At 67.9% G+C, this 56126-nt stretch carries 55 protein-coding genes and 1 tRNA gene (1 of these 56 running past the window's edge); 28 read left to right on the top strand and 28 right to left on the bottom strand.

What is annotated here, in order from left to right; genetic code table 11:
- The 3 genes in view from hyfB to HYU53_10600 are tightly spaced (each overlapping or abutting the next) and all read right to left on the bottom strand, a layout consistent with a single transcriptional unit that may run on beyond the window.
- Positions 1-1877, bottom strand: the 5' portion of a protein-coding gene (hyfB, locus tag HYU53_10610) for a hydrogenase 4 subunit B (protein ID MBI2221645.1). Its footprint begins 160 nt before the window's first position; 1877 of the gene's 2037 nt are visible here — the first part of the coding sequence; it begins with the start codon at positions 1875-1877; the stop codon falls past the left edge of the window.
- A complete protein-coding gene (locus HYU53_10605; protein MBI2221644.1) occupies positions 1874-2425 on the bottom strand; it encodes an NADH-quinone oxidoreductase subunit B family protein in 552 nt (183 codons plus the stop codon). The genes hyfB and HYU53_10605 overlap by 4 nt, the downstream gene beginning before the upstream one ends.
- Entirely contained in the window at positions 2426-2761 is a 336-nt protein-coding gene (locus tag HYU53_10600; GenBank protein MBI2221643.1) for a helix-turn-helix transcriptional regulator, read from the bottom strand.
- Positions 2762-2821: 60 nt separating this feature from the next.
- On the opposite strand from HYU53_10600, the gene HYU53_10595 reads away from it, so the two are divergent.
- Entirely contained in the window at positions 2822-3394 is a 573-nt protein-coding gene (locus HYU53_10595; protein MBI2221642.1) for a leucyl/phenylalanyl-tRNA--protein transferase, read from the top strand.
- Between the two features lie 27 nt (positions 3395-3421).
- On the opposite strand, the gene apaG is transcribed toward HYU53_10595, so the two are convergent.
- On the bottom strand, positions 3422-3811 hold the full coding sequence (apaG, locus tag HYU53_10590) for a Co2+/Mg2+ efflux protein ApaG (GenBank protein ID MBI2221641.1): 390 nt from the start codon (positions 3809-3811) through the stop codon (positions 3422-3424).
- 199 nt (positions 3812-4010) lie between these two features.
- Positions 4011-4733, bottom strand: coding sequence for a hypothetical protein (locus HYU53_10585; GenBank protein ID MBI2221640.1), 723 nt, complete (start codon positions 4731-4733; stop codon positions 4011-4013).
- 80 nt (positions 4734-4813) lie between these two features.
- On the opposite strand from HYU53_10585, the gene HYU53_10580 reads away from it, so the two are divergent.
- The 4 genes from HYU53_10580 to HYU53_10565 all read left to right on the top strand — a co-directional run bounded on the left by HYU53_10580 (position 4814) and on the right by HYU53_10565 (position 8262).
- A complete protein-coding gene (locus HYU53_10580) occupies positions 4814-5785 on the top strand; it encodes a hypothetical protein (GenBank protein ID MBI2221639.1) in 972 nt (323 codons plus the stop codon).
- A 21-nt stretch (positions 5786-5806) separates the two neighbouring features.
- Positions 5807-6550 carry a TerC family protein gene (locus tag HYU53_10575; protein MBI2221638.1) on the top strand — a complete coding sequence of 248 codons (744 nt, stop codon included), beginning with the start codon at positions 5807-5809 and terminating at the stop codon, positions 6548-6550.
- A gap of 59 nt (positions 6551-6609) precedes the next feature.
- Positions 6610-7221 (top strand): YceI family protein, encoded by a 612-nt coding sequence (locus tag HYU53_10570; protein MBI2221637.1) that lies wholly within the window; start codon positions 6610-6612, stop codon positions 7219-7221.
- Between the two features lie 72 nt (positions 7222-7293).
- On the top strand, positions 7294-8262 hold the full coding sequence (locus HYU53_10565; GenBank protein MBI2221636.1) for a ChaN family lipoprotein: 969 nt from the start codon (positions 7294-7296) through the stop codon (positions 8260-8262).
- Here HYU53_10565 and HYU53_10560 read toward each other — a convergent pair.
- Together HYU53_10560 and HYU53_10555 are read right to left on the bottom strand one after the other, a co-directional pair.
- Positions 8245-9639, bottom strand: a complete 1395-nt coding sequence (locus HYU53_10560) for a M20/M25/M40 family metallo-hydrolase (GenBank protein MBI2221635.1) — start codon at positions 9637-9639, stop codon at positions 8245-8247. The two genes, HYU53_10565 and HYU53_10560, sit on opposite strands and share 18 nt — an antisense overlap.
- A 54-nt stretch (positions 9640-9693) precedes the next feature.
- Positions 9694-10767 carry a putative zinc-binding metallopeptidase gene (locus HYU53_10555; GenBank protein MBI2221634.1) on the bottom strand — a complete coding sequence of 358 codons (1074 nt, stop codon included), beginning with the start codon at positions 10765-10767 and terminating at the stop codon, positions 9694-9696.
- Between the two features lie 124 nt (positions 10768-10891).
- Between HYU53_10555 and HYU53_10550 the strand changes: the two genes are divergently transcribed.
- From HYU53_10550 to HYU53_10515, 8 genes are all read left to right on the top strand, one after another.
- Positions 10892-13051, top strand: a complete 2160-nt coding sequence (locus HYU53_10550; GenBank protein ID MBI2221633.1) for a TonB-dependent receptor — start codon at positions 10892-10894, stop codon at positions 13049-13051.
- An 8-nt stretch (positions 13052-13059) separates the two neighbouring features.
- Positions 13060-13671, top strand: coding sequence for an HAD family phosphatase (locus tag HYU53_10545; GenBank protein ID MBI2221632.1), 612 nt, complete (start codon positions 13060-13062; stop codon positions 13669-13671).
- The gene (locus tag HYU53_10540; GenBank protein MBI2221631.1) at positions 13641-13814 is read left to right on the top strand and encodes an HAD hydrolase family protein; all 174 of its coding nucleotides are present in this window, start codon (positions 13641-13643) and stop codon (positions 13812-13814) included. Before HYU53_10545 ends, HYU53_10540 begins: the two co-directional genes overlap by 31 nt.
- Entirely contained in the window at positions 13811-14752 is a 942-nt protein-coding gene (locus tag HYU53_10535; protein ID MBI2221630.1) for an ornithine cyclodeaminase family protein, read from the top strand. The genes HYU53_10540 and HYU53_10535 overlap by 4 nt, the downstream gene beginning before the upstream one ends.
- A 4-nt stretch (positions 14753-14756) precedes the next feature.
- Positions 14757-16430 carry an energy-dependent translational throttle protein EttA gene (gene ettA / locus HYU53_10530; protein MBI2221629.1) on the top strand — a complete coding sequence of 558 codons (1674 nt, stop codon included), beginning with the start codon at positions 14757-14759 and terminating at the stop codon, positions 16428-16430.
- Positions 16427-17365 carry a TAXI family TRAP transporter solute-binding subunit gene (locus HYU53_10525; protein MBI2221628.1) on the top strand — a complete coding sequence of 313 codons (939 nt, stop codon included), beginning with the start codon at positions 16427-16429 and terminating at the stop codon, positions 17363-17365. Before ettA ends, HYU53_10525 begins: the two co-directional genes overlap by 4 nt.
- A gap of 113 nt (positions 17366-17478) precedes the next feature.
- Positions 17479-18036 carry a type II secretion system protein gene (locus tag HYU53_10520; GenBank protein ID MBI2221627.1) on the top strand — a complete coding sequence of 186 codons (558 nt, stop codon included), beginning with the start codon at positions 17479-17481 and terminating at the stop codon, positions 18034-18036.
- 134 nt (positions 18037-18170) lie between these two features.
- Complete coding sequence (locus HYU53_10515) at positions 18171-20939, top strand: peptidase (protein ID MBI2221626.1); 2769 nt, start codon at positions 18171-18173, stop codon at positions 20937-20939.
- Between the two features lie 28 nt (positions 20940-20967).
- Here HYU53_10515 and HYU53_10510 read toward each other — a convergent pair whose 3' ends face one another.
- Positions 20968-21342 carry a response regulator gene (locus HYU53_10510; protein MBI2221625.1) on the bottom strand — a complete coding sequence of 125 codons (375 nt, stop codon included), beginning with the start codon at positions 21340-21342 and terminating at the stop codon, positions 20968-20970.
- A 5-nt stretch (positions 21343-21347) separates the two neighbouring features.
- Here HYU53_10510 and HYU53_10505 point away from each other — a divergent pair, with 5 nt between their 5' ends.
- Positions 21348-21611, top strand: a complete 264-nt coding sequence (locus tag HYU53_10505; protein ID MBI2221624.1) for a hypothetical protein — start codon at positions 21348-21350, stop codon at positions 21609-21611.
- A gap of 21 nt (positions 21612-21632) precedes the next feature.
- Here HYU53_10505 and HYU53_10500 read toward each other — a convergent pair whose 3' ends face one another.
- From HYU53_10500 to HYU53_10485, 4 genes are all read right to left on the bottom strand, one after another.
- Positions 21633-22268, bottom strand: coding sequence for a hypothetical protein (locus tag HYU53_10500; GenBank protein ID MBI2221623.1), 636 nt, complete (start codon positions 22266-22268; stop codon positions 21633-21635).
- A 150-nt stretch (positions 22269-22418) separates the two neighbouring features.
- A complete protein-coding gene (locus tag HYU53_10495; protein MBI2221622.1) occupies positions 22419-23426 on the bottom strand; it encodes a transcriptional regulator in 1008 nt (335 codons plus the stop codon).
- Positions 23427-23491: 65 nt separating this feature from the next.
- Positions 23492-24136 carry a 7-carboxy-7-deazaguanine synthase gene (gene queE, locus HYU53_10490; GenBank protein MBI2221621.1) on the bottom strand — a complete coding sequence of 215 codons (645 nt, stop codon included), beginning with the start codon at positions 24134-24136 and terminating at the stop codon, positions 23492-23494.
- 47 nt (positions 24137-24183) lie between these two features.
- Positions 24184-24525, bottom strand: a complete 342-nt coding sequence (locus HYU53_10485; protein ID MBI2221620.1) for a hypothetical protein — start codon at positions 24523-24525, stop codon at positions 24184-24186.
- Between the two features lie 41 nt (positions 24526-24566).
- Here HYU53_10485 and HYU53_10480 point away from each other — a divergent pair, with 41 nt between their 5' ends.
- Entirely contained in the window at positions 24567-25169 is a 603-nt protein-coding gene (locus HYU53_10480) for a LysE family translocator (GenBank protein MBI2221619.1), read from the top strand.
- Here the strand turns inward: HYU53_10480 and HYU53_10475 are convergent.
- The 7 genes from HYU53_10475 to HYU53_10445 form a co-directional block, all read right to left on the bottom strand.
- Positions 25166-25435, bottom strand: a complete 270-nt coding sequence (locus HYU53_10475; protein MBI2221618.1) for a hypothetical protein — start codon at positions 25433-25435, stop codon at positions 25166-25168. The two genes, HYU53_10480 and HYU53_10475, sit on opposite strands and share 4 nt — an antisense overlap.
- A gap of 147 nt (positions 25436-25582) precedes the next feature.
- Positions 25583-26125: an inorganic diphosphatase gene (locus HYU53_10470; GenBank protein MBI2221617.1), complete on the bottom strand. Its 543-nt coding sequence runs from the start codon at positions 26123-26125 to the stop codon at positions 25583-25585.
- A 7-nt stretch (positions 26126-26132) separates the two neighbouring features.
- Positions 26133-27005: a homocysteine S-methyltransferase family protein gene (locus HYU53_10465; protein MBI2221616.1), complete on the bottom strand. Its 873-nt coding sequence runs from the start codon at positions 27003-27005 to the stop codon at positions 26133-26135.
- On the bottom strand, positions 27002-27649 hold the full coding sequence (locus tag HYU53_10460; GenBank protein ID MBI2221615.1) for a corrinoid protein: 648 nt from the start codon (positions 27647-27649) through the stop codon (positions 27002-27004). The genes HYU53_10465 and HYU53_10460 overlap by 4 nt, the downstream gene beginning before the upstream one ends.
- Complete coding sequence (locus HYU53_10455; protein ID MBI2221614.1) at positions 27646-28359, bottom strand: hypothetical protein; 714 nt, start codon at positions 28357-28359, stop codon at positions 27646-27648. The genes HYU53_10460 and HYU53_10455 overlap by 4 nt, the downstream gene beginning before the upstream one ends.
- A complete protein-coding gene (locus tag HYU53_10450) occupies positions 28359-29480 on the bottom strand; it encodes a hypothetical protein (GenBank protein ID MBI2221613.1) in 1122 nt (373 codons plus the stop codon). The genes HYU53_10455 and HYU53_10450 overlap by 1 nt, the downstream gene beginning before the upstream one ends.
- 117 nt (positions 29481-29597) lie before the next feature.
- Positions 29598-30905, bottom strand: coding sequence for a citrate synthase (locus tag HYU53_10445; GenBank protein MBI2221612.1), 1308 nt, complete (start codon positions 30903-30905; stop codon positions 29598-29600).
- A 269-nt stretch (positions 30906-31174) separates the two neighbouring features.
- On the opposite strand from HYU53_10445, the gene HYU53_10440 reads away from it, so the two are divergent.
- The 6 genes from HYU53_10440 (at position 31175) to HYU53_10415 (ending at position 37596) form a co-directional block, all read left to right on the top strand.
- A complete protein-coding gene (locus HYU53_10440) occupies positions 31175-32407 on the top strand; it encodes a PLP-dependent aminotransferase family protein (GenBank protein ID MBI2221611.1) in 1233 nt (410 codons plus the stop codon).
- Positions 32408-32471: 64 nt separating this feature from the next.
- Positions 32472-33602: an isocitrate/isopropylmalate dehydrogenase family protein gene (locus tag HYU53_10435; protein ID MBI2221610.1), complete on the top strand. Its 1131-nt coding sequence runs from the start codon at positions 32472-32474 to the stop codon at positions 33600-33602.
- A complete protein-coding gene (locus HYU53_10430) occupies positions 33599-34528 on the top strand; it encodes a hydroxymethylglutaryl-CoA lyase (GenBank protein ID MBI2221609.1) in 930 nt (309 codons plus the stop codon). Before HYU53_10435 ends, HYU53_10430 begins: the two co-directional genes overlap by 4 nt.
- Positions 34529-34562: 34 nt before the next feature.
- A complete protein-coding gene (locus tag HYU53_10425; protein MBI2221608.1) occupies positions 34563-35756 on the top strand; it encodes a CoA transferase in 1194 nt (397 codons plus the stop codon).
- 17 nt (positions 35757-35773) lie between these two features.
- Entirely contained in the window at positions 35774-37060 is a 1287-nt protein-coding gene (locus tag HYU53_10420; GenBank protein ID MBI2221607.1) for a 3-isopropylmalate dehydratase large subunit, read from the top strand.
- A gap of 2 nt (positions 37061-37062) precedes the next feature.
- On the top strand, positions 37063-37596 hold the full coding sequence (locus tag HYU53_10415) for a 3-isopropylmalate dehydratase (GenBank protein ID MBI2221606.1): 534 nt from the start codon (positions 37063-37065) through the stop codon (positions 37594-37596).
- Positions 37597-37605: 9 nt separating this feature from the next.
- Here the strand turns inward: HYU53_10415 and HYU53_10410 are convergent, their stop codons facing one another.
- Positions 37606-39639 (bottom strand): S9 family peptidase, encoded by a 2034-nt coding sequence (locus tag HYU53_10410; GenBank protein MBI2221605.1) that lies wholly within the window; start codon positions 39637-39639, stop codon positions 37606-37608.
- A gap of 201 nt (positions 39640-39840) precedes the next feature.
- Here HYU53_10410 and HYU53_10405 point away from each other — a divergent pair, with 201 nt between their 5' ends.
- Positions 39841-43026, top strand: a complete 3186-nt coding sequence (locus HYU53_10405) for a TonB-dependent receptor (protein ID MBI2221604.1) — start codon at positions 39841-39843, stop codon at positions 43024-43026.
- Positions 43027-43118: 92 nt separating this feature from the next.
- On the opposite strand, the gene HYU53_10400 is transcribed toward HYU53_10405, so the two are convergent.
- Positions 43119-43370: a hypothetical protein gene (locus HYU53_10400; protein ID MBI2221603.1), complete on the bottom strand. Its 252-nt coding sequence runs from the start codon at positions 43368-43370 to the stop codon at positions 43119-43121.
- A 114-nt stretch (positions 43371-43484) separates the two neighbouring features.
- Here HYU53_10400 and HYU53_10395 point away from each other — a divergent pair, with 114 nt between their 5' ends.
- Positions 43485-44576 carry a S9 family peptidase gene (locus tag HYU53_10395; GenBank protein MBI2221602.1) on the top strand — a complete coding sequence of 364 codons (1092 nt, stop codon included), beginning with the start codon at positions 43485-43487 and terminating at the stop codon, positions 44574-44576.
- Between the two features lie 9 nt (positions 44577-44585).
- Positions 44586-44936, top strand: a complete 351-nt coding sequence (locus HYU53_10390) for a hypothetical protein (protein MBI2221601.1) — start codon at positions 44586-44588, stop codon at positions 44934-44936.
- Positions 44937-45013: 77 nt separating this feature from the next.
- Here the strand turns inward: HYU53_10390 and HYU53_10385 are convergent, their stop codons facing one another.
- Positions 45014-45817, bottom strand: coding sequence for a hypothetical protein (locus HYU53_10385; protein MBI2221600.1), 804 nt, complete (start codon positions 45815-45817; stop codon positions 45014-45016).
- A 203-nt stretch (positions 45818-46020) separates the two neighbouring features.
- Here HYU53_10385 and HYU53_10380 point away from each other — a divergent pair, with 203 nt between their 5' ends.
- Positions 46021-47601 carry a peptidase S10 gene (locus HYU53_10380; GenBank protein ID MBI2221599.1) on the top strand — a complete coding sequence of 527 codons (1581 nt, stop codon included), beginning with the start codon at positions 46021-46023 and terminating at the stop codon, positions 47599-47601.
- On the opposite strand, the gene HYU53_10375 is transcribed toward HYU53_10380, so the two are convergent.
- Both HYU53_10375 and HYU53_10370 read right to left on the bottom strand, forming a co-directional pair.
- Positions 47570-49510 (bottom strand): TRAP transporter fused permease subunit, encoded by a 1941-nt coding sequence (locus HYU53_10375; GenBank protein MBI2221598.1) that lies wholly within the window; start codon positions 49508-49510, stop codon positions 47570-47572. The two genes, HYU53_10380 and HYU53_10375, sit on opposite strands and share 32 nt — an antisense overlap.
- Positions 49501-50499, bottom strand: coding sequence for a TAXI family TRAP transporter solute-binding subunit (locus tag HYU53_10370; GenBank protein ID MBI2221597.1), 999 nt, complete (start codon positions 50497-50499; stop codon positions 49501-49503). Before HYU53_10370 ends, HYU53_10375 begins: the two co-directional genes overlap by 10 nt.
- 116 nt (positions 50500-50615) lie before the next feature.
- Between HYU53_10370 and HYU53_10365 the strand changes: the two genes are divergently transcribed.
- Positions 50616-51431: an MBL fold metallo-hydrolase gene (locus HYU53_10365; GenBank protein MBI2221596.1), complete on the top strand. Its 816-nt coding sequence runs from the start codon at positions 50616-50618 to the stop codon at positions 51429-51431.
- A 218-nt stretch (positions 51432-51649) separates the two neighbouring features.
- Here HYU53_10365 and HYU53_10360 read toward each other — a convergent pair whose 3' ends face one another.
- Together HYU53_10360 and HYU53_10355 are read right to left on the bottom strand one after the other, a co-directional pair.
- The gene (locus tag HYU53_10360) at positions 51650-52852 is read right to left on the bottom strand and encodes a type II toxin-antitoxin system HipA family toxin (GenBank protein MBI2221595.1); all 1203 of its coding nucleotides are present in this window, start codon (positions 52850-52852) and stop codon (positions 51650-51652) included.
- Between the two features lie 38 nt (positions 52853-52890).
- Positions 52891-53307, bottom strand: coding sequence for a helix-turn-helix transcriptional regulator (locus HYU53_10355; protein ID MBI2221594.1), 417 nt, complete (start codon positions 53305-53307; stop codon positions 52891-52893).
- 588 nt (positions 53308-53895) lie between these two features.
- Here HYU53_10355 and HYU53_10350 point away from each other — a divergent pair.
- Positions 53896-54291, top strand: a complete 396-nt coding sequence (locus HYU53_10350; GenBank protein MBI2221593.1) for a hypothetical protein — start codon at positions 53896-53898, stop codon at positions 54289-54291.
- Positions 54284-54886, top strand: a complete 603-nt coding sequence (locus HYU53_10345) for a Fic family protein (protein MBI2221592.1) — start codon at positions 54284-54286, stop codon at positions 54884-54886. Before HYU53_10350 ends, HYU53_10345 begins: the two co-directional genes overlap by 8 nt.
- A 417-nt stretch (positions 54887-55303) precedes the next feature.
- On the opposite strand, the gene HYU53_10340 is transcribed toward HYU53_10345, so the two are convergent.
- Both HYU53_10340 and HYU53_10335 read right to left on the bottom strand, forming a co-directional pair.
- Positions 55304-55379: transfer RNA gene (locus tag HYU53_10340), tRNA-Thr, on the bottom strand.
- A 41-nt stretch (positions 55380-55420) separates the two neighbouring features.
- Positions 55421-55825, bottom strand: a complete 405-nt coding sequence (locus HYU53_10335) for a hypothetical protein (GenBank protein ID MBI2221591.1) — start codon at positions 55823-55825, stop codon at positions 55421-55423.
- Positions 55826-56126 lie beyond the last annotated feature (301 nt).

Genomic DNA, 56126 nt, shown 5'->3' with positions numbered 1-56126 from the left:
CGCACCTCGCTGCGATACGTGATCGACTGCACGAAACGCGGCGCGTCCGGGTGCACGGTGACCGTCAGGTCGCGCGTCGGCCGGTACAGCTCCGCGAACACGCGGCGCAGCGGTTCGGCGAACGCCGTCGCGGTGTACTCCATTCGCGGCGTCTGCGCGATGCGCCCGCAGCCCCACGTGTCGGCCGCACGGGCGGGGCGGGCGTGCAACCGGCGCACGACGAGGAACGTCGCCAGCATGGCCGCGCCGAGCATGACCGCGAGCAGCACCGGCGATACGTGGCCGAGCGCCTGCGGGGCCGCGATCCACCAGCCGGGGGCGGGAACCGGCGTTGCCGCCGGCAGCAGGCCATCGACCGACCGGAGCACGCCGTAGAGCACGGGGACCACGAACGATGCGCCGATGCCGAGCATGACGCAGGCCCCCGCGAGCAGCCATCCGGCAAGCGTCATCGCGCCGGACGCCTCGGCCGCCTCCGCGGCGGCGCGCGACCGCGGCATCGCGAGGAACGTGATGCCGAAGGCCTTCACGAAACAGGCGGCCGCCAGCCCGCTCGTCAGCGCGAGCATGCCGACCGCGACGGGAAAGCCGGCCGCCACGCCGGGGTGAGGGATGAACGTGCCGGCGAGCAGCGCCTGGAACACCATCCACTCAGACGCGAAGCCGTTGAGCGGCGGCAGCGCGGCAATCGCCGCCGACCCGATCAGGAACTGCGCCGAGGTGACCGGCATGCGCCTCACCAGACCGCCCATCTCCTCCATGTTGCGCGTGTGCGCCTGGTGCAGCACGTTGCCCGCGCCGAGGAACAGCAGACCCTTGAAGCACGCGTGGTTCAGCGTGTGGAAGAGCGCGCCCGCAAAGCCGATCGCCGCGAGGCCGTGCAGCCCGTAGCTGTGAAGGATCGACCCCGCGCCAAGCCCGATGACGATGATGCCGATGTTCTCGACCGAGTGGTACGCCAGCAGCCGCTTCAGGTCGTGCTCCATCAGCGCGTAGAGCACGCCGAGGAGCGCCGAGATCGAGCCTGCGATCAGCAGCACGCCACCCCACCACGGCGGCCCGCCGCCCATCAGATCGAAGACGACGCGGATCAGCCCGTAGATCCCGAGCTTGATCATCACACCCGACATCAGGGCGGACACGTGGCTCGGCGCCGCCGGATGGGCGCGCGGCAGCCAGATGTGCAGCGGAACGAGTCCGGCCTTCGAGCCGAAGCCGAGGAGCGCCAGCACGAAGACGACCCCGCGCGCCGCGCCGGGGAGTCGCGCGGCCCCCGCGCGCAGGTCGGCGAAGGCCATCCGGTCGGCGCCCGGCGCGAGCAGCGCGAACATCGGCAGCAGCGCCATCAGCCCGAGCTCGGTCATCGCGAGGTACCACAGCCCCGCGTGCCGCGTCCGGCTGTCCGCCGCGTCGGTCATCACGAGGAAGTACGACGCGACCGACATCAGCTCCCACGCGAGCAGGAACGTGAGCGCGTTGTCCGCCGACGGGACGAGGCACATCGCGGCGACGAACAGATTGAAGGCGAAGCCGAAGGCGCGAAGCGACGATCGCCGCTCGTAGGCCGCCATGCTGGATGCGCCGTGGATGGATGCCGGAATGGCGCCCACCGCGACCACGGCAAGAAAGAACGCGCCGAGCGCGTCAACGTGGAAGGCGAGGCCTCCCGCGGCCGCGAGGAGGCCCGGGGCGGCGAGCGACACCCCCGTGCCCGTGACGAGCACGGGGGCGGCCACGCCGAGCGCGGCGAGGCTGCCGATCACCGCGCCCGCAGCCGTGGCGAGGCGTGCGGTACGCCCCTGCCGCGAGACAAGGGCGCCGGCCGCGCCCGCGCCAAACCCCGCCAGCATCACACCGAATGCGAAGGCGGCGCTCATCGGCGCGCGTTCCGATCCCCCGGCGCCACCCCCTGGCGCGCGGCAAGCCTGTCGAGCGCGTGGAGGAGGCCGCGCAGGATGTCGGCCGGCTCGGGCGGGCAACCCGCGATCGTGACGTCGACCGGGACGATCCGATGCACCGGACCAGCCACCGCGTAGCTGCCGTGGAACACGCCGCAGGTGGCTGCGCAGTCGCCCACCGCCACCACGAACTTCGGGTCCGGCGTCGCCTCGTAGGTCTTGCGCAGCGGGATCTCCATGTTGCGCGTGACGGGGCCGGTGACGAGCAGCATGTCGGCGTGGCGCGGGGAGGCGACAAAGTGCATGCCGAAGCGCTCCATGTCGTAGACCGGGCCGGCGAGCCCCGCGATCTCCAGCTCGCAGCCATTGCAGGAGCCCGCGTCGACTTCGCGGATGGCCAGCGCGCGGCCGAACAGCGCCTTGACGCGCGCGTCGAGCCGGCGGCCGATCGTGACCGCCTCAGGGACGGGGCCGTCGAGCGGCTCGGTGGCGAGCCCTTCACGCCAGATCTTCGAGAAGAGCAGCATCTAGCGCCGCCGCTCCTTCTGCAGCTCCCGCAACAGGGTCCGGGTGCCGACGAGCTGGTGGTTGAAGATCTCGCGGGCCACGCGCAGGAGCTCGGCCACGAGCGGGTCGACGAGGGCGTAGCGGACGGTGGTGCCGACCTTGCGCGCCGAGACGATGTTCTTGCCGCGCAGGACGGCGAGCTGCTGGGACACGACGGGCTGCTCCAGGCCGAGCGCCTGCTGCAGGTCGTGGACGCTGCGCTCGCCGCCGGCGAGCGCCTCGAGGATCCGGATGCGCACCGGGTGCGCGAGCGCGCGGAAGAACCCGGCCTTGAACGCCTGCAGGTCGGCGGTCATAATTGAATATATTAATATTGTAATATTTAGGACCGCGTCGGTCAAGCGTACAATCGGAGGGTGCTGCCGCTCGACGAGGTGCTCCTCGCCTACGCGTCCGGCTGGTTTCCGATGGCGGACGACGACGGGCGGATCCGGTGGTACTCGCCGGACCCGCGCGGCGTCATCCCGCTCGACGCGTTTCACGTCCCGCGCCGGCTGGCGCGGACCCTCCGGCAGGGTGTCTTCGATGTCGCGTTCGACCAGGATTTCCGCGCGGTGATTGCCGCGTGTGCCGCGGATCGGGAGGAAGGCACCTGGATCAGCGACGAGATCGTGCGGACCTACTCCGCGCTGCACGACCGCGGCTTCGCGCACTCGGTGGAGGTGCGCCGCGACGGGCGCCTCGTCGGCGGGCTGTACGGCGTGAGCCTGCCGGGCGCGTTCTTCGGCGAGTCGATGTTCCACACCGTGACCGACGCATCGAAGGTCGCCCTGGCCGCGCTCGTCGATCGCCTGCGCGCGCGCGGCCTCCAGCTGCTCGACGTGCAGTGGGCCACGCCGCACCTGGAGCGGTTCGGCGCGATCGAAATCCCCCGCGCGCAGTATCTCAGGAAGTTGAGGAAGGCGCTCGAATCTGGCGCGCGCTGGTGATCACCAGATCACCAGCATCACCAAATCTCAGTGGACCGTGTACGGCTCGCTCAGTTCGAACTCGGCGATTTCCGCGTCGAACTTCTCGCCCGCGTGCGTCACCATCTGGTACGTGCCCCTCATCGTTCCGAACGGCGTACCGAGCGGGCAGCCTGACGTGTACTCGAACGACTCGCCGGGCGCCAGGATTGGCTGCTCGCCGACGACGCCAGGGCCGCGAACCTCTTCCGTGTGCCCGGCGGCATCGGTGATGATCCACTGGCGCGTCAGCAGCTGGACCGCGTCCGTCCCCTCGTTGGAGATGCGAATGGTATAGAGGAAAAACCATTGGCTCTGCGACGGGCGCGAGCGATCGGCGTCGTACATCGACTTCACCCGGACTCGAACGCCGCGCGTCACCGCCTCGGACGTGAACATTCCGGCATGATAGCAGGTAGCATAGGAGGACCATGCACACGATCGAGCCCGCCCGGCTCAAGCCCAACGCGTCGGTCGATCGCGATTCGACAACCGCGCCCGGTGGCGCGGCGGCAACCGGTGGCACCTTGCGGGGAACGGCGCTGATCTTCTGGGACGCGCGCGTTCCGGGCCGGAAGCTCGACGCGATTGACACCGATCAGATCACGCCGGCCGCCGACTGCGTGTCGGAGAGTCTCGAGACCCTCGACGAGCGGTGGAAGGCGGGATCGTTCCGGTACCTCATGCCCGACTTCCGCCCGCGCGTCCATCGGGGCGAGACGTTCCTGATTGCGGGCGATCGGTTCGCGATTGGATCCTCGCGCGAGATGTCGCCGGCCGGGCTGAAAGGGGTTGCCGAGGAAGCCGGCCGCCAGATGGTCGTCGTCTGCGGCCAGAACATGGGCGACATCTTCCGCCGCAACGCGCTCAACCTGGGCCTCCACGTCGTCCAGAGCCCTGAAGCCGTGGCCGACGCGCAGGACGGCGACGCGTTCGACTTCGACCCGCGCACGCGCGCGCTCAGGAACGTGACGCAGGGCAGGTCGTACGAGCCGCTGCCGCTCAGCGCGAAGGAAGAGGAGATTCGCCAGGGGGGTGGGATTTTCGAGGTGGGGCGGCGCGAGTTCCGGAAGTCGGTCGAGACGACGCCGGTCGTCGACTGGCCGGATGCCGGCGCGGCCCGCCGCATGACGACGACCGAACAGATCATCTGGGCGCACCGCGTGGACAAGGAGCTGCGCCCCGAACAGCTCCGGCCCGGCGTGTCGCTGCGCGTGTACGCGGATCTGCTGCCGGCATCGGACGGCACCGCGCCGTTCGCGATCCACACCTTCAACCAGATCACCGGCGGCAACACGATTGTGCCGCGGCAGGCCGCCATCGCGAACGATCACTTCGTCTTCACGGGGCACGAGGCCGACGAGCGGCAGACGAGCATCGGCCGCGCCTTCGCGGCGAGGCATGGCATCGCGAAGCCGTACTACGCGACCCCCGGCGACGGCCGTCGGCATCGGCGTCGGCTCGACGCCGCTCGGGCTCGGGTGGGCGACGGGATACGTGTACTTCACGCTGGCGAAGCAGCGCCGCGTGGTGTTCGCCGGACGCCTTCAGCCGTGGGTGAGCGGCAAGGACATCGTGCTCGAGCTGCTGCGCCGGTGGGGCGCGAAGCAGGCGCAGGGGATGTCGGTCGAGCTCGTCGATCGCGACCGGCAGCTGCCGATCGCATACCGGAACACCATCGCGAACATGATGGCCGAAGCCGAGGCGCTCAACGGCATCTTCGCGCCCGACGAGGTCACCGAGGCGTGGTATCGAGCAAAAGGGATGGCGGACGTTCCCTATCCACCCGTCCAGCCGGGCGCCAGCGCCGTGTACGAGATCGACGAGACATTCGAGCTCGGCGATGTCCAGCCGATGATCGCCAGGCCGTTCAGCCCCGGCAACGCGTTCCCGGCCGGCGAGGTCGCACGCGAGCGCATCACGTTCGACTACGCGATGATCGGCTCCTGCACCAACGGCAGCTACGACGACCTGCTGCAGGCGGCGCTCGTGCTCCGGGCCGCGCGCGGCGCCGGGCAGCGGCGGGTCGCCAGGGCGCTCAGGATCTTTCCCGGGTCAGGCGGCGTCGCCCGGCTCATCGAGCGCCCGGATCCGCGGCTCGGCGGGGAGTCGATTGCGGACGTGTTCCGCTCCGTCGGCGGCGAGATCCGCCAGTCCTGGTGCGGCCCGTGCTTCGGCCAGGGACCGGACGCGCTCACCAGGGGGCAGCGGGCGATCACGTCGTTCAACCGCAACTGGCAGAATCGCATGGGCCTCGGAGGCGAAGGCTACCTGGCCAGCCCCGCCGTGGTCGCCTCCTCCGCCCTCCTCGGCTACATGGCTCCGCCAAGCGAGCTGGGGTTGGCGTGGGAGGCGGAGAAATATGGAATTTGAGGATTTGAGGATCTGACATCTATGGATTTTCTGGCAGACCCGCACGTGTGGGCGGCCCTGGCGACGCTGACGGTTCTCGAGATCGTCCTGGGCATCGACAACATCGTCTTCATTTCGATTCTCTCGGGAAAGCTGCCGCGGGAGCGGCAGAAGAGCGCGCGGCGCGCCGGCCTGGCGGCCGCCATGGTGATGCGGATCGCGCTGCTGTTCTCGCTCTCGTGGGTCATCGGGCTCACCGCGCCGCTCTTCAGCGCCGTCGGCCGGGAGATCTCCGGCCGCGATCTGATTCTGATCCTCGGCGGCCTGTTCCTCCTGTTCAAGGCGACGCGCGAGATCCACGAGCGGCTCGAGGGAGACGAGACGCCTCACACCGGTGGGCGCCGGAAGGCGGCGTCGTTCGGATCGGTGATCGCGCAGATCATGCTGCTGGACATCGTCTTTTCGCTGGATTCGGTGATCACCGCCGTGGGCATGGCGGAGCAACTGTGGGTGATGATCACGGCGGTCGTGGTTGCGGTGCTGATCATGATGGCGTCATCCGAGGGGATCAGCACGTTCGTGCACCGCCATCCCACGGTCAAGATCCTCGCGCTCAGCTTCCTGCTGCTGATCGGCGTGTCGCTGATCGCGGAAGGGTTCGACCAGCACATCCCGAAGGGCTACATCTATTTCGCGATGGCGTTCTCGGTGTTCGTCGAGATGGTCAACCTGCGCGTGCGCGCGGGACGCCCCGTGGAACTTCACGAAAACCTCCCGGAAGCCTGAAACGGCAGGGCGCCGGCCGGCGTCTTACCCCTCGATCGGAGCACAGTCAAGGAGGACTGGTGAAGAAGACACTTCTGGCAGTTTTTGCGGCGGCCGCGATCGCGGCACCGGCCGGCGCACAGCAGGCGGACGTCTGGACGATCGACGCTGCGCACTCGTCCGCGCAGTTTGCCGTCAAGCACATGATGGTGTCCACCGTGCGCGGCACGCTCGGGCAGCTGACCGGCACCATCGCGTGGGACGGCCGGGACGTCAAGACGATCCGGGCCGACATCGCGATCGACGTCGCAGGCCTCGATACGGGCGTCGACAAGCGCGACGAGCACCTGCGGAGCGCGGATTTCTTTGATGCCGCGAACCATCCGGCGATCACGTTCACATCGAAGCGCGTGGTCCCCGGTGCGGCGGGCGCGTTCAAGCTGGTGGGAGACCTGACGATCCGCGGCAACACGAAGGAAGTCGCGTTGGAGGTCGAAGGCCCCTCGGCGCCGCAGAAGATGGGCAACAACGTCCGGTCCGGAGCGACGGCGACCGGCACGATCAACCGGAAGGAGTTCGGGCTGGCGTGGAGCCGCCTGATCGAAACCGGCGGTGCCGTCGTGGGGGACGAAGTCAGGATGACGATCGACGTCGAGGCGACCAGGCCGGCGGTGCCGGCCGCGCAGGACTGAGGAATTTCTCAACACGGAAACGTCCGCCTCGAGGCGGACGTTTCCGGCCCCGCTCTCTGCTACCATCGCCACATGCTTGGTAGCCTTCTGCTGCTGCTCCTGCAGTCACAGGTTCCGCCCGCGCCCGCTGCCGCGCCGGCCGCCGCGGCGCAGGCCCCCGTCGCCGCCGGCGCGATCGTGCTCGTCAGCTACGTGCCCGAGCGGGTATTCGACTCACGCAAGAGGAAGTTCAGTGACTTCGAGGCGATGCTGGCCGACCTGGCGCGCGCCGACGTGGTGTTTGTCGGCGAGCAGCACGACGACCGCAACACGCACCGCCTGGAGCTGGCGCTCCTCGAAGGGCTGATGCGCCGGCGGGGCCAGCTCACGGTCTCGCTCGAGATGTTCGAGCGCGACGCGCAGCAGACGCTCTCCGCGTACCTGGCTGGCGCGCTGCCCGAAGAAGAATTCCTCAAACAGTCACGCCCGTGGCCGCGCTACGCGACCGACTACCGGCCGATGGTCGAGTTCGCCAAGGGACACGGCTGGCCCGTGATCGCCTCCAACATCCCGAGACGGCTTGCGAACCAGGTGGCCAAGGAAGGCATCGGCTCGCTCGACAGGCTGCCGGCCGAAGAGCGGGCCTGGGCCGCGCAGGCCGTCGACTGCCCGGACGACGACTACCGCAAGCGGTTTGTGGCGACGATCAACGAGCACCCGATGCCTGGGGCCGAGAAGCTGAGCGAGGCGGAGCGCAAGGCGATGGACGACCGCTTCTACCTGGCGCAGTGCGTGAAGGACGAGACGATGGCCGAGGCGATCGCCGCCGCGCACGGCCCTGGCCACCCGCTCATCGTCCACTACAACGGATCGTTCCACAGCGATTTCACGCTGGGCACGGCGGCGCGCGTCAAGCGCCGGCTGAAGAAGGCGCGCGTGGTCGTCGTGTCGGTCCTCCCGGTGGACAACCTCGACACGCTGAAGCCGGCAAAAGACGATCGCAAGCGTGCCGACTATCTGGTCTACACGCTCAAGCCGCAGCCGTCACCGCACGGGCGATAGCCTCTCCGGCATATCCGCCACCACGTACGCCATCACCGCCATCGCCGCGGCGGACTTGGCGATGTCCTCCGGCGCGATCCGTTCAATGGTGTCAGCCGGGGTGTGATGGATCAGGAAGTAGTTGCCCGCCACGTTCAGCGACATCGCCGGGATTTTGCCCGCCTCGACGCTGGGGCCGATGTCCGCTCCGCCGCCGCCGGGACGGATGTCCGTCGCATCGATGTCCTTCAGGAGGCCGGCGATGCGCTCGACCACGGCGCGGGCGCGCTCGCTGCCGGTGAACCCGAAGCCGGTGGGGCGGAACACCCCGCCGTCCGATTCGATCATCAGCACGTGGTTGGCCAGATCGTCGCGGTGGCGATCGCGGTACCCGAGGCCGCCCCGCAGGCCGTTCTCCTCGTTGGTAAAGAGCACGACGCGCACGGTGCGCCGCGGACGCAACCCCAGGGTCTTCATCATCCGCACGGCCTCCCACGCCGCGATGCAGCCGCCGCCGTCGTCAGTGGCGCCCGTGCCGACGTCCCACGAGTCGAGGTGGCAGCCGACCACGACGATTTCCTCCGGCCGCTCGCGCCCGCGCCGTTCTCCGACCACGTTCGCCGACGGCGCGTCGGGAAGGAACTTCGCCTCCATCGTCAGCCGCACGATGACCTTCGTGCCGCGGTCCCGCATTCGCTGGAGGCGGTCGGCATCCTCGGAGGGAATCGCCGCCGCCGGGATCTTCGGCGCGTCATCCGCGTACTGGAGTCCGCCGGTGTGGGGCGTCCGCAGACCGGTGGGCCCGACCGACCTCAGGAGCGTCGCGATGGCGCCGTGCCTTGCCGCCCGCGACGCGCCGCGCGCCCGATACTGGACGGTCTCGCCGTAGTTCGTGTACGGCACATTGAAGAGCACGATTCGACCCTTCACGTCGGCGGCGCGCGCGTCGAGATCGCCCCAGCTGCGGACGACCAGCACTTCCCCCTGCACCCCTTCCGCCGGAGTGCCGGCGCTGTTGCCGAGGCCGAGCAGCACGAGCGGGCTGCGCACCGGCGCGACGATCTCGAGGCTCTCGCGACCGCGCACCCAGCGCGGGACCATCACGGGCTCGGCGCGGACGGCGTCGAGCCCGTCCTCCTTCATTTCAGCCACAGCCCACTCGATCGCGCGATCGAGGTTCTCGGAGCCCGCGAGGCGGGGGCCGAACGTGTCGGTCAGCTCTGCGAGCCGATTCCACGCGGCGCTGCCGGAAAGCGCTTCCCGGATCAGGCGCGCGGCCGGTTCGCGGTACTCGTCGAGCCAAGAGAGGCTCGCGTCGGCTGACGGGGCCTGGGCCCGAGTTCCCGCAGAGGGGGTTGCGAATACGGAGATAAGGATGGCGGCTGCGAATCTGCGCATATCGGAGGAGTATATCTGTTGGGTCAGTGGTCAGTGGCCAGTGGCCACTGACCTTCAGAGCGCCACCCGATGCCGTCCCGAGTGCAGGTAGTTCATCGTCTGCACCGTGAGCAGTACCAGGAAGTCCATCCGCGCCGCTTCCTGGCTTTCGCGCAGGCGCAGCTTCAGCTGGTGGCAGCGCGCGATCATCGCTTCGATCACGCGGTCGATCGTGTACTGGTACTCGCCCGTCCACTCCGCGACGAGGCGGCGCGCCTCGCGGCGGTGGCGCGCGACGAAGCGCGCGGCCGACAGGTTCCGGGCGTGCTCGGGGGCGTCCGAGAAGAGGCGGCGAAGGTCGCGGTCGTAGAACGCCGGGTGCGCCACGCCGTAGTGCTCGCGCTTCCGGGCGTAGTGCGTCCGCAGGGTGCGCGTGATGCGCCTGATCGGATCGACCTTCCGCCTCGTCATCACGAGCGGCGGCTGGCCCGCGATCTCGCGCATGACCTCGTCGAGATATTCGAGCTTCCGCAGCGCCGGCCATCCCTCGTATCGCTTTCGCCAGTCGGAGTCGGGCGCGAGCCATACCGCGAAGGTTTCCGCGAAGTCCTCGTCCGGGTGACTCTGCGCGTACCAGGAATCGAGGTGCAGCACGAAGCTCTTGCTGTAGGGCCTCGGCAGGTAATAGTCCGGGTACGTGCGCGACGAGTAGCCGAACAACTGGAGCCGGCGCGCGCGCCGGCGCAACTGGTAGGCGTTATCGATCGCGTGGCCGGCCTCGTGGCGAAGGATCCGCAGGCACCACTCCGGCGTGCCCCCCTCGACCTCGAGCATCTGGCTCTGTTCCAGCCGGGCGAGCCGCGGATGGGCCAGGTAGAAGGGGACGGCAATGCCAGGGACGCCGTCGGGGGTAAACCATTCGTCCGACAGCCAGTAATGGGGCCGGAAGCCGAGCCCGCGCGCGCCGAGCTCCTCGTTCAGCTGCAGGATCAACGGCTCGAGGAAACTGCCTTCGATGGCGACCTGCAGGTCGCAGATCCGCAGATCCAGCAGTTTTTCGTCGGGCCAGGCAGCCCACTCGGGGCGCTGTCCCGACGTGGGGGGGCCGGCCGTCGCGTGCGGCACGTGCGGGAGGGGCGGGTCGGCCATGGCCGACCTCTACGCTATCGCATTTGCCGGAGCCGCGCCGGTCGTGGTAAATTCGCGCACCCCCCAGTCTTCAAAGCATGGAAGGCATTGCGGCGTTCCGCCGCGCGGTATCCAGGGAGAGGATATGACACTGGTTCGTGTGTTCGTGTTCGCGTGCGTATGTGCAGTGCTGATGCCCGCCCCGACCGCCGCCCAGCAGCCGGCGCCCGGGAACAAGCCGGAACAGCAGGAGCAGCAGAAGCCGGCCGAGCCGCCCAAGTACGAGGAGACGGTCATCGTGTCGGCGTCGAAGACCGAGGAAAAGCTGGTCAACGCGCCGGCCACCGTCAGCGTGATCGGGCCGCAGGTCATCGAGAGCGCGCCAACGCAGAACTTTGCAGACCTGCTCCGGTCCGTTCCGGGCATCAACGTTACGCAAGTCTCGGCGCGCGACATCAACATCACGAGCCGCGGCGCGACCGGCACGCTCGCGACCGGCCAGCTCGCGCTGGTGGACGGGCGCAGCCTCTACCAGGACTTCTTCGGCTTCGTCATGTGGGACTTCCTGCCGGTGAACTTCGACGAGATCAAGCAGATCGAAGTCATCCGCGGGCCCGCCTCCGCCGTCTGGGGCGCCAACGCGCTCAACGGCGTCGTCAACGTCATCACGAAGTCGCCGCGTGAGATCCAGGGGTCGAGCTTCACCCTCGGCTTCGGTGCCATCGATCGGGAGACCGGCAACAGCGACCAGAGCACCGGATCGCTCTGGTACATCAACGGCACGCACGCGGGCGCGCCGAGCGCGAGCTGGTCCTACAAGATCTCGGCCGGCGGCTACAGCTCGGATCCGCTGCCGCGGCCGACCGGCGTGATCCCCGGATCGGCAACCGGCCAGACCTACCCGGCTTTTTCGAATACCGGGACGACGCAGCCGAAGTTCGACAGCCGCGTCGACTATGACTTCGAGGACGGGCAGCGCAGGCTGACGTTTGCCGGCGGCGTGGTCGGCACCGAGGGCATCATGCACTCGGGCATCGGGCCGTTCGACATCCAGAGCGGCTCGGTCATGGGCTACTTCAAGACCGGCTTCACGAAGGGGGCGCTCCGCGCGCAGTTCTTCACGAACGTGCTGAACGGCGACGCGTCCAACCTGCTGGCGATCGGCGCCGACGGCAAGCCGATTCACTTCGACTTCGGCACGAACACGTACGATTTCGAGGTGGGCAACGCGAGCACGCTCGGCGCGCGCCACGTGCTGAGCTACGGCGGCAACTTCCGATACAACGCCTTCGACCTCTCGCTCGCCCCCAACGCCGACGACCGCAAGGAAGGGGGCGTCTACCTGCAGGACGAGATGTTCCTGCACGAGATGTTCCGCCTGGTGCTCGGCGGCCGCGTCGACGCCTTCTCGAACCTTGACGACGCGGTGTTCTCGCCGCGCGCGGCCGTGCTGATCAAGCCGATGGCGGACCACACGGTGCGGTTCTCGTTCAACCGTGCCTACCGCGCGCCGTCGGTCATCAACGAGGCGCTCGAGGCGACGATCCTCAACCAGGCGAACCTCGGCGCGCTGCACCCCCTGCTCGCGAATTTCGTCTTCCCGATCACCGCGGTCGGCAATCCCGACATCACCGAGCAGCGGATGGACGCGTACGAGATCGGCTACACGGGTGTCATCGGCGGGCGGGTCACGCTGAGCGCCGCCTTCTACCACAACAGCCTGACGAAGGACATCAACTTCGCGCAGGTCGGCGTCTACACCGCGACCAATCCGCCGCCCACCTGGCCGGCGCCGTTGCGCCCGCTGCTGCCGGTGCTGAACCTGCTGGCGGCCCAGGGGCGCGGGATCCCGTGCTGCGTCACGTACCTGAACCTTGGCGACTACACCCAGCAGGGCGTGGAGCTGGGCCTCGACGCGGCGATCAACCGGAACTTCAGCGCGTTCGTGAACTACTCCTGGCAGGGAGATCCGGACCCGGAGAACGCCGCAGATATCCGCGAGCTGAACCTGCCGCCGACCAACCGCGTGAACGCCGGTGTGAACTTCAACTACAGCCGCTTCCTCGGCAACGTGTCGGTGACCTACCAGGATGAAGCCTTCTGGCAGGACGTGCTCGACTCGCGCTTCCACGGCACCACCGACTCGAACACGCTCGTCAACGCCGGCTTCGGCGTCCGGTTCGCCGACGACAAGCTGACGACGTCGGTGAAGGTCGTCAACCTGGCCAACGAAGAGATCCAGCAGCACGTCTTCGGCGATGTGCTCAAGCGGCAAATCGTTGGGGAGGTCAAAGTCAGGTTCTAATCATTAGGTTGGTCCGCTTTCTGGCTCTCGACATCGACGGCACGCTGCTGAACTCCCGCTGGGAGCTGCCGGCCGAGAACATCGATGCGGTCGCGGCCTGCGTGGAGGCGGGCGTCGAGGTGGCGCTCGTCACCGGCCGGCGCTTCGATTTCGCACGCCCGGTGATGGACGAGCTTCGCGTTCCGCTCACGATGATCGTGAGTAACGGCGCCGTGGTGAAGGACCGCTTCGGCGCCACCCTGGCGCGCCGCGTGCTCGACCGCGAGACCGCGCGGCGCGTGCTCGCGCTGTCGGAGGGCTGGCGCGACTGCGCGGGCCTGCTGTTCGACCGCTCGCACGACGTGCAGATCGTCTTCGCGCGCATCGACCCGGCCGACGAGCAGCGGCAGCGGTTCTACGAAGTCAATCGCCACGCGATTGCCGAGCGGCCGCTGGAGTCGTGCCTGGACGAAGAGCCGGTGCAGATCATGTACAGCGGCCCGCTCGGACGCATGCGGGCGCTGCACGAGCACCTGCAGAAAGGGGGACAGTCACACTTTTCCCACGCGGCGAAGGAAAAGTGTGACTGTCCCCCTTTCTCCGTCTCGAGATGCTGCAGTTCGCCGGCGTGCCGGTCGTGATGGGCAACGCCGCTCCCTCGCTGCGCGCGCGCGCGAACGGCTGGCACGTCACCGGCTCGAACGACGAGGCTGGAGTGGCAATGGCGATCCGGGAGTTCATCCTCGGCAGTGGCGCGGGCCTGAAAGGCCCGCGCCGCAGGTGAAGATCTTCGAGGAGCCCGCCATCCGCGCAGCGGTGAATGCCGCCGTTGCGGTCGACGCAGTCCGCGACGCCTTCCGCGCCGACGGCCTGAAGCGCACGACCGTCCCGGCCGTCATCAACCTGCCGGTGCCCGCCTTCGACGGCGAGTTCCACGTGAAGAGCGCGTTCATCGAAGGGGTGCCGCACGTCGCCGTGAAGGTGGCGTCCGGTTTCTATCGCAACCCCTCGCGCGGGTTGCCGAGCGGCGCCGGGCTCATGCTGCTCTTCGATGCGGCAACCGGTCTCCCCGAAGCGCTGCTCCTCGACAACGCGTACCTGACGGACGTGCGAACGGGAGCGGCTGGAGCCGTGGCGGCCGAAGCGCTCGCGCGGCCGGATATCGAAACGGTGGGCGTCCTCGGATCCGGCGTGCAGGCGCGCCAGCAGCTGGACTGTCTCCGCCAGGTCCGGCGTTTCTCGCGCGTTCGTTGCTGGAGCCGTACGGCGGAACGCGCCGGCGCGCTCTGCGCGGAGGTCGCGCGCGACTGGGGGCTTGACGCGCGCGCCGTGGCGTCAGCCGAGGAGGCGACGCGTGGTGCCGACCTGCTCATCACCGTCACGCCGTCGCGCGAGCCGCTCGTGCGCGCGGACTGGCTGGCGCCCGGGCTGCACGTGACGGCCGTGGGCTCCGATACGCCTGGAAAACAGGAACTCGAGGCGGCCTGCCTCGAACGAGCCGACCTCGTTGTCGTCGATCGCCTCGCGCAGTGCGCCGCCTTCGGCGAGCTCGCGCACGCCCCGGCAGTACGCGCGCACGCCGAGCTGGGCGAAATCGTCGCCGGCCTCAAACCCGGACGCACGCGCGGCGATCAGATTACAATCGCCGATCTGACCGGCGTCGACTTCCAGGACACCGCCATCGCGAGCGCAGTGTACCGAACCCTGAACCCTGAGCCCTGAACGTATGCAGTACATCTACACGATGAAAGCGCTGGGCAGGATCCACCAGCCCGACAAGGTCGTCCTCAAAGACATCTGGCTGTCGTTCCTGCCGGGCGCGAAGATCGGCGTCCTCGGGCTGAACGGCGCGGGGAAGAGCACCCTCCTGCGCATCATGGCCGGCGAGGACAGGGACTTCAGCGGCGAGGCGTTCCCCGCCGAGGGGATCAGCACCGGGTTCCTCCCGCAGGAGCCGCGGCTCGATCCGGCGAAGGACGTGCTCGGCAACGTCGAGGAGGGGGTCGCGGAGGTGCGCGCGCTCCTGACCCGGTTCGACGAGGTCAGCACGAAGCTCGGCGAGGACATCACCCCCGCGGAGATGGACACGCTGCTGGACGAGCAGGCGAGGCTGCAGGATCGGATCGATGCGGCCAACGCGTGGGATCTCGACTCGCGTCTCGAGCACGCGATGGACGCGCTGAGGCTGCCCCCGCCAGACGCTGACGTCACGAAGCTGTCGGGCGGCGAGCGACGGCGCGTGGCGCTCTGCCGGCTGCTGCTGCGCGCGCCGGACCTGCTGCTGCTCGACGAGCCGACCAACCATCTCGACGCCGAGTCGGTCGCCTGGCTCGAGCGCTTCCTCAAGGACTATCCCGGCACCGTTGTCGCGGTCACGCACGACCGGTACTTTCTCGACAAGGTGGCGGGGTGGATCCTCGAGCTGGATCGCGGCGAGGGGATTCCCTGGCAGGGCAATTATTCGTCGTGGCTCGAGCAGAAACAGCGACGCCTCGAGATCGAGCAGAAACAGGAGAGCCGCCGCCAGCGCACGCTGGCGCGCGAGCTGGAATGGATCCGGATGTCTCCCCGCGCGCGGCAGGCCAAGGGGAAGGCGCGGCTCAACGCCTATGAGAACCTCCTGAAGGAAGACACCGCGCAGAAGCTCGAGTCCGTGGAGATCTACATCCCGCCCGGACCTCGCCTCGGGGACGTCGTGGTCGAATCACGCGGCGTGCGGAAGGCGTACGGCGATCTGCTCCTCATGGATGAGGTGTCCTTCACGCTGCCGCGCGGCGGGATCGTCGGCGTGATCGGGCCGAATGGCGCGGGCAAGACGACTTTGTTCCGCATGATCACAGGACAGGAACGGCCGGACGAGGGGACGCTGCGCATTGGCGAGACCGTCCAGATCGGGTATGTCGATCAGAGCCGCGACGCGCTCGACCCGGACAGGACCGTGTGGGACGAGATCTCCGGCGGCCTCGACGAGATCGAGCTGGGCAGGCGGAAGGTCCCTTCGCGCGGCTACGTGTCCTGGTTCAACTTCAAGGGACGCGATCAGCAGCGCAAGGTGGGACAGCTCTCGGGCGGCGAGCGCAACCGTGTGCATCTCGCCAAGCTGCTGAAGAAGGGCAGCAACCTGCTGCTGCTCGACGAGCCCACCAACGATCTCGACGTGGACACGCTGCGGGCGCTCGAGGATGCGCTGCTGGAGTTTGCCGGCTGCGTGGTCGTCATCTCGCACGATCGCTGGTTCCTCGATCGCATTGCCACGCACATGCTGGCCTTCGAAGGGGACAGCCGCGTCGTCTGGTTCGAGGGGAACTACCAGGATTACGAAGCGGATCGGAAGCGGCGGCTTGGCGCCGAAGCCGACCAGCCCCATCGGATCAAGTACCGGAAGCTCACACGCCAGTGATTCGCCGCGCCAGACCGATCGCCTGCGCGCTCGCGGTGTGTGCGGCGTGCAGCTGCGGCGGCGGTCGCGATCGCCTGACGATCGCGTCGGGCGAAGCGGGCAGCGGCGAGGCGGCCCTCGGCCGCGCCATCGCGCGGATCATCAGCGATCGGGCGCGAATGCAGGCGGCGGCGGACCCCACGGGCGGTCCCGTCGACAATCTGCGACGGATGCGCGAGGGGCGCGCCGACTTCGCCCTTGCCACGGCCGACGTGCTCGCCGACGCGGTGAACGGGCAGGGGACGTTCCGCGGTGCGACGGTTCCGGCGCGCACCGTGGCGAACCTGGCCGACAGCTACGCGCACCTGGTCGTCCTCGACGGCTCATCCATCAACGGGCTTTCGGGGCTGCGGGGGCGCACCGTCTCGACCGGCGCTGCCGGAAGTGCCACCGAGTTCACCGCGCTTCGCGTGCTCCGCGAGGCGCTTCTCGACCCCGAACGCGACGTGAAGCGGCAGGCACTCGGCCTGTCGGAATCGACGGCGGCGCTGCGCGAGCGGCGAATCGATGCGTTCTTCTGGATGGGTGGGATTCCGACGCCGGCCATCGACGCGCTGTCGCGCGACGCGCGCGTCAAGGTCAGGCTCGTGTCCACCGCAAGCGTCGTCATGCTGCTGCAGCGACGCTTTGGGGAGTCGCTTTATACGGTGCTGGAATTCCCGGACGGGCTCTACGGAAGCCCGGAGAAAGCGGCCGGACTGGGGGTGGCGACGATCCTCGTTGCCCGGGGGGACACGCCCGACGCCACGGTGTTTGCCGTTGCGAGAGCCCTCCTGGCGGGGTCGGAGGGGCTCCGCGCCGTGCTGCCGGAGACGACCTTGGAGCGCGCGAAGCGACCGGCACCGGCCGCCCTGCATGCCGGCGCGGCACGCTACTACCAGGAAACGGGCCGGTAGGCCATTTTGCGCAACCACGGGCAGGTGCTGCATAGCCCTGGAAAACAAGGCCCCAAACCTGCTACATTATGAGTCCCCAGCCTCAAGACTCCCAATTGAAAAGGCAGACTACGATGGCACCCTTGGAGCCTAGTGCCGTCGCCCGGCTGCGCAGCGAGCGTGGGTTCACGCTCGTGGACATGCTGTTCGTTGTCGGGCTGATAGGACTGTTGTCGACGTTGGCTGTTCCCGGCCTCACGCGAGCGAAGGGAGCCGCGCAGGCGTCTTCCGCGCTCGCATCCTTGAAGGTCATCAACAGCGCGGAGCTCAGCTACGCGATTTCGTGTGGTCTCGGCTTCTACTCGCCGAACCTCACGACGCTCGGTGTCCCCCCACCAGGATCGAGCGCGGCGTACTTGCCGATCGAGCTGTCGTCTGCGGCGACGGTGAACAAGGGGGGGTACCAGTTCCAGTTGACCGGGACGGCGCTCGCCGGCGCGCCCGTCAGCTGTAACGGGCTGGGTGCCGGCCTTGGTTCGCCCGGCTATAAAGTGGGGGCCTCGCCGCTCGAGGCGCCCAACACGAGGTACTTCGCGACAAACTCGGGCGGCCTGCTCTACGAGGCGCAATCGAGCTTGTTTGCCGCCATCCCCGAATCCGGGCCGTCGGGCGTGGGGACGCTCGTGCAGTAGACAGGCACAAGGCCCAAGGCACAAGGCACAAGGCAGAGGACCATCCTCGTGCCTCGTGCCTGCTTCCTCGTGTCCGAGTCTTTGTTCGTGCTATCGTGGGCGCTCCCTTTCGGAGAGGAGCTTCCGCGATGCTCATGCGCAGCCGCGCCATGGCGCTGGCGCTTGTTGTCGCGTGGGCCGGCGCGCTTGCGCCGGTTTCCGCACAAACCGTCACCACCCCCCAACAACAGTTCGGCCATGACATCGGGGCCGACTATCAGCTGCCCAACTACCAGCGGTTCACGGCGTATTGGCAGAAGCTCGATCGCGAGTCCGATCGCATGAGGGTGGTCGAGATCGGCAAGACGGCCGAAGGACGGCCGCAGCTGATGGCCATCATCACGTCGCCGGAGAACCACCGGAAACTCGATCGCTACAGGGAGATCTCGCGCCGGCTCGCGCTCGCCGAAGGTTTGTCCGACGAGCAGGCGCGCGCGCTGGCCCGCGAGGGCAAGGCCGTCGTCTGGATCGACGGCGGGCTGCACGCGACGGAGGTCCTTGGCGCGCAGCAGCTGATGGAGACCGTGTATCAGCTCGTCAGCCGAAGCGATCCCGAGACACTGCGCTTCCTGAACGACTGCATCATCCTTGCCGTCCATGCGAACCCGGACGGGCACGACCTGGTCGCCGACTGGTACATGCGCGAGAAGGAACCGCAGAAGCGATCGACGGCCGGTATCCCGCGGCTGTATCAGAAGTACGTCGGGCACGACAACAATCGCGACTTCTACCTTTCGGCGCAGCCGGAAACCACCAACATGAACCGCGTGCTGTACCACGAGTGGTTTCCGCAGATCATGTACAACCATCACCAGACCGGGCCGGCCGGCACGGTGATGTTCGCGCCGCCGTTCCGGGATCCGTTCAACTACAACTACGACCCGCTCCTGCCCGCGCAGATCGACCTGGTGGGCGCGGCGATGCACAGCCGCTTCACGGCGGAAGGGAAGCCGGGCGTCACGACGCGTGAGGGGGCGGGCTACTCCACGTGGTGGAACGGCGGCCTCCGCACAACGGTGTACTTCCACAACATGGTGGGACTGCTGACCGAGACGATCGGCAACCCGACGCCGATCGAGATTCCGCTCGTGCCCGAGCGCCAGCTCCCGAGCACGGATCTCTTTTATCCGATTGAGCCGCAGCGCTGGCGCTTCCGGCAGTCCATCGACTACTCGGTGACCGCCAACAAGGCGGTGCTCGACATCGCTTCGCGCAATCGCGAGAACTTCCTGTTCAACATCTACCGGATGGGCAGGAACTCGATCGAGCGCGGAAGCCGTGACTCCTGGACGGCGTATCCGCAGCGGGTGGCCGCGATGAAGGAGGCAGCGGCGAAGGAGGCCGATAGCTCGGACCAGGCGCGCCGCAGCGCGCAGGGTCGCGGCGGGGCCCCCCTGCCATCGAAGTACTTCTCGATGTTGCGAAACCCGGAGCATCGCGACGCGCGCGGTTACGTGTTGCCGGCCGATCAGCCGGATTTCGCCACCGCCACCGCGTTGGTCAACGCGCTGATCAAGACCGGCATCACCGTCCACCGCGCGAGTGCGCCGTTCTTCGCGGGCGGCAAGCAGTATCCCGCGGGCTCGTACGTCGTGAAGACGGCGCAGGCGTTCCGGCCGCACGTGCTGGACATGTTCGAACCGCAGGACCATCCGAACGACTTCCGCTATCCCGGCGGCCCGCCCATTCCGCCCTACGACAATGCCGGCTGGACCCTCGCCTACCAGATGGGCGTGACGTTCGACCGGATCCGCGACGGGTTCGAGGGGCCGTTCGAGAAGCTCTCGGGCCTGCAGGCGCCCGCGCCGGCGCCGTTCACCGCCGCCACCTCCGGTGCATACCGGATCGATCGCCGCGCCAACAACGCGGCCATCGCGGTCAATCGCCTGGCCGCCGCGGGGCAGGACGTGCGGTGGGACGCGCGTTCTGCCGACGGCGCGTTCTCTGTGGCCGCCACGCCGGGATCCACCGAGATCCTGCAGAAGGCCGCGCGCGAGCTGGGTGTGGTCGCCTCCGCCGCCGAACGTCCCGCGGGCGCGACCTCGGTGAAGATGCCGAGAATAGGGCTCTGGGATCAGTACGGCGGCTCGATGCCTTCCGGCTGGACGCGCTGGCTGCTGGAGCAGTACGAATTCCCGTTCGAGGTCGTGTATCCACAGGCGCTCGATGCCGGCAACCTGAAGGCGAAGTACGACGTGCTCATCTTCGTGGACGGCGCGATTCCCGAGCGCGACGCGGTTGACAGCGGCCGGTCGTTCGGCGCGCAGCCCGCACCGGAGGCCGTTCCCGAGCAATATCGCGGATGGCTCGGGCGCGTCACGGTGGCCAAGACGGTCCCGGAGTTGAAGGCGTTCCTCGAGCAGGGGGGGACGATCCTGGCAATTGGCAGCTCGACCAGTCTGGCCGCTCACCTCGGCCTGCCGATTCGAAGCGCGCTGGTGGAGTCAGCGGCAGGCGGGACGTTCAGGCCGCTGCCGCAAGAGAGGTTCTACATCCCTGGCTCGCTCCTCCGCGCCACTGTTGATACCAGCCAGCCCCTCGCGCACGGCATGGCGGCGCAGGCCGACATGTTCTTCGACAACAGTCCCGCGTTCCGCCTGGATCCCGATGCCGAAAGGCGCGGGGTGCGCGCCGTGGCCTGGTTCGACGGGCCGCGCACGCTGCGGAGCGGCTGGGCGTGGGGGCAGCACTACCTGGACGGCACGGTCGCCGTGGCCGACGCTTCGGTCGGCAAGGGACGCCTGTTGCTGTTCGGGCCGGAGATCCTGTTCCGCGGCCAGCCGCACGGCACGTTCAAGCTGCTGTTCAACGGCATCTATCTCGGTGGCACCTCGTCGCCCACACGACAGACGACCGAACCATGAGATAGGCACGATCGGATGACCACGTGCGTCAGGCTTGCGGTGGGGCCGGGCAGATCGCGGCGACCTCCGTGAGCAGGTCGTCGTAGTCGAACGGTTTGGAAAACACGCGGCGCGCGCCGAGGTCGCCGGGACGCTGCATGTGCGACGGGACTGCCGAGATGACCAGGACGGGAATATCGGCCAGCGCGGGGTTCTGGAGCTGCTCGCGCCGGAACTGCCATCCGTCCATGATCGGCATCATCAAATCGAGGACGATCACGCACGGCGGGTGAGAGGGATCGATCTGCTGGAGGGCTTCCGCCCCGTTGCGCGCCTCCTCCACGGAATGCCCGTGCAGCTCGAGCAGCAGCCGCAGCGACTCCCGCAGATCCGCATCGTCGTCGGCGATCAGAATCCGTCCCATCTAGAATGATCCACGCGATGTCATATGCCTGGGACCCGGAGATGCTCGACGCGCTCGCGGTCCTGGGCGTGCGGCCCGGGCCGGAGACGCCGCCGGCGTTAGTCAAGGATTACGTGACCGAGCTTTACCAATACGAGCTGCGACGCCTTCGCGCCCGCCTCGTGCGAGGCGAGATCCCGAAGGCGTCGTATGCCGGGCTCGTGAAGGATATACGCCCCCGCTACTGGATGCTCTCGATCGCAGCAGCCGGCTGGGCGCAGGCCCGTTGACCGTTCAATCGGGTCCGGCGTCTACTCCTGTCCCTCGTCTTTGTCGTCGTCCGGGAGGCTCGAGGCGAAGTTGTCGAAATTCGTCAGATCCTCGCCGGTCTCCTCCTCACCAAAGGCGTCCACGCTATACACGCGGCCGGTGTTCTTTTCGCGAATCGGTCCCCGCGGCTTGTCCTGCCGCTGCTGGTACTTCGTCGCGCGCTTTGGCTTCGCGTCGGGGCCGAAATTACGGTTCCCGTGGCCGCCCGTGCCGCGATCGCGCGGGGGACCGGCTGGGAGGCTGCTCGGATCGAGCGGTCGCCCGAAGCCGCCGGGCCGAGGGCCGCTGAACCCGCCGGGACGCGGGCCGCCAAAGCCGCCGCCCGGGCGAGGCCCGCCGAAGCCGCCGGCCGGGCGTGGCCCGCGGTCCTCGCGCGCGCGCGCTTCGCTGACCGAGAGCGGCCGTCCCTGGTAGGGGACGCCGTTGAAGCGCTCGATCGCCTGTTGCGCCTGCGCCGGATCGGCGAACTCGACGAACGCGAATCCGCGCGGACGGCCGGTCTCGCGATCCACCGGCACCGCGATGCTGGAGGGCGGCGCGACTCCGGAAAAATACTGGCGCAGGTCCGCCTCGGTTGCACTGTAAGGTAAGTTGCCGACGAACAATCGAACTGCCAAGCGTCTCCTCTCAGGGTGTATTGAAAAGCGTTGCGGCCGAGTGACTCGCACTCATGAGGGCTGTCAGATGGCGAGAGGATCGATCAGGGCAGGATGTCTATAGCGATCGTAGGCCGCGCACACGAAAAGACTTCCACGGACGCACTCAGCCTACCAGAGGGGCGTGCCCGTTTCAACCTCGTATCGAGCGGAGGCCCCCTGGAGGGCCGCCCGGATCTCCGCCGCCAGGGATGCGGGGGCCAGCACCCGGACGTAGGGGCCGAAGCTCAAAATCCAGCTCGTGAGTGCCCAGTCCGTGCACACGTCGAGCGTCATTTGCAACGACCCGTCGGGCCGCTCCTGGACAGATTGCGAGGGATGCCAGAGCCGTTCCCGCACGTAGCCGGCCGTGCGGGGTGCGAATTCCAGCTCCACGTGCACGGGCGTCCCCATATTGACACCCAGTGACTGCTCGAAGGGGCGGGCATCCACGTCCACGCGGCGCTCGAAGGTCTCCTCGAGCACGGTCAGCGCCTCGATCCGCTCCACGGCAAACGTCCGAAGTGCGTCGTACTCCGGCACGAACGCGAGCAGGTACAGGCCGCCGTCCGCGTAGACGAGGCGGTACGGCTCGACGGTGTAGCCCTTCGTGCGTCCGCTCGATGCGGAGTGATAGCGCATCTCGAGCCGCCGGTCGTGCAGCGTGGCGTCGAGCAGCCGCGCGATCGTCGCATGCGGCAGCCCGCCCGCGCGCACGCGCACGGGCCCGCGCTTCGCGTCGAGCACGGCCGGAATGCGGTCGAAGAACTCGCGCATGCGTGGCGGGAGCGTGCGCGCGAGCTCGTCGAAGGCCGCGTGCAGATCCTGCTGGAACGGCGTGCCGGCGAGGCATTCGACCAGCGTGCGGCTGAAATACAGCGCGCAGAGCTGCGTCAGCGTGAAGCCGCGATCCTCGAGGTGACGGAACGGCGTGCTGTTCATGCGCCAGTACGTACGCCCGTCGATCTTCTCGTCGTATAAGGGGAAGCCCGCTTCCTGCAGCGCCGCCAGGTCGCGCCAGATGGTCCGCACCGTGACCCCGGCACTCTTCGACAGCTCCTGGACGGTCACGCCCTGTCGCGCGCCGTCCAGCGCACGGATGATGTTCCACTGTCGAATGACTTCGTTCGAGCGTGCCATGGGAAAAAAGGGGTCGGGAGCCTTTTTACGTTATACGAAAAAAGGCTCCCGACCCCTTTTTACGTTTAGCGTAAGCCGAGAAACTTGTGGCGCTGTAGGCTCAGGCGCCAGCGCGGATGGGCCAGGCAGTATTCGATCGCCGCCTCGGTATGGCGGGCGCGCTGGCTGTCGTCGAGCGGCTGCAGGTACCAGTAGTGGAAGTCGAGTGATTCGTACCGGTGTGGCTCCGCCCCAGGCTGCGGAAACACCAGTTTCAGCTCGTCGCCGGAAAACACCACCAGGTCGGCGCCCGCCTTGGGGCTCACGCAAACCCAGTCCACCCCTTCCGGGACAGTTTGCGTGCCGTTGGTCTCTATCGCCACCGTGAACCCGCGCGCATGCAGGGCGGACACCAGCGCCTCATCGAGCTGCAGCAGCGGCTCGCCGCCCGTGCAGACGACAAAGCGGCTCCTGTCGGCGTCCGCAGCCGGCTCGGGCCAGCGGGCTTCGACGGCGTCGGCGAGGGATCCCGGCGCGTCGAAGACCCCTCCGCGATCGCCCGCCGTTCCGACGAACTCCGTGTCGCAGAAGCGGCAGATCGCGGTTTCTCGATCTTCTTCCCGTCCCGACCAGAGGTTGCACGCCGCGAAACGGCAGAACACGGCGGGCCGGCCCGCCTGGGCACCCTCCCCCTGGAGCGAATAGAAGATCTCGTGGACGGCGTATTTCATCGCGCACCAACAGTCTATCGCCCGACGAAGGAGGTGCGGGACGACCCCTAGTGATCGAGTCTTTCACGGACGCGCTGCCACGCGTCGGTGGCGCGCTTCCAGGCCTCGCGGGACCGCTCGATGGTTTCGAGCGTCTCGGCCAGCATGCTTGCGGTTTCTGCCGATGCTTTGTTCAGTTCGAGGCGCTGCCGCCGCGGCTCGGGCAGCCCGGCCAGGTCCTCGTGGTAGCGGAAGAGGGCGTCACGGTGTTCGATGAGGTGGTCGCGATGCTCCCGTTGTTCGACGAGCGCGCCGGAGTCGGAATTGAGCTGCGCGTGCTCTTCCCCAAGGGCTTCGTGCTGTTCGAGCAGCGCGGCGCAGCGCGCCGGCAGTCCGGTGATGTCCTCCATGCCCGGTTTCAGTATATCGCGGTGGTACAATCGCCGGCCGCATGCACCCGCAGGTGCTCGCCTTTGCCGCGATCGCGGTTCCTCTCGTGCTCACCCCGGGCATCGCGACGACGCTCGTCCTGCGGTCGAGCCTGGTCGCCGGAAGAACTCGAGGGTTCGAGACCGCCGGCGGCGCCGCGGCCGCGTCCGCCTGCTACGGCGTGGCGTCGGGCCTCGGCACGTCCGTGCTGCTGCGCGTGTGGCCGCGCGCCGTGATGGCGCTGCAGATCTGCGGCGGCCTCTACGTCGCCTGGCTCGGCGCGCGCGCCGTGTTTCACGCATTCAGGCGGGAGTACGGGGCCAGTGCCGCGCCCGTGCGCACCGGCTTTCGCGAAGGGTTCGTGGCGAACGCGCTCAATCCCCCGGTGGCGCTCCTCTACTTTCTGATCCTGCCGCGATTCGTGCCACCCGGCTGGCCCGTCCTGCCGGGCGCGCTGGTCCTGACGACCGTGCACGTGACGCTCGCGTTCGCCTGGCATGCGACGTGTGCGATTGCGGCGGGCGCCCTGTCACACGCGCTCGCGACGCCTGCGGCGCGCCGGACGATCGATCTCGTCGCCGGGATCGTGCTGGTCGCGTCTGCCGTGAAGATGCTGGCCGGCTAGGGGACCCGGGTTCGCGGCCGCTCGGGGACGAGCAGGTAGTCCGCGATGTCCCACGACGGAGGCTGCGGGCCGCGGCGGTCGTGGCGCCGGCGGTCGACCGGCACGTCGTCGCGCCGCGCGCGGCGCTCGCCCACACGGCGATCGGCAATGACGCGCACGCCCCGGCGCTTCTCGAACGCCTCCCGCAGGAACACGAGCTTGTCCTCGCACTCACGGCGGACGATGAGGAGATACGCGTAGTCCGGTTCGGTCACGCTCTGCACCATTGCAGGAGGCTGCGCACGCAGCGCGGGAGAAGGTACGGCCTTGTTCACGAGAGCGGCGGGTGAATTCAGGCTATCGTGCCGCGCCACGGCGGTCAAGAGGGCAGGCGCCCGCCGCGGCGTCCGGGCGAATGTGTGCACTTCCGTGAGCTACTTCAACTCGCCGCGACGGAGCCTTCGATAGAGATCGAGCGACTCGCGGATGATCCGCGTCGCCTCCACCGGTCCGAGCAGGTCCTCCACGATGACCTGCTTCTGCTCGAGCACCTTGTAGTCTTCGAAGAACCGTCGGATCTCGCGGAGGACGTGCGCCGGCAGCTGGTCGGACGTCGAATAATCGGCAAACGCGGGATCGCGAACGCTCACCGCGATGATCTTGTCGTCGATCCCCTTCTCGTCGCGCATGCGCATGACGCCGACCGCGCGCGCCTCCACGAGCGTCAGCGGGTAGACCGCTTCCTGCCCGAGCACGAGCGCGTCGAGCGGATCGCCGTCGTCGCAAAACGAGCGGGGGATGAAGCCATAGTCCGCCGGGTAGTACACGGCGCTGTACAGCGTGCGGTCGAGGCGGAGGAGCCCCGTTTCCTTGTCCAGCTCGTACTTGTTCTTGCTGCCCTTCGGGATCTCGATGACGACGGGGAAGGCGCGATCGATGAGCGCGTCATCGACGTAGGGGTCGTGCCACGGATGCATGCCCCGACTATAGCATCGCCCGGAGTGCCGCGATGTGAGCCGGCGTCGTGCCGCAGCACCCCCCGATGACGGTCGCGATTTCCAGGAGCGGCGCGACCTGCGAGGCGAATGCCGCCGGAGGCTGCGGGTAGACGAGCCGCCCTTCCTGATGCTCGGGCAGGCCGGCATTCGGCTGGAAGATGAGCGGCAGCGTCGTGGCGCGCGAGAACTCGCGCGCGACGGCGAGCATCGCCTCGGCGCCCGCGCCGCAGTTGGCGCCGACCAGGTCGGCGCCGGCTTCCTGGAGCCGCGAGCAGGCCCGCGGGACGTCCACGCCCATCACGGTGAACGGGCCGCGGGGCGTGAGGTCGAACGTCATGGTCGCAAACACCGGCAGTCCCGGCGCCTCGGCCTTGACCGCCTCGATCGCGAGCACCGCCTCGACGGCATCCGTCATCGTCTCGATGCAGATCGCGTCGGCGCCGGCCGCGGCAAGCGCTGCGGCCTGCCGCCTGAACCCGTCGAGGACGGTTTGCGCGTCCACGTCGCCGAGCGGCTTGAGCAGGTGGCCGGTGGGCCCGATCGAGGCGAGCACGTACGCGCGCCCGTCCGACGCGTCGCGCGCGAGCTGCACCCCTCGGTTGTTGATCTCGTCGAGGCGGTCCTCGAGCCCGTGGGCGCGGAGGCGCAGCGGCGAGGCCCCGAACGTGTTGGTGGTGAGCAGGTCGGCCCCGGCGTCCGCATACGCGCGCGCCACCGCTTCCACTGCGTGGGGCCGCTCGATCGTCCAGCGTTCGGGAGGCTCTCCCGGCGGCAGGCCCCGCGCGATCAGCATCGTGCCGATCGCGCCGTCGGCGAGCAGGCGTTCGCGGCGGCGCAGGCGACCGGCGAGCGGCTTCATGAGGACACCCGTGCGAGCGCGCGCACCAGCGCGACCGCCCCCGGCGCGTCCGCCGCGTACCCATCGGCGCCGATCTCGACGGCGAACGCCTGCGAAACCGGCGCGCCGCCGACCACCGTCCTGATGCGGTCGCGCAGCCCGCGATGCTCGAGGGCGCGGATGACGTCCTTCATCCCGATCATGGTGGTCGTCAGCAGCGCCGACATGCCGATCACCGTCGCGCCGTGCGTGACGGCGGCCTCGGCGAACGCATCCGGGTCGACGTCCACGCCGAGATCCACGGTGTCGAAGCCGGCGCCCTGCAGCATGATGCCGACCAGGTTCTTGCCGATGTCGTGCAGGTCCCCCTTCACCGTGCCCAGCACCACGCGGCCGGCCAGCGGCACGCCGTCGGCGACCAGCAGCGGGCGCAGCAGCTCCATCGCGGCCGTCATCGCGCGCGCGGCGAGGAGGACATCCGGCAGGAACATCTCGTAGTCACGGAACTTCGCTCCGACGACCCGCATGCCGGCAAGCAGCCCTTGATTGAGGAGCGAGGAGGCTGGCGTGGCGGCATCGATGGCCTCGCGCGTCAGCGCCACGACCGCGTCGCGATCGCCGCGTTGCAGGGCGGAGGAAATCCCGTCGAGCAGGGGAGTGGTCATCGTGGCGCCCGCAGCACCGAAGCCATGCGGCCCCGGCATTCATGCGTCGTGCAGTCCTCGCAGAAATCGTACGTCGGCTTGAACCGGTGCGCCGGCGGCGGCCCCGCCACGAGGACGCCGGACACCGATTTGAGCGGGCGCATCAGAAAACTGTGGCTCAGCGTGATGCCGATGGCGCCGGGTTGCAGCGCCTCGAACAGGCTGCGCTGGCCGCTGACGTGCCAGCCGCAATAGCCGGGGCTGTACGGCAGCACCCGCGCGTCCTCCCCCACGGCCCGTCGCGCCTGCTGCAGCCTCAGGAACCGCAGCGCCGCCGCATCAGCGAGCATGTTTGTCGCCTCGGAGGCGATGATGTCAAGGGCGTAGCCGGCGGCCGGCTCGCCGCGGCCGAACAGGATGCCGATCTCCGCGCTGGCCGCGTCACCGACGGTCGCGGCGAACAGCGCAAGGCGTTGCGCCCGGGGGATGATGACGTCGAGCGGCGCGGAGGGTGCGTTCAGCCCCTCGCCGCGGTAGATCTGGACGAAGGCGTCCGCGCTGGTCTCCGCGACGATCGCCGCCCGGGTGGCGAGGCTCTCGAAATGGGCGAGCGCCTGCTGGAAGAGGTGGCGGAGTCGATCCGGTACCGGCGCGCCGCCGACTTCGCGCGCCAGCAGCTTCTCCACGTCGGGCGTGCTCTCGCCGGCCGTGAATTCATAGACGTGCCGCATCACGCCACCCGTCCCGCGTCGGAGGCGGCGCGCGCCAGCGCCGCGATGTTGGCCGGCGGTGCGTGCGGCGGCACGCTGCACGCGGTGCTGAGAACGTACCCGCCGCCGGGGCCCGCGATTGCGATGCGTGCGCGCGCGTCGCGATAACAGTCCTCGGCCGTGCCGCGCAGCACGGTGTTGACCGGATCGACGTTCCCCTTGATGAACACGCGATCCGCCAGCCGGCGCCTGGCGTCCGCCAGATCGACGTTGCCGAGCGGCGGCGGGTCCAGCGTGTCGATCCCGTCGGTGCCCGTGGCCGCCATCAGCTCGAGCCGATCCGCGATCGCGCCGCACGTGTGAGTGTACACGGGGACGGTGGGATGCGCGGCCTTGATGCCGTCGATGAGCGCGCGTTCGCGGGGCAGCACGAACGTTTCGTAGTGTCCCGGCGACAGAAAGCCCGCGCCGGCGTAGGCGGAAGAAATCAGGATGGCGTCGGCGCCGGCCGCGATGTGACCCGTGGCCAGCTCGATCGCGCCCGCGGCCAGGCGTTCGAGGATGGCGTGCACCTTCGGCGCATCGAGCGCGAGCGCCAGCGCCCCCTCCATCGGCCCCACCAGCTCCATGAACTGGGACAGCGGCGAGAACACTTCGCCGTGCACCGAGATCTCGGGCGCCCGTTCCCGCACGAGCCGCAGCGTGTCCCAGTGCCACGGCGGGAACGAGCCGAGGTTGACCACGCCGCGCGCGTCGTGCGGCTCGATGTAATGGAGCTGTTCCGGATCGACCTCCGCGAAGGGGCGCAGCGGCGGGCGACCCGTCAGCGCGCTCACGACATGCGGGTTGTCGTCGGGCGGGCAGAGCGTGACCGTCCCATCGCTCCAGGTGACGCGGGCGGAGGCGCCCGCGCGCTCCACGCCGCGGATCTCCTCGCGCCACGACGGGTTGCGACCCGGCAGGTTGACGAGCACGCCATCGAAGCCGTACCGCTCGCAAAGCGCCAGCAGGGCGGAGGCGAACGCCGCGCTGTCGTGCCAGATGTCGATCGCGCCGCCGGGCGCGTGGAGGAAGTAATGGCCGAGCGCGAGCTGGCACATCACCGGCACGCGATCCGCGGCGACGCCATCACGGGGGCGCATGGCGATGCCGACGCGCGCTCGAGGAGTCATGCCGGTGGAGGCACAAGGATAACAGAGGTGCTGGGTGCTGTGCGCCGCGCTCGGCACCGAGCACCCAGCCCGTCACGTGCGCAGGCTTTACCGCTTGGCCGAGGCGGCGGCGCCCGGCGAGACGAGGAGCACGTCGCGCTGGTCGTGGCCCGCGTAGACCTGGCGCGGCCGCGCGATCTTCTGCTCGGGATCCATCAGCATCTCTTCCCACTGCGCCAGCCACCCGGTCGTGCGCGGGATGGCGAAGAGCACCGGGAACATCGCCACCGGGAAGCGCATCGCCTTGTAGATGAGGCCCGAGTAGAAGTCCACGTTCGGATACAGCTTGCGGCTGATGAAGTACTCGTCCTGCAGCGCGATCCGCTCGAGCTCGAGCGCGATCTCGATCAGCGGATCGTGCCCGGTGACCTCGAAGACCGCGTCCGCCATCTGCTTGAGAATCTTCGCGCGCGGATCGTACGACTTGTAGACCCGGTGCCCGAACCCCATGAGACGCCCCTCGCCCGCCTTCACCTTCTTGATGAACTCCGGCACGTGGGAGATATCGCCGATCTCGCGCAGCATCACCAGCACGGCCTCGTTCGCGCCCCCGTGCAGCGGGCCGTAGAGCGCCGCGGCCGCGCCGGCCAGCGCCGAGTACGGGTCGACGTGCGAGCTGCCGATGGCGCGCATCGCGTTCGCGCTGCAGTTCTGCTCGTGGTCGGCGTGCAGGATGAAGAGCACGTCGAGCGCCCGCACGAGAGCCGGATGCGGCGCGTACGGCGCCTCGGTCATGCGGAACATCATCTGGAGAAAGTTCGCGGCGTAGCCCAGCCCGTTGTTCGGCCCCACGTACGGCAGCCCCTGGCTGTGGCGGTACGCGTAGGCGGCCAGCGTCGGCACCTTGCCGATCAGCCGCAGCATCTGCAGGTGGCGGTTGTTGATGTCGCCGACATTCTTCGCTTCCGGGTAGAAGGTGGACAGCGCGCCGATCGTGCTGAGGAAGATCCCCATCGGATGGGCGTCGTAATTGAAGCCGTCCATGAACTTCTTGATGTTCTCGTGCACCATCGTGTGCAGCGTGACCTGCTCGGTCCACGCCTTGAGTTCCTCCGGCGTCGGCAGCTCGCCGAAGATGAGCAGGTAGGCGACCTCGATGAACGTCCGCTTCTCCGCGAGCTGTTCGATCGGGTAGCCGCGGTAGCGAAGGATCCCCTTGTCGCCGTCGATGAACGTGATCGTGCTGCGGCAGCTCGCGGTGTTCATGAAGGCGGGGTCGTACGTCATCAACCCGAAGTCATCGGGCGAAACCTTCATGCTGCGGAACTCGGGCGCGGAAATCGCCCCGTCCTTGATGGGGATGTCGTACTGCTTCCCTGTCCTGTTGTCTGTGACCGTCAACGTGTCGTGGCCCATAAGACCTCCCGGGCGCAATGAAGAAAAACGCCGTGTATGACGGGAATCCGGCGGGAATACGGCGATGGGACGTTGTTCAGCAACAGGGGTACCGCTGGCCGGGAGGGAGGCGATCGGCGGCGGGTGGTGCAACCCTTGCTCTCTCTGACCCGGAACGGCCGGGATTCTCGAGGATTTCCGTTCCCCATGGCGGGAATCCGGCAGCGCTGCGCGTGCGCGGCGAATTGACGCCGCGCCGGCAAGCACGGGCCGGCCCCGCGAGGAAACGCATGCAAACGCTCTGGTCTGAACGATTTGCGCAACGCACGCAGGGAATGCGCCGCTCCGAGATCCGCGAGCTGCTGAAGCTGACCGAGCAGCCCGGGATGATCTCGTTCGGCGGCGGCCTTCCGGCGCCGGAGGTCTTTCCGCTGAAGGCGTTTGAAGAAGCGTGCACGCGCGTGCTGCGCGAGCAGGGCGCGATGGCGCTGCAGTACGGCACGACCGAAGGCTACCGGCCGCTCCGCGAGATGATCGCGCGGCACACATGCCGCTTCGGCGTAACCGTGACCGCCGACAACATCCTGATCACCAGCGGCTCGCAGCAGGCACTCGATCTGATCGGCAAGGTCTTCATCAACCAGGGGGACCACATCGTGGTCGAGAGCCCGACCTACCTTGCCGCGATCCAGGCCTGGAATACCTACCAGGCGCAATACACGCCGGTCCCGATCGACGACGATGGGATGTTGCCGGACGCGCTGGAAAGCGCGCTGCGCGGCGGCCCGAAGTTCATCTACGCGTTGCCCAACTTTCAGAACCCCACCGGCGTGACGCTCTCGCTGGATCGGCGCCGCGAGCTGGTGCGCCTCGCCGATCATTACGGCGTGCCCATCATCGAAGACGATCCGTACGTGCAGCTCCGTTATGAAGGTGAACACCTGCCGTCGATCGTGTTGGTGGACTCCGAGTACCGCGCGGGCAACGGCAAGCCCTATTCAGGAAACGTGATGTACATGAGCACGTTCTCCAAGACGCTCGCCCCCGGCCTGCGGCTCGGATGGATCACCGGCCCGGTGGGGGTCATCGAGCGCCTCGTGCAGGCCAAGCAGGGCACGGACCTGCACACGAGCACCTTCAACCAGGTGGTCGCCTACGAAGTGGCGCACGGTGGATACCTGGACGAGCACGTCAAGCTGATTCGGCGGGTGTACCGCGAGCGGCGCGACGCGATGCTGGCCGCGATGTCCGAGTGTTTCCCGAGCGGGGTGACCTGGACCCGTCCGAAAGGAGGGCTGTTCCTGTGGGTGCGCTTCCCCGAGGGGCTCGACGCCGTCGACGTCCTGCGCGAGTCGATCAAAGAAGGGGTCGCCTTCCTGGCCGGCGCGCCGTTCTTCCCGGATCACTCGCACGTGAACACGGCGCGCTTCAACTTCTCCAACTCGGACCCGCAGAAGATCCGCGACGGCGTGCGCCGCATCGGGGGCGTGCTGCAGCGGATGATGAAGGGCGCGGTGGTGTGAGACCGAGGTAAAAGGTAAAAGGTGAAAGGTGAAAGGTAAAAGGTAGAAGGTAAAAGGCAAAAAGATGGCCAAATACAAAATCGCGTGGTTGCCGGGCGATGGCATCGGCGTCGACGTGCTCGATGCGGCGAAGGTCGTGCTGGACCAGCTGCACCTCGATGCCGAGTACGTCCGCGGCGACATCGGCTGGGAATGCTGGTGCCAGGAAGGGGACGCGCTTCCCTCGCGCACCATCGACCTGCTTCGCCACGTGGACGCTGCGCTCTTCGGCGCGATCACGTCGAAACCGGTGAAGGCCGCCGAATCCGAGCTGGTTCCGGCGCTGCGCGGGACGGGCCTCGTTTACCGCTCGCCGATCGTGCGCATGCGGCAGCTGTTCGACCTGTACGTCTGCCTGCGGCCGATCAAGGGCTACCCGGGCAATCCCCTCAACTACAAGGAGAACATCGACCTCGTCGTGTTCCGCGAGAACACCGAGGACCTCTACGCGGGGATCGAGTTTTCGCCGGTGCCGCCCGAGCTGTCGACACTCCTCGGCGGGCTGTCGAAGAACTTCGAGCCGTTCGCGTCGCTGAAGCCGGGCGAATTCGCCCTTTCCTGCAAGGTCAACACGCGCCGGGGCTCCGAGCGGATCGCCCGCGCCGCGTTCGAGTTTGCGAAGGCGCACGGCCGGCAAAAGGTCACCGTCGTGCACAAGGCGAACGTCGTGCGCGCGAGCGACGGCGTGTTCCTCGACGCCGCGCGCGAGGTCGCCAGGAACTACCCGCAGATCGAGTTCGATGAAGCGAACGTTGACGCGATCACCATGTGGCTCTTGAAGAACCCGCACAATTACGACGTGCTGGTCGCGCCGAACCTGTACGGCGACATCATCTCGGACCTCTGCGCGCAGATGGTGGGCGGTCTCGGGTTCGGCTGCTCGGGCAACATCGGCGAGAAGCTCGCGGTGTTCGAGCCGACCCATGGCTCGGCCCCCAAGTACGCGGGGCTGCACAAGGTCAATCCGATCGCGACCCTGTTGACCGTGAAGATGATGCTCGAGTGGCTGGGCGAGCGCGAGAAGGCGCAGCGGCTCGAGCTGGCGGTCGCTTCCGTGATTCGCGAGGGGCGCGTGCGCACGTACGACATGGGCGGCAGCGCCTCGACCCTGGAGATGGCGGCCGCGGTGGCGGCCGCCCTGCCGGTGACGGTGTGATTCTCCACGAGGTCGGCATGCGCGACGGCCTGCAGGTGGAGCAGGCCGTCGTTCCACTCGAGACGAAGATCGCGTGGGTCGAGCGCCTGCTCGCCTCCGGCGTCGATCTGATCCAGGCCGGATCGTTCGTCAACCCGACGCTCGTGCCGCAGATGGCCGACACCGACGCGCTGTTTCGCCATTTCGCGGCGCTGCCCGGCGCGCGTGCCCGGCTCTCGGCGCTCGTGCTCAACGAGAAGGGGCTGGCGCGCGGGCTCGAGGCGGGCGCGGGGTATTTCTGCATGGGTGTGTCGGCGAGCGACACGCACAGCCGCAAGAACACCGGCATGGGGACCGAGGAGGCGATCGTCCGCGTGCTGGCGATGGCCAGGGATGCCCGCGGCGCCGGCGCCGGCGTGCAGTTGTCGGTGCAGTCGGCGTTCGGGTGCGGCTACGAGCGGCACGTGCCGGGAAGCCGCGTGCTCGAGATCGCCGGCCGCTTCCTCGAAGACGGGTTCCGCGCGATCAGCCTCGCGGACACGGCGGGCCACGCCTCGCCCCTCCAGGTCCGTCGCCTGTTCGGGGCGATCCTGCACGCGGCGCCCGACGCGGCGTGCGCCTGCCACTTCCACGACACGTACGGGCTTGCCATGGCGAACGCGGCGGCCGCCATGGAGGTCGGTGTGCGCTCCTTCGAGTCCGCGTTCGCGGGGCTCGGCGGCTGCCCGTTCACGGCGGTGGCCGGCGGCAACCTGTGCACCGAGGATTTCGTTCACCTGCTGCAGCGTGAAGGCCTGCGCCACGACGTGGACCTCGACGCGCTCATCGGTGTCGCGCGCGAGGCGGAAACCTTTTTCGGCCGCGCGCTCCCGGGCGTCATCCATCGCACGGGACCGATTCCGGCAACCGGCGGCCTGAAGGCCGGCGGCGACACGAGTCAGATGTAGCCGCGGCCCTTCAGGGTCGCGGCCTGGAACACGCATGAAACTCCTCGACGGCATCCGCGTCCTCGACCTCACCAACGTCCTTGCAGGCCCGTTTGCCACCGAGCACCTCGCGCTGCTCGGCGCCGACGTGGTGAAGATCGAGAACCCGGACGGCGGCGACCTCGCACGCAGGCTCGGCAACGTGCCCGGCCTCAACGCCGAGCTGATGGGCACGAGCTTTCTCGCGCAGAATGCCAACAAGCGCTCGCTGACGCTCAACCTGAAGCTCGAGGCCGGGCGCCAGGTCTTCACGCGGCTCGTGAAGGACGCCGACGTGCTCGTGGAGAACTTCCGTCCGGGCGTGATGGCCCGCCTCGGGTTGTCCTGGAACGCACTGCACGCGCACAACCCGAGGCTCGTGTACTGCGCGATCTCCGGGTTCGGCCAGACGGGCCCCGACGCCGCCAAACCCGCGTACGACCAGATCATCCAGGGGCTGAGCGGCGTGATGGCGGTGAACGGCGACGAGCGGTTGAACCCGTTGCGCTGCGGCTTCCCGGTGTGCGACACGGTCGGCGGCCTGAACGCGGCGTTCGCGATCATGGGGGCGCTCTACCATCGCGAGCGCACGGGCGAAGGACAGTTCATCGACGTCGCGCTGCTCGACTCGATCCTGCCGCTGCTCGGATGGGTGGCGGCCAACTGGCTGATCGGCGGGCGACCGCCACGGCCGATGGGAAACGACAACTTCACCGCGGCCCCGTCCGGCACCTTCCGCACGAAGGATGGCTACATCAACATCGCGGCGAACCAGCAGGAGCACTGGGAGAACCTGGCGGACGCGGTTGGTGCCCCGGAGTTGAAGACCGACCCGCGGTTCCAGAAGCGCGACATCCGCAAAGCCAACCGCGCAGCGCTCACGCCGCTGCTCGAAGCCCGATTGACCGAACGCACCACCGCGGACTGGGTGTGCGTGCTGAACCGGCTCGGGGTTCCCTCGGGCGCCATCCCCACGCTTCAGGAGGCGCTTGCCTCACCGCAACTCGCTCATCGACAGACGCTCGAGACGGTCGCGGCTCCGGGCATCGGCGATCTCAAGTTGTTCACGGTGACCGCGAAGTTCAACCGCACCCCCGGCCACGTCGAAACGCCGCCACCGCGCCTGGGGCAGGACAGCGACGCGGTGCTCGAGGAAGCCGGTTACTCGGCCGGCGAAATCGCATCGCTCCGCGCGACCGGGGCGATCTGAAGAAAGAGACCATACTCATGGCAGGCATGACCATCGTCGAGAAGATCCTCGCTCGCGCAACCGGCCGTTCTGCCGTCGCGGTTGGCGACGTCGTCGAACCCGCGGTGGATTTGGCGATGTCGCACGAGAACGCGGCCCTCGTCATCAACCAGTTCCAGGAAATCTTCCAGGGGACGGGGCGCGCCGCGGAGGTGTGGGACCCCGAGCGGATCGCGATCGTGTTCGACCACCGCGTCCCGGCCGAGAGCTCGAAGACCGCGACCAACCAGAAGAAGGTCCGTGAGTTCGTCGCCCGAGAGCGCATCACGAAGTTTCACGATGTCCGCGGTGATGACGGGGGGATCTGCCACCAGATCCTGGCAGAGCACGGGTACGACCGCCCGGGACACGTCATTGTCGGCACCGACAGCCACACGACGAGCCACGGGGCGTTCGGCGCGTTTGCCTTCGGCATCGGCGCGACGGAGATGGCGGCCGTGTGGGCGCTCGGCCGCGTGCTGAACGTCGAAGTCCCCGCGACCATCCGCGTGAACGTCAACGGTGGCCTGCCGCGCGGCGTGGCGCCGAAGGACATCATCCTGCACCTGATCGGCCGGCTCACGGCCGAGGGTGCGAACTTCCGCGTGCTCGAGTTTCACGGCGACGGAATCCGCCGCATGACGACCTCCGGCCGCTTCGTGCTCTGCAACATGGCTGTCGAAGCCGGCGCGACCTCGGGCATCGTCCCCGCCGACGATGAGACGGTGCGGTACCTGCGGGTGGAAGCGGGCGTCGTGGGCGCGATCAGCGAGGTCGCGCCGGACGCCGACGCATCCTACGAGCAGGTGGTCGAGATCGATGCCGCGCGCCTGGTGCCGCAGATCGCGTGCCCGCACACGGTGGATCGCGTCAAGCCTGTCGGCGAAGTCGCCGGCACGCGCGTGCACCAGATCGTGATCGGATCGTGCACGAACGGGCGCCTGGACGACCTGGAGGTGGCGGCGCGCACCGTGCGCGGCCGGCGCGTCGCGCGCGGCGTTCGCATGCTGGTCTTTCCCGCGTCGTGGCGGATCTACCGGGAGGCGATGCGCCGCGGCTACCTCGCCGACCTGATCGAGGCGGGCGCGGTGGTCATGAACCCGGGCTGCGGCTGTTGCCTCGGCGTGCACCAGGGGGCGCTCGGGGACGGCGAGGTCGCCTTGTCCACCACCAACCGCAACTTCAAGGGCAGGATGGGGAACCCGAACGCCGAGGTGTACCTCTGCTCGCCGGCGGTCGCCGCCGCCAGCGCGCTGACCGGCGCGATTACCGATCCGAGGAGCTGACCATGTCCACCGTTGTCCTGACGCTTGGCGACGATGTGTCCACCGATGCCATTTATCCGGGCCGCTTCATGGCGACCGTGCTTCCCACCGAGACGCCGCAGTTCGCCTTCGCCGACCACGCGGCGTTCAATGCGAAGGTGCGTGCCGGCGGGCTTCCGGCGGGCAGCGTGATTGTCGCGGGACAGAATTTCGGCTGCGGATCGTCGCGCGAGCAGGCGGCGTCCTGTCTCAAGGGGCCGGACGTGATCGTCATCGCGCGCGGCTTCGCGCGCATCTTCCTGCAGAACGCGATCAATCTTGGGCTGCGGACGATCATTTGCCCGACGATCGAGGCGGGCGAGGGGGACGAACTGGGCATCGGCCCTGACGCCGTGGTCAACCTCACGGCCGGCCGCCGCTTCCCGGTCGTGCCCCTGCCGCCCGCGCGCCAGGCGATCGTGGATGCCGGCGGGTTGATCAACTACGCCCGCACGCTGGTGGAGAAGGGGAAAAGGGGGACAGTCACACTTTCCGAAGCAGTGCCCGGGAAAGTGTGACTGTCCCCCTTATTTCTCGCCAGCCTTCAGGTACTTGTCGTACCACGCGAGATACCGCTCCAGCCGATCCTTCCTGTAGCTCGGGATCGTGATCCCGTGGAACTGGTTCGGATAGATCACCAGCTCGGTGTCCACGCCGAGGCTCTTCAACGCCTGGTACATCTGCTCGCTCCCGAGCAGCGGCACGTTGAAGTCCTTCTCGCCGCCCATGAACAGCGTCGGCGTCCTGATCCGGTCCGCGTGGAAGAACGGATACGAGACCTTCATCCACACGTCCTGCGCCTTCCACGGGGGACCCAGCTCGTTCTCGTACTGCGTGATGTACATGTCGGTGCCGTACATCGAGATCTGATTCGAGCTGCCGGCGCCGCTGATCGCCGCCCTGAACCGGCCATCGGTTGCAATCGTGTAGTTCGTGAGGATCCCGCCGTAGCTCCAGCCGCCGATGCCGAGGCGCTCGGGATCGGCAAGACCGATCTTCTGCACGTGGTCCATCGCGCCGAGCAGGTCCACGACTTCCTTGTTCCCCCAGTCGGCGAAGATGGCCTTCTGGTACGCCGCTCCGCGTCCGTTGCTGCCTCGGTAATTGACGGCGACGACCACGTACCCGCTGGCGGCGAACAGCTCGCGCTCGAGCGCGAACGCGTGCTCGTCCTGCCCGTTGGGACCGCCGTGGATCCTGAGCAGCGCCGGATACTTGCGTCCGGCCTGATACGCCGCCGGCTTCACCAGCAGCCCGTGCACCTGCGTGCCGTCCCGGCTGGTGGACGCGAACTCCTCGGTGATCCCGAGCTGGACGTTCGCGAGCCACTCGTCGTTATGGCGCGTCAGGCGGCGCAGCGCGCCGTTTTCGAGCGCGTGCACTTCCGCCGGTTGCGTCGCGGTGGCGGCCAGCACCGCGAAGGCGCCGTCGGGTCCCTGCGAGAGGTTCGTCACCACGCGCGGGCCGGCCACGAGCTTCTCGATCTTGCCACTGTCGATGGCCACTCGCGCCGGATGCTGCGACCGGTCGTCCACCACGCCGACGACGATCGCGCGCCCGTCTGGAGTGAACACCGGCGAGCGCACCGGCCGATCGAGCGCGCCGGCCAGGATCCGCGAGGCGCCGCCCGTCGCCGGTACGACGGCGAGCCGCGGCTGGTTGTACGCCGAATACTTCAGCTCGTCGCTGACGAGATAGGCGATGGTCCTGCCGTCCGGGCTCCAGATCGGCCTCGATTCTTCGGCGGGCGTGCTGGTGAGCGCGCGCGCCTCGGCGCCGGCGCGGGCCTCGATCACGTAGATGTCCTCGCTTTCGAGGCGGTCGAGGTCTCCTTCGCCGCGCTTGCTGGCGAACGCGATCTGTTTGCCGTCGGGGGACCACGCGGGCGCTCTCTCGTTGAACGTGCCGGGGGTCAGAACCTCGGTCTTCCTTGTCGCGATGTCGAACAGGTACAGGTGCGACCGCTCGCCGCGCAGGTACCCGGACCCGTCCGCCTTGAAGTAGTAGCGATCGATCACGATCGGCTTCGGCGTCTTGGCGGCCCCGTCCTTCGCGGCTTCCTTCTCTTCTTCCGCCTCGGCATCGCGCGGATCGCGTTCTTCCACCACGAGCGCGATTCGCCTGCCGTCGGGGGACCAGGCGTACTCGGAGATGCCCCCCTTCACGTCCGAGACCTTCACCGCCTCGCCGCCGGCGCGGTTGAGCAGCCACAGCTGCGCGTGTTTCGCCCCGTGCCGCGAGGACAGGAAGGCGAGGTGCTTGTTATCGGGGCTCCAGCGCGGCGTCGACTCGCTCTCGGCGCCGAAGGTCAGCTGGATCTGCTGCGCGCCGTCCCAGCTCACCATCCAGATGTCGTTGTCGTTCTTGTCCGTTTCCTTGATCGCGCGCGAGACGACGTAGGCGACCCATTTGCCATCGGGCGATCGCTGCGGATCCCGGACCTCGTTGATGTTGAAGATGTCGTCCACGTTCAACGGACGCTTCGTGGACTGGGCGGCGGCGGGCGCCGACATCAGAAGCGCCAGGAGGACGGAAAGGAGTGTTTTCACGGCGGGGATCATAGCATCGGGCGGAGGAGACGCCGGGGTGCCTCTCCCACTCGAGCCGATGACATGCGCATTTGGATCGGGTGATCTGAGAACTTGGATGCCCGCCGAGAGACACGCCGCGATCCTGGCGTAACTCCACGTGCCGTGAACAACTTACCGCCTGATCTCGCGTGGCACACTTTCTGCTCGCCGGGCAGGTTCTCAGGAGGAGACATGCAGCTTACAGGGTTTGCCGCCCGCGGCGGTCGCGCGGGCGTTTTCGTGTTCATCGTGTTTGCGTTGAACGCGTGGCTCGCGGCCACGCCCGCACTGGCGCAGATGACGCGCGGCGGCGTCAACGGCACCGTGCGCGACGCGTCAGGGGCCGTCGTTCCCGGCGTGACGGTGATCGTCGTGAATGTCGCCACGAACCAGTCACGGGACACCGTGACCGATGCTGAGGGTTTCTACAGGGTCTCGGCGCTCGAGCCAGGGGACTACCTCGTTCGCGCTGAACTGGCCGGCTTCCAGACGGTCGAAACGCGCGGCGTGCGCATCGTCCCGGCGACCGAGGCGACCGTCAACGTCGAGCTGAAAGTCGCGGGGGTCGGCGAGGAAGTGACGGTCACTGCCGAAGCGCGCGCGGCCGAGTTGAACAAGACCAGCCCCACGATCGCCAACACCGTGAGCGCGCGGGCGGTCGAGCAGCTTCCCCTGCCGGGCGGACGCAACCTCAACAACCTGATCGCCACGGCGCCGAACGTGTCGAGCACCGGCGGCCAGGGCACGTACGCGGCCAACGGCCAGCGGTCGCGCAACAACAACTACATGATCGACGGATCGGACAACAACGACATCTCGGTGACGATCTCGACCACGCCGCTCGTGCCCGAGGCGGTCGCCGAGTTCCAGGTCATCACCAACGCCTACAGCGTGGAGTTCGGCCGCAACAGTGGCGCCCAGGTGAACATCATCACCAAGTCGGGCAGCAATCGCTTCCGCGGCGACGTGTGGGACTACTACACGAGCAGCGACTTCTATTCGCTCACGAACATCGAGAAGGCGAGCGGCCTGAAAGAGCCGGCACGCTTCAACCGTCACCAGGCGGGCTTCGACCTGGGCGGGCCGATCTTCCGGGAGAAGACGTTCTTCTTCGGCCTCTTTCAGTGGGACGGCGAGCGCCCCGGCGCGAGCCCGGGCACCACGGTGCGGATTCCGACGCCGGCCGGTTTCGCCACGCTGCAGAACGCGCCGCTGGGCGCCGGGCAGACCGCGGCGAGCCGCGCGGCGGTGCTCGAGCGGATCTCCTTCCTCCAGAACCTGTACTCCCAGAACCTGTCGTTCCGCAGCCTCCAGAACACGCTCGTGAACGGCCGCGCGATCGAAACCGGCCTGACCAACGTCAGCATCACCTCGCCGAGCACGGCCAAGAGCTACATCGCGCGGGTGGATCATCGGCTGACCGCCAACGACAACATCACCGTGCGCGCCGTGCACACGCCGCGTGAGCAGAAGGAGTTAATCAGCAACTGCGCGTTCGGCGCGCTGTTCTGCGGCAGCCAGGACCTGAAGGACACCAACTTCGCCGCGAGCAACACGCACATTTTCACGTCGCGGCTGCTCAACGAGTTCCGGTTCTCCCTGGTGCGCCGGGACCTGAGCTTCCCGGAGAACGATCCGAAGAGCCCGACGGCGACGATCGGCGGGTTCTTCACGGTCGGCGGCGCGTCGAACTTCCCGCAGGGCCGCCTGACCAACGCGTACCAGTTCTCGAACACGATGACCTGGACGCGCGAGAAGCACACCTTCAAGTTCGGCGCGGACCTGCGCTACAACGACGTGGACAACCAGGCGGCCTTCGACTCGAAGGGCACCTTCACGTTCAACAGCCTGCAGGACTACATGAACAACTTCGCGTCGCGCTTCGCCCAGGCGCTTCAGACCGCGAGCTGGGAGGCGCAGCAGTGGCAGACGTTCTTCTATCTGCAGGATGATTTCCGCGTCACTCCCGACCTCACGGTCAACCTTGGCCTCCGCTACGAGGCGAACGGCGCGCCGCTCGGCTTCTTCGGCGCGACGGATCCGGAAAGCCTCGCCGTCGGCGTGCCCGGGCCCGTCGAGGACGATCGGAACAACTGGGCACCGCGCGTCGGCTTCGCGTGGAGCCCGCGCGGGAACAACCGCTGGCTCGGCGACGGGAAGACGGTCGTCCGCGGCGGCTTCGGCATGGGCTACGACTTCCTGTTCTACAATCTGCTGACCGTCAACGCGTCGAACTACCCGCGGGTGGCGGTGGCCGAGTCGTTCAACGTGCAGAACCTGTATCCGAACCTGCTGGCGGGCAGCGCCTCGCCGGTGTTCAACCCGCTGAACCAGTGGGTCAATTCCGCGCCGGACACCGAAAATCCGGAGAGCCGGTTCTGGAGCGCGGACATTCAGCGCGAGCTTGGCCAGGTCATCCTGTCGGCCGGCTACACGGGCAGCCGCGGCTACAAGGGGATCAACCAGATCCACATGAACCCGGGCATCCTCACCGAGGCGCAGGCGGCCACGGTGATCGCGACCCGCAACATCAGCTCGATTCCGAACGTGCAGGCCCGCCGGCAGAATCCGGCCTGGGGCGGCCGCCTGCAGATCCCGGCGTACACGGGGCCCGGCGGCAACGACGTCGAGGCGCGCTCGTCGTATCACGGCGCGTTCGTGCGTGCCGACAAGCGCTTCTCGCACGGGCTCCAGTTTGGGGGGGCGTACACCTACGGGCGGTTCTTCAGCAACAACGACGCGTCGCTGGGCGAGGCCGGCACGGCGCAGTCGCCGCAGACCCCGCAGAGCTTCTTCGACTACGACAGCGAGTGGAGCGTGTCGGGCTTCGACCGCCGCCACCGCCTGGTGTTCACCTACCTCTGGGAGATCCCGGCGCCGAAGCGGGGCCTCCTGGGCGCGATCATCGGCGGCTGGCAGATCGCCGGCATCACGCAGACGCAGTCCGGCGCGCCGTTCACGATCCGCACCGGCGTGGACTCGAACGGTGACGGCAGCGCGGGCGGCGACCGCCCGAACATCAATCCGTCCGGATCGCTCGTGTGGAAAGACGACCACTCGTCGTTCACCAACAACGGCTACTACGTCACGCCGCTCGGCAACAACAATCTGCCGCTGGCCAACTCGATGCCGAACGGCGGCAACGCGCCCCGAAACGGCGAGCGCGGTCCCGGGTTCTGGAACACCGACCTGAGCCTGTCCAAGCGCGTCACGTTTTTTGGCGACCGCGCCTTCACGGTGCGGATCGACGGGTTCAACCTCCTGAACCAGGACAACAAGGGAACGCCCACCAACGCGATGAACAGCACCAGCTTCGGTGAGAACACCAACAACTGGGGTCGCCGCACGTTCACCTTCAGCGGCAAGTTCACGTTCTAGAACGGCTGAACACAAAAGGGGCGGTCCCCGAGCGGGGCCGCCCCCGTGTTTTCGAACCTGGCACCTGGCCTCTGGCACCTGGCCCCCGGCCTCTACGTCAGCACATTCAGCTCCACCGTCAGGATCTTCCGGCACTGGGAGCAGATCACCGCGCGGCCGCGCCGCGGCATCGTCGATGTGAAGTTGACCCTCGAGCGGAGCATGCGGATGACCGCCACCGTGCGGAGGGTCTGCTGACAGTGCGGGCACCGGCAGGCGTATTCGAGCGTGTACTCGGCCTCGCTGTCCCGCGCGGTCGTTTCCTCCGGGGCCTCAGCCGCCGCCGCAGCGTTGAAGTCCGCCATGTACGGGTTATCGGCCCTGGTCCCGGAGGGCGTTAGGCCTCCCCCTGGGAGGGCATGCCTCACGCCGCTGAAGTCATTCATCCGCGATACACTGCCCGCATTCGGAGGTCTTCCATGCGTTCGTTCGTCCCTGTCATCGCCTTCGTCTGCTTCGCAGCCGGGGCGGCCGCGCAGGCGCCGCAGCCTCAGCGCGCGCAGCCCACGGGCCAGCAGTCACGCCGGGAAGTCAAGCAGGATCCGGCGCGCGCCACGTTGCTGTACGTCAGCAACGATCCGGCGGATCACGCGCCCGCGCGGAACTTCCAGCGGGACATCGACCAGAAGGCGCAGATTGACGCGCGATACGCAGAGGCCTGCAAGGGGATCATCGATTACCAGAAGGTCACGTACCGCAGCAGCGTGGGCGATCTCGATATTCCCGCCTACGTGTTCCAGCCGCTGCAGACGCGCGGGCCGCGCGCCCACGCCGCGATGGTGTGGGTGCACGGCGGCGTCCACGGGAACTGGGACCTGGTGTATTTCCCCTTCGTGAAGGAAGCCGTCGCGCGCGGCTACGTCATCGTCGCGCCCGAGTACCGCGGCAGCACGGGCTACGGCGAGAAGTTCCACAACGAGATCGACTACGGCGGCCACGAAGTGGACGACGTGATGAGCGCCGTGGACTACATCAGGGTGAGCTTGCCGCATGTCGATCCGGAGCGGCTGGGCATCATGGGTTGGAGCCATGGCGGGTACATCGCCCTGTTCAGCGTCTTTCGCGACAAGACGCCGTTCAAAGCCGCGGTCGCGATGGTGCCCGTCACGAACCTGGTCTTCCGCTTGTCGTACAAAGGTCCCGGGTATCAGCACAGCTTCGCCACGCAGAAGCGGATCGGCGGCCTGCCGTTCGAGAAGCCGGATATCTACATCGAGCGGTCGCCGCTGTATCACGTCGACAAGCTGAACACGCCGCTGCTCGTGCACGTGGCCACCAACGACACGGACGTGAACTTCGTCGAGGACCAGCAGATCGTCGACGCGCTCCGTTCGCGCAAGCCGCATCTCGCCGAGACGAAGATCTATGTCGACCCGCCGCCCGGGGCGGCCGGCGGCGGGCACACGTTCAACCGGCGCACCGACCTGAAGACGCTGGAGCGGATGGACACGCCGGAGCAGATCGATTCGTGGAACCGGGTGTGGACGTTCTTCGAGTGGAACCTGAGATAGGACGCCTGGATGGCCGGACGCGTGGTGTATTCGACGGACAAGGGACGAATCTGCCCGGCGTGCGGCTGGCCCGCGCGCGATTGCACGTGCAGCACGCGGTCGGCCGCCGACGAGCCCGTTCCTACGCGGCTTGTTGCAAAGCTGAGGATGGAGAAGGCAGGGCGCGGCGGGAAGACCGTCACCCTTGTCGACGGCCTTCCGCGCAACGCCGCCTTCCTCAGGGGGCTGGCGCAGGAACTGAAGCGGGCGTGCGGCACGGGCGGTGCGGTCGTGGAGAACACCATCGAGCTGCAGGGCGACTTGAGGGATCGCGTGCGGGAGTTTCTGGTCAAGAAAGGGTTCGCGGTGAAAGGCTCCTGACCGATGGTCAGGGCGGGGCGCCGGCAGCGCCCGGAGAGCTGCTGCCGGCCGCCAGCGGGAACAGGGGCGGGAGCGCTCTAGGATCCGTTGTATCGGAACATCACGGTCTTGCTCTTGCCGACACCGATCGTGCCGAGGGTGTACCAGATCCGCATGTGATAGTCGGTGCCGGGAGAGGTCGGCGTCACCGCGGTCGTCGATGAACACGGGCCGCTGCCAATCGTCACCGGCACCGCGGTGGAGTGGGGCGTCCCCACCGTATGTGCGGAGAGCACGAGGGAGCGGATGTCGCGGGCCCAGGTCTGGTCTGTGGACCGGTCGAACGTGTCATCCAGCGCGTCCCCGTCCATGTCGGCGTCCACGTTGCGTGCGACGAGCACGTTCTCCAGCGCCGCGGGCGAGTTGTTCCTGATCGTCATGCTGATCAGCATTTCGCGCCGCGCTTTGTTCGGCGTGAACTTCTGGTCGAGGATGACCTTTCCATCGAGCGTTGTACGGCGGATGATGACCGGAAACGGCGCGGGGTCGAGAAAGATAGGAGGGCCAAAGCCACCTTCAAACGACGCCCAGTCGTAGTACCAGATGCCCGAGCCGGGGCCGTGGCAGATGCTGTACGACTCGTGGATGGGCGCGACGGCGATGTGCTCGGCGCCGTTCGGATACATGAGAGAAACCATGTTGCCGTGATCCGAGACGCAGAGAGAGAACAGGGTCGCCCCGGCGCCCACAGAGTACACACCGCCGCCACAGTTGATCGACAGCGGCTCGGGAGCGGCGGCCTCCGGCGGAGGCCAGCTTTCCTGCCCCGCGGCAACCGCCGGGATCATCAGCAGCACACATGCGGCCACCAATCCGGGAACCTTCCATGTCACTCGGTGCATAGATTCCTCCTGGAAGAGACGAACAGGCCCGCGGCTGCAGGCAATAGGAAACGCCGACACCTTGCGAGACGCATGCCCGGCCACCGTGGCGTTTCCGGCCTGTTTCCGGGCGTCGGCGGGGCAGCCCCGCGGGGAGTCAGCGCGCGGGGAGAACAAAGTCGCTCGGTGTATGATCCCGGTCGCCGTCATCCCGGAGGGTGTGCATGATCCATCGAGTCGTCCTGTCGTCGGTCATCGTCGTTTCGATTTCGGGTGTCCTGGTTGCGCAGCCGCGGCGGCCGGACCAACCCGCGCCGCGGCCGGCGCAGCAGGCCGCGCCCGCGCCGCGCGGCGTCGAGCCGGCCGCGACACCCGTGGCCGTCCCGGCGCCGCCGGTAGAGAAGCTCTCCGCGACGAGCCACGCGATCCAGCTCGACGGCCGCGAAATCCGCTACACGGCCACGGCCGGGACGCTGCCGATTCGCAACGACGCGGGCAAGCCGATCGCCAGCATGTTCTTTGTCGCGTATGCGCGCGACGGAGAACAGCCCTCCACACGTCCCCTCGCGTTTCTCTATAACGGCGGTCCGGGCGCCGCATCGGTCTGGCTTCACATGGGGTCGTTCGGGCCGCGGCGCGTCGTGATGGCCGCGGAAGGTTTCCAGCCCGCGCCGCCGTATCGCCTCGCCGACAACGAGCAGTCTCTGCTGGACGTCAGCGACCTGGTCTTCGTGGACGCCATCGACACGGGCTTCAGCCGTCCGGCGCCTGGAGAGGATCCGAAGCAGTTCCACGGCGTGCGCGGCGACATCCACGCGTTCGGAGAGTTCATCCGCACGTACCTCACGCGCTTCGATCGCTGGGCCTCGCCCAAGTATTTGGTCGGCGAGAGCTACGGCACCATGCGTTCCGCGGGGCTGGCCGGCGAGCTGCAGGACCGGCACGGGATCGAGTTGAACGGCATCGTGCTGGTCTCGTCGATCCTCGACTACCTGACCAAGGGGTACGCGCCGGGCAACGATCTGCCGTACGTATTGTTCCTGCCCACCTATACGGCGACCGCGTGGCACCATCAGCGGCTCCCGGCGGACCTGCAAGGCAGCCTGCAAAAGGCGCTCGATGAGTCTCGCGCGTTCGCCAGCGGCGACTACCTGGTGGCGCTCGCCAGGGGCAACCGGCTCACGCCCGCCGAGGAAAAGAAGATCGCCGAGAAGCTCGCGCGGCTGACCGGCCTTTCCACCGAGTACATCCTGCAGGCCAACCTGCGGGTGTCCGACATGCGCTTCCGGACGGAACTGCTGCGCGACCAGCGACGCACGGTCGGCCGGCTGGACGGCCGCATGACCGGCCTGAATGCCGATGCCGCGGCGGAGCGCCAGGAATACGATCCGTCGGACCTCGCGATCAAGGGGGCCTACACCGCGACGTTCAACGACTACGTTCGCCGCGAACTCAAGTGGGAGTCTGACCAGCGCTATCCCACGTCAGGGGACGTGCGGCCGTGGAGCTACGACGAATTCAACAACCGCTATCTCAACCTCGCCGACACGCTGCGCGGCGCGATGGCCAGGAACCCTCACCTCAAGGTGCTCGTCGTCAACGGCTATTACGACTTCGCCACGCCGTTCGGCGCCACGGAGCACACATTTGCGCACCTCGGCTTCGACGCCACGTACAAGGCGCGCGTGGAGCTGGCTTACTACGAGGCCGGGCACATGATGTACATCCGGCCGTCAGAGCACCGGAAGTTGAAGCAGGACGTCGCGCGGTTCATCAAGGCCGCATCTTCGTCCGCACAACGTTGAGCGCGATCGCGGCACCGAACAGGACAAGTCCAAACAGGTCGGAGAGCGGACCGGCGTAGAACAGCAGCAGGCCGCCGGCGGTCGCGAGCGCCCGCTCCGCGATGTTCGCTTCCGCTCGAATCCACCCGCCCAGACCGGCGCCGAGCGCGAGGATGGCGATGAGCGCCGTGGCGGTGGCGATCGCGACCTCGCTCGCGGTTCCCTGCATCAGGAGTCCCATCCCCTCCGGGCTGAGCGTGAACGCAAACGGGAAGACGAACGCCGGCAACGTGTACTTCCAGGTCAGCACCATCGTGGGGACCGGCTTCGCCCCGGTGATCGCGGCGGCCGCGAAGGGCGACAGCGCGGTTGGCGGGCTCACCTCCGACAACACGGCGTAATAGAAGATGAACATGTGTGCCGCGAGATCCGGCACGCCCACGTTCGTCATCGCCGGTGCCACCATGACCGCCGCGATGATGTACGACGCGGTGACGGGCACCGCGAGCCCGAGCATCCAGATCGCAAGGGCCGAATAGAACACCGTGAGAAACAGGTGCCCGCCCGCCAGGTCGACGATCAGGCCGGAGATTTTCAGTCCGAGCCCCGTCAACGTGACCGTTCCGACGATGATGCCGGCCGTGGCCGTGGTCGCCGCCACGGGCAGCACGCTCCGCGCGCCCGTGCCCAACGCGGCCAGCAGCCGGCGCGGCCACAGCGCGTGCGCCCGATCCGCGAAGCTGAGCGCGACCGCGATGAGCATCGAGAGGAACACCGCGCGGCATGCCGACAAGCCGAGGACGAGCATCAGCGGGATGCCGACAACCGCCAGGAAGTGATAGCCGCGGCGCTTCGTGAGCTGCCACAGCGGCGGGGAAGCGATGGGCACCGGCCGCGCGCCCATTCGTCTCGTGTCCGCCTCGATCATGAGGAAGATCGAAAGGAAATAGAGCAGCGCGGGGATCGCCGCCATCGCGATCACCTTGAGATACGAGACGTGCAGGAACTCGGCGATGATGAAGGCCGCCGCGCCGAGCGCGGGCGGGCAGATGATCGCGCCGATCCCCGCGGCTGACAGGATCGCGCCACCCACGGCGGGCCTGTATCCGGCGCGCCGGAGCATCGGCCACGCGACCGAGCCCAGCGTGACGGTGTTCGCCACCCCGCTGCCGGACACGGTGCCCAGCAGCAGCCCGGCCACGGTCACGGCCCGCCCCGGGCCGGCGCCTCCCGTCCGGCCGACCGCCGCCAGCGACCAGTCGAGAAAGAACGCTCCGGCGCCCGAGGCGGCCAGCACGGCGCCGTAGATCGAGAACAGGATGATGTAGCTGGCCGCGACGTCGAGCGGCACGCCGAACACGCCCTCGAGCGTCATGCAGAGCGTTCCGACAATGCGCGCGAGATCGTAGCCGCGGTGCGCGATCGCTCCGAGGCCGACAAGATCGAGCAGCGGTCCGTAAAACGTGTAAAGAATGAACCCGGTCGCGGTCACCGGCAGCACCCATCCCGCGGTGCGCCGCGTGGCCTCGAGCACCAGCACGATCACGACCGCGCCGAGGAGCACGTCGCGCCCGGTGGGATCGGCGGCGCGGTAGATGAAGTTGTCGAAGTCGATCAGCGGCCACGCGAGAGCGACGGCGGCCAGTGCGATGAAGAGCCAGTCCAGCGCGGCGACACGCACGCGATCGCGTGGGTCCGCCGTGCCCGGATACAACAGGAAACTGAGCGTGAGGACGATCAGCAGGAAGCTGGCGCGATAGACCAGCGGCTGCACGATGCTGACGACCCAGTAGAGCGCGTACGCCGCCAGGGATACCGCCAGCGCTGCGGCCAGGCGCGCCGGCCATCCGGTCAGCTGCCGCGCAGGAGATCCAAGCTCCTCGTCGGGTGCGGTGCCGGGCGGCCCCTCCCCGAGCGCGGTTATCTCCACGCGCCACGCTCCCGGTAGTAGCGCACGGCGCCAGGATGAAACGGCACCGGAGAGCCCCGCGTGGCGCGGTCGAGGCTCAGCTTCCTTGCCTCCGGATGAATGGCCGCGAGGTCCCGCTGCTTCTCGAAGAGGACCTTCGTCAGCTCGTAGGCGAGATCATCGCTCATCGTGTCGTCGACGACGAGCGCGTTCGCGACACCGACGACGCCGATATCGGAGGTGACGCCGGGGTACGTGCCACGGGGGATCACCAGCCGGAAATACAGCCCCGGCGTGTACATCGACTGCAGCGCCGGCAACGCGTCGTCATTGGGAATCAGCTTCGCGGTGACGTTGATCGTGCTGGCGAGGTCGAGCAGGGACGCGGTTGGCAGGCCGCCGCTCCAGAAGAACGCGTCGATCTTGCCGTCCTTGAGCGCATCGACAGACGCGTTCACGCTCAGGCTCTGTTTCCGGATGTCTCTGTCCGGATCGAGTCCCGCGGCCCGCAGCAGGCGGAACGCGATCACCTCCGTGCCGCTGCCGGGGGACCCGGTGGAGACGACGCGGCCGCGAAGGTCCGCCAGGCGTTCGATGCGCGTTCCTTCGATCGTGGCGACGTGCGTGTAGTTCGGGTAGAGCACCGCGAGCGCGCGCGCCCGGACCGGCGCTTTCGCAAACGGCCCCCGCCCGCGGGCCGCGTCGTCGAGCGTGTCGGTGAGCGCGAACGCGATGTCCGCCTTCCCGAGCTGAATGAGCTTGAGGTTGTCGACCGACGCGTTGGTGACTTCGGCCGTGGCCTCGACGCTCGGGATCGACCAGCCGATCACCCGCGCCAGCCCGCCGCCGTACGGGTAGTAGACGCCGCCGGTATTGCCGGTTGCGATGGACAGTCGCAGGGTGCCGCCATGCCTCCTTGCGTATTCGCGCGGATTGAAGCCGGCGGCGGCGAGGCCGATGGCCACGAGCACGAGAAGGGCGAAGACGATGGCAGGCAGTCGTGATTTCACGGGAACCAGCGGGGCATTCTACACCCCGGGCCGCCGCGCCGCTGCTCGTCGTGCGTCATCCTCCGCGCGCTAAGATATGAGCCGCCCGTCGGCACCGTCACGAGAAACGCAGCGCCATGATCGAGTCCGCACACTACGGCGACGTCACGTACTTCCGGGTGGCGCGCACATACGCCGGGCGCGCGCTGTACTGGACCGGTGTGTACTTCGTGGACGGCCTGCTCGTGGATTCGGGCCCGCCGAATGCGGCGCGGGAAGCCGGATGCCTCTTCGCGGATCTCGGCGTTCGTGCCTGCGCGACCACGCATCATCACGAGGACCATTCGGGCAATCATGCGCTGCTGAACGAGCGGTTTTCGATCGTGCCGCTGGCCCACGCCGCGGCGACCGGGCGCGTGGCGCGGCCCGAACCCCTCCACTTCTATCGGCGACTCGCGTGGGGCAACCCGCGGCCCGCCGCCTGCGCTCCCTTTGGCGAGTGGGTCCACACCGACAGGTTCCACTTCCGCGTCATCCACACCCCCGGTCATTCCGACGACCACGTCGTCTTGTACGAGCCGGATCGCGGCTGGGTGTTTACCGGAGATCTGTACCTGGGGCCGCGACTCAAATACCTTCGAGCCGACGAGGACGTGCACGCGCTCATGGACTCGCTAGGTCGCGTCGCGGCGCTCGAGCCGCGGGTCCTTTTCTGCCAGCACCGCGGCCGGGTCGGGCACGCCACGCGCGCGTTGCGCGACAAGCTCGAGAGCCTGCTGGAGCTGAAGGCGCGCGTCGAGCAGCTTCACTCGGCCGGATGGTCCGCGACGGACATCGCGGGAAAGCTGCCGGGGAACGATCTGCTGTGGCGCGTGTGGACAGGAGGGCACTTCTCGAAGCTGAATTTCGTGCGGGCGATTCTTCGCCGGGGTGAGTCGCCGGCGGGCGACTGAAATCGCCCGGGGCGGCGGTCCCCGTGCCAACCAATGGGCAAACATAGGACCGGGATGTTGATGACGTGAAACATCCGCCGATAGCGCACGCCTTCGCCGGAACCTCATCGGAGTCCTCCGTGACGCCCGGGACGGCGCGGTTCGGGGAGAGGCCGGCCTCGAGACGACGCGTGTGGGCAGGTGCCGGCATCTGTGTTGGCCCCTTGTGTCAGTGCCCGCTAAAGCGGCACCGTCACCATGTGTTTCTCGATAGCTGCCCGAATACGATCGGGCAGCGTGCGGGCGGGTTCGTGCGTGGGCCACAGGTCGTGCACCCGGGCGGCCGTTTCCCGCGCGGTCCGTACCACCAGGCGATCGGGCAAATCCGCCTTCTTCGCGAGTCGCCGGAACCGCTCCAGGTCGACCTCCGCGAACGCCTTCGTGCCGCCAAGCGACAACGCTAATCGATCGCCCGGGATGTAGGGAACCGTGGCGACGAGATCGTAGGCCGGCGCGAGCGTTGCCGTGCGCCGGTCTCGATAGATCAGCGACCAGTTCTTCAGGTGGGCGTCGGCGTTGCCGACGAGCGCGTTGAACGCAAGCCGCCGGATATATTCGGTGATGGCGGCTTCTCCCGACTCGAGCCACAGGACGCGCGCGATGCTGGCGTAGCTCGCCGCGTGGTACTTGTCCTCCGGGTACAGCCCAAACACCTGCGCGAAATCTTCGATGTGCACGCGCTCGCCGTCGCCGGACCGATCGAAGCGACGCACGGCCAGGCTCACCCCGAAGGCTTCGGGCAGATCATGTGGCAGCCGGCCGATGTCGTTCGTCGAGACGAGGCGCACTTCGGGGACGTCGATGCCGGCGGCGCGGGCCAGCGTCATCATCGCGTATTCGTTCTCCGGCACGGCATCGAACCGCGGGGAGGGCAGCTTCACAACCCAGTCGCCGCCGACGCCGTCGACCGGCAGCGTCAAGCCTTTCGAGGTCTCCATCAGCGCCGAGAACTTCAATTGCACGCCGGCCAGGGAAAAACGGAACGGCCGATCGTCGCGGCCCCTGCGTGGTCGCTCGTCATCGACCGCAGGTGGCGGCGCGCCGCCGGCGGAGCCGACTTCAATCGCGCCCGGCAGGTCGGCGCCCAGCAGCCAGAGGAGAAAGAACTCGCGATCGGGGTGGATTCCGCCGCGGGCGGCGAGATACTCCCGGAGGTGCGCCTCCGGCAGCAGATTGGAAAAGAACGGCGGCAGCCGGACGCGGGTGGGGCGCGCCTGCTCGACCAGGCCGCCGTCGGCGGCCTTGAAGCCGAGGCTCAGGGTCGGACGCTCGTCGCCGGCCTTGAGGTACGCGCGGTCGAAGGTGAAGATCAGCGCCTCGTTGCCGAGATGCGTCAGCGCGCCGACCAGTGTCTCGCCGAGACGCACGTCCAGCGTCTGCACGGAGCTGCGGGCGCGCGCGCGCGCGGGCGATTGAGCCGTCACCGTCGCTCCGTGCGCGTGCGACGCTCCCGCGCGGTACGGGCGCCACGTTCATCAGTGCCGCCGATTTCCACACGCGGCTCATCGCCGAGGGCGTCCTCGTTCTCGTCGCCGAGCGAATAGAGCGGCCGGTTCGCATCGCCGTCGGCGCGCAGGAGGCCAACAACCACGGTGATCAGACGGCGAGGGATGAGCATCACCTCGAGGTCCAGCACTCTGGCCACGTTCTGGATGGTCGACAGCCGGGGGTCGATCGTGGCGCGCTCGAGGTCCGAGATCTGTCGCTGCCCGAGCCCCAGCTTGCCGGCGAGGTCCTGCTGACTGAGCTGCTTCTTCAGGCGCGCCTCACGGAGGATGCCTGAAAGCGTCGGCCGGCTATCACGTTTTCGTGATTGAGTCGGCCTGGTATCACTCACAGGTGATTTTGTGCGCTGAGACATGCACTAATTGTATCACTATTAAGTGATATAATGACTGTATAATCACTATTGAGTGATGCGCCCTCGAGGCTCGTGCGGCGAGCATCGAGGCGAGCCCGAGGAGACGCTTCGTCGCGTCAGGACCTACCGAAAGGTGGACCCGGACTTCGAATCGGCGATCGCCGACTTCGCCGAGGCAGAGGCCGAATTGGCTGTTGGGGACCCGGTGGAGGGCCAGACGACTCGCGCGGAGGGACCGCTCGGTGGCTCGCGGCCGGCGAGAGCGCGACGCCTCGCTTCATCAAGTGAGCTCCGATCGTCACTCGGTCTCGATTACACATCAACGCAATTCCGGACGCGCGGCCGCGTCATCTCTCGGCTCAGACGTCCCTTCAGTGGGGCCGTCCCCCGCCCAGAAGCGGCGGCGCTCGACTTCTGAGGCGAACAGGTCGACGTGTTCACCCGCGGAAGGCCGAGCGAAGGTGTTTGCGGCCAAGCGTAGGTTCGCGAGAACCCGCCCGATCAGTAACGATGTCGCTATCCTGTTTTGATATCAGAATGTCATTTTGCTATCATGAAGACGTCATGAAGGGTAAAGGCGTCGTCCGCTCACGTCGGCACCGCGATCCCAGTTCATCCAGGCGAAGAGGCCTGCGCAAGGCGACGACTTTTCGTCTCGATCCTCGCTTCCAAAAGGGGTTGGCGTTGCTTGGCGAGGTGCGAAAGGTGCCCTTGAACCGACTCGTCAACGAAGCGGTCGGCGAGTATCTCGAGGCTCGCGCGGCGAGCGTCGAGGCCGAGCTCGAGGAGACGCTGCGTCGCGTCAGGGCCTACCGACAGGCGGACCCGGACTTCGAATCGGCGATCTCCAAGTTCGCCGAGGCAGAATCCGAATTGGCCGGTGAGGACCCGGTGGAGGGCCAGACCACTCGCGCAGAGGGACCCACCCAACGGTTGGTGCGCGAGCTGATTCGTGGCTGACTGGGACGCCGACAGCCCGCGCCTCCGGCAAAACCTCATCGAAGTTCTCCGGGACGCGCGGGACCGCGCGGTTCGCAGGGACGTTCCAACGGTCGAGGACGCGCGGCGCTGGCAGCGCGACACGATGGCCGGCCTCACGGCACCCGACGAGAAACACGTGGGACGCTTCCGTGGAGAGGCAGGCCTCGAGACGACGCACGTGTGGGTCGGTTCGCACGAAGGCGTGGCGCCCGAAAGCGTTGACTCGGAACTCGCGGCCTTCGAACGAACCCTGCAGAGAGTCGTGGCCGCGCTGGACGCGCGGTACCCGCGCGGTCAGGCATTGGACCGGGATGGCCTTGCGGCTGTCATCGATTTGTGCGCATGGACGCATGCCGAGTGGATTCGGATCCACCCGTTTGCCAACGGGAACGGCCGGACAGCGCGGATCTGGGCGAACGCCCTGTTGATGCGGTACGGCCTTCCTCCGGTGGTCCGGCTCCGCCCGCGCCCTGATGGTGGCTACGGCCGCGCCGGCGCGGCGGCCATGGAAGGCGACTGGCGGCCGACGGCCGTGGTCTTCCGGCGGATGCTCGGCGAGCCGTTGACGTCATGACTCTCGGCGACGAGGCTCCGTCAGGCCTGCAGCTTGCGGTACGGTTCGTCGCCGGAGACCGGCAGGGGCCGTGCGATCATCGCCACCAATATTGCTATTGCGGCAAAAATGATGGCGACATATACAGTGCTGCGGTCCCTCGAACAAACATCACTCGGATTCCCTCACTCAACCGCGTCCCCCTATCCAACGAACGGCCGTCCCCGAGCGGTCGACGAGGTCGTCGTCCTCGCGAACGTCCTGAGCCGACTCACCCTCGTGGTGGACCGGAAAGGTCGGACCCTCAAACGAGCGCTGTTCTCCACTAATCGCTCGTCCGAAGACAGCCGGCAGTTCACTCCGTCGGATCACGGGCCCTCGATGGCAGCGGCGCACGACCAGTGGCGACCATGTGCTGCCTATTTTTACTGGGAAACCTGGAGCCGGCGATCAGACTTGAACTGATGACCTGCTGATTACGAATCAGCTGCTCTACCAACTGAGCTACGCCGGCCTGGGCGGGAACTTTCAGTCTAACACAGCGGCCGGTCGCCCCTACACCGGCGGCGCGGCTGCCTGCGTCGACCCGTTGAACAGCCGCTCGGTCTCCTTCGTCAGCAGCACCCACAGCCCATAGATGCCCACCGCGGTGCCGATCGGAAAATTAATCAGGCAGATCACGCCGAGCACGATCCCCAGGATGCGCGCCCACGGCCGGAGCTTCAGCAGCCCCCACCCGGTCACGAGTCCCGGCAGCGAGAAGAGCAGCAGCACGGCGCCGAGGGCGGTGCCGGCGATGCCGAGAATCGGAACCGCGATCGCGGCGTCTTCCGGCGAAGCCGACATGCCGACGATGCTCGCGGCCGTGCCCGCGGCGAAAAACATCAGGAGCGCCACCAGCAACCCGATGCTGCTCAGGACGATGTAAAGGACGGCGAGGACCTTCACGTGGGTCAGCATGGGGCAGAGTATACACGGGGGTTCAAGACGGGGGGTTCAAGACGGGGGGTTCAAGACGGGGAGGTTCAAGACGGAGGTTCAAGACGGAGGTTCAAGACGGAGGTTCAAGACGGAGGTTCAGAACGGTGAAAGTAGCTGGGACATATCGGGAGTCGCCGGTGGAGGACCCTCCCGCGCTGACCCTCCCGCGCTGAACCTCTGTCTTGAACCCCCCGTCTTGAACCTCCCGTGCTGAACCTCCCGTCTTGAACCCCTCGTGCTGAACCCCTCGTGCTGAACCCCTCGTGCTGAACCCCTCGTG

The sequence above is a fragment of the Acidobacteriota bacterium genome (assembly GCA_016184105.1).
Taxonomy (GTDB): Bacteria; Acidobacteriota; Vicinamibacteria; order Vicinamibacterales; family 2-12-FULL-66-21; genus JACPDI01.
Note: the sequence above shows the minus strand (reverse complement) of the source record. Positions and strands in the feature narration are given on the sequence as shown.

What these genes read in the sequence shown, in the direction of transcription:
- HYU53_10520 (MBI2221627.1), top strand. Translation starts at nt 17,479, where the DNA reads ATGGCACCCTTGGAGCCTAGTGCCGTCGCCCGGCTGCGCAGCGAGCGT.
- HYU53_10395 (MBI2221602.1), top strand. Translation starts at nt 43,485, where the DNA reads ATGCGTTCGTTCGTCCCTGTCATCGCCTTCGTCTGCTTCGCAGCCGGG.
- apaG (MBI2221641.1), bottom strand. Translation starts at nt 3,811, where the DNA reads ATGTTCACGTCCGAGGCGGTGACGCGCGGCGTTCGAGTCCGGGTGAAG.
- HYU53_10585 (MBI2221640.1), bottom strand. Translation starts at nt 4,733, where the DNA reads ATGGCGGCCTGCCGCGGCACAATCGTGTTGCCGCCGGTGATCTGGTTG.
- HYU53_10450 (MBI2221613.1), bottom strand. Translation starts at nt 29,480, where the DNA reads ATGCGCCCCCGTGATGGCGTCGCCGCGGATCGCGTGCCGGTGATGTGC.
- HYU53_10540 (MBI2221631.1), top strand. Translation starts at nt 13,641, where the DNA reads ATGCTGCAGTTCGCCGGCGTGCCGGTCGTGATGGGCAACGCCGCTCCC.
- HYU53_10380 (MBI2221599.1), top strand. Translation starts at nt 46,021, where the DNA reads ATGATCCATCGAGTCGTCCTGTCGTCGGTCATCGTCGTTTCGATTTCG.
- HYU53_10480 (MBI2221619.1), top strand. Translation starts at nt 24,567, where the DNA reads ATGCACCCGCAGGTGCTCGCCTTTGCCGCGATCGCGGTTCCTCTCGTG.
- HYU53_10405 (MBI2221604.1), top strand. Translation starts at nt 39,841, where the DNA reads ATGCAGCTTACAGGGTTTGCCGCCCGCGGCGGTCGCGCGGGCGTTTTC.
- HYU53_10575 (MBI2221638.1), top strand. Translation starts at nt 5,807, where the DNA reads ATGGATTTTCTGGCAGACCCGCACGTGTGGGCGGCCCTGGCGACGCTG.
- queE (MBI2221621.1), bottom strand. Translation starts at nt 24,136, where the DNA reads ATGAAATACGCCGTCCACGAGATCTTCTATTCGCTCCAGGGGGAGGGT.
- HYU53_10600 (MBI2221643.1), bottom strand. Translation starts at nt 2,761, where the DNA reads ATGACCGCCGACCTGCAGGCGTTCAAGGCCGGGTTCTTCCGCGCGCTC.
- HYU53_10475 (MBI2221618.1), bottom strand. Translation starts at nt 25,435, where the DNA reads ATGGTGCAGAGCGTGACCGAACCGGACTACGCGTATCTCCTCATCGTC.
- HYU53_10465 (MBI2221616.1), bottom strand. Translation starts at nt 27,005, where the DNA reads ATGAAGCCGCTCGCCGGTCGCCTGCGCCGCCGCGAACGCCTGCTCGCC.
- HYU53_10440 (MBI2221611.1), top strand. Translation starts at nt 31,175, where the DNA reads ATGCAAACGCTCTGGTCTGAACGATTTGCGCAACGCACGCAGGGAATG.
- HYU53_10445 (MBI2221612.1), bottom strand. Translation starts at nt 30,905, where the DNA reads ATGGGCCACGACACGTTGACGGTCACAGACAACAGGACAGGGAAGCAG.
- HYU53_10385 (MBI2221600.1), bottom strand. Translation starts at nt 45,817, where the DNA reads ATGCACCGAGTGACATGGAAGGTTCCCGGATTGGTGGCCGCATGTGTG.
- HYU53_10565 (MBI2221636.1), top strand. Translation starts at nt 7,294, where the DNA reads ATGCTTGGTAGCCTTCTGCTGCTGCTCCTGCAGTCACAGGTTCCGCCC.
- HYU53_10560 (MBI2221635.1), bottom strand. Translation starts at nt 9,639, where the DNA reads ATGCGCAGATTCGCAGCCGCCATCCTTATCTCCGTATTCGCAACCCCC.
- HYU53_10420 (MBI2221607.1), top strand. Translation starts at nt 35,774, where the DNA reads ATGGCAGGCATGACCATCGTCGAGAAGATCCTCGCTCGCGCAACCGGC.
- HYU53_10400 (MBI2221603.1), bottom strand. Translation starts at nt 43,370, where the DNA reads ATGGCGGACTTCAACGCTGCGGCGGCGGCTGAGGCCCCGGAGGAAACG.
- HYU53_10390 (MBI2221601.1), top strand. Translation starts at nt 44,586, where the DNA reads ATGGCCGGACGCGTGGTGTATTCGACGGACAAGGGACGAATCTGCCCG.
- HYU53_10435 (MBI2221610.1), top strand. Translation starts at nt 32,472, where the DNA reads ATGGCCAAATACAAAATCGCGTGGTTGCCGGGCGATGGCATCGGCGTC.
- HYU53_10365 (MBI2221596.1), top strand. Translation starts at nt 50,616, where the DNA reads ATGATCGAGTCCGCACACTACGGCGACGTCACGTACTTCCGGGTGGCG.
- HYU53_10425 (MBI2221608.1), top strand. Translation starts at nt 34,563, where the DNA reads ATGAAACTCCTCGACGGCATCCGCGTCCTCGACCTCACCAACGTCCTT.
- HYU53_10505 (MBI2221624.1), top strand. Translation starts at nt 21,348, where the DNA reads ATGATCCACGCGATGTCATATGCCTGGGACCCGGAGATGCTCGACGCG.
- HYU53_10555 (MBI2221634.1), bottom strand. Translation starts at nt 10,767, where the DNA reads ATGGCCGACCCGCCCCTCCCGCACGTGCCGCACGCGACGGCCGGCCCC.
- HYU53_10515 (MBI2221626.1), top strand. Translation starts at nt 18,171, where the DNA reads ATGCGCAGCCGCGCCATGGCGCTGGCGCTTGTTGTCGCGTGGGCCGGC.
- HYU53_10350 (MBI2221593.1), top strand. Translation starts at nt 53,896, where the DNA reads ATGAAGGGTAAAGGCGTCGTCCGCTCACGTCGGCACCGCGATCCCAGT.
- HYU53_10495 (MBI2221622.1), bottom strand. Translation starts at nt 23,426, where the DNA reads ATGGCACGCTCGAACGAAGTCATTCGACAGTGGAACATCATCCGTGCG.
- HYU53_10410 (MBI2221605.1), bottom strand. Translation starts at nt 39,639, where the DNA reads ATGATCCCCGCCGTGAAAACACTCCTTTCCGTCCTCCTGGCGCTTCTG.
- HYU53_10580 (MBI2221639.1), top strand. Translation starts at nt 4,814, where the DNA reads ATGGCATCGCGAAGCCGTACTACGCGACCCCCGGCGACGGCCGTCGGC.
- HYU53_10460 (MBI2221615.1), bottom strand. Translation starts at nt 27,649, where the DNA reads ATGACCACTCCCCTGCTCGACGGGATTTCCTCCGCCCTGCAACGCGGC.
- HYU53_10415 (MBI2221606.1), top strand. Translation starts at nt 37,063, where the DNA reads ATGTCCACCGTTGTCCTGACGCTTGGCGACGATGTGTCCACCGATGCC.
- HYU53_10550 (MBI2221633.1), top strand. Translation starts at nt 10,892, where the DNA reads ATGACACTGGTTCGTGTGTTCGTGTTCGCGTGCGTATGTGCAGTGCTG.
- ettA (MBI2221629.1), top strand. Translation starts at nt 14,757, where the DNA reads ATGCAGTACATCTACACGATGAAAGCGCTGGGCAGGATCCACCAGCCC.
- HYU53_10470 (MBI2221617.1), bottom strand. Translation starts at nt 26,125, where the DNA reads ATGCATCCGTGGCACGACCCCTACGTCGATGACGCGCTCATCGATCGC.
- HYU53_10605 (MBI2221644.1), bottom strand. Translation starts at nt 2,425, where the DNA reads ATGCTGCTCTTCTCGAAGATCTGGCGTGAAGGGCTCGCCACCGAGCCG.
- HYU53_10455 (MBI2221614.1), bottom strand. Translation starts at nt 28,359, where the DNA reads ATGCGGCACGTCTATGAATTCACGGCCGGCGAGAGCACGCCCGACGTG.
- HYU53_10335 (MBI2221591.1), bottom strand. Translation starts at nt 55,825, where the DNA reads ATGCTGACCCACGTGAAGGTCCTCGCCGTCCTTTACATCGTCCTGAGC.
- HYU53_10510 (MBI2221625.1), bottom strand. Translation starts at nt 21,342, where the DNA reads ATGGGACGGATTCTGATCGCCGACGACGATGCGGATCTGCGGGAGTCG.
- HYU53_10485 (MBI2221620.1), bottom strand. Translation starts at nt 24,525, where the DNA reads ATGGAGGACATCACCGGACTGCCGGCGCGCTGCGCCGCGCTGCTCGAA.